The following is a 46,221-nucleotide window of genomic DNA, read 5'->3' on the forward strand; positions in this document are numbered from 1 at the left end:
CGCCTACTACGACGAACTCCGCGCCCACGAAATCGGCCACAACGCCGCCCTGCGCCAGATCGGCAACCGCCTCGTCGGCATACTCCACGGCTGCCTCAAAACCACCAGCTCCTACAACCCGACAACCGCCTGGTCACACCGCCCACAACCCACCGCAGCTTGACACCTCAGCTCCTGGGGTGTCTGACCCCTGCCTCCGAACCCCGTGCGCTCCCGCCCCCACATCGCTCCCGCCCCGACCCCGGCGCTCCGGCTCCCGCACGCTCCCGTCCCCGCAGGCCCCGGCTTCCGCAGGCTCCCGCCCCCGCAGGCGTCGATCATGAAGTTGTGGTGCCCCGTAAAGGGTGCATATCCCTGCTATTCGGCCACCACAACTCCATGATCGACCCGGCCTGGCCCTGGAGTCCCGCGATCTTGCACTTTCTGTCGCGGCCTAAGGGGCATTCCACGCGTATCGGCAACCGAAACTGCAAGATCGCGGGTGCGGGTGCGGGTGCGGGTGCGGGTGCGGGTGCTGGCGGCACGGCCCGGGGCAGCGGGGCGGGGCGTGGGCACGGGCGCGGGCGCCAGCGGGGCGGCGGGGCGGGGCGCGGCGGCACGGGGGTGGGGGCGGGAGGTGTGGGGGTGGGGTTCGGGAGTGGGGTTAGGGGAGGGTGTGGGTGACGTTTTCGCTGTTTTGGCGGTTGGTCAGGCGGGTCGGGTCCAGGTTGGCGCAGAGGACCACCGTGGCGGCCCGGGTCAGCGGCGCGAGGAGCCAGTCGACCGGGTCGGGGTAGCGGGCGGCGTCGATGAGTACGCGCGCGCCTCGCTCGATGCCCAGTTCGTCGGCGCGGGCCTCGGCTCGGGCCAGCAGGTGCGCGTCGGTGGGGCCCGGACCCGGCTGCGGGGTGAAGTGGTCGCCGTGTCCGCGTACCTCGACCACGTAGTCGGCGAAGCCGGGCGGCACCTGCCGCAGTGGGGCGGCGAGCGGGGCGAGGCCCAGGGCGTAGCGCTCGTCCGCCGACCAGGACTGCGCCTCGTCGAACCGGTCGGCGGCGGCGAAGAGGACATCCGCGGTTCCCGGCATGTCGAGGACGGTCAGCTTGGCCGACCAGCAGCCCAGCAGCACCGCAGCGGTCTGCCAGTGCGGAGGGAGCAGGACGCCGGCCGGTGTGCCCGGCGCGAGGCCGACCTCGTCGACGAGGAGATTGGCGGTCTTCGACACCCAGTTCGCCAGGGTCGCGCCGGAGAGTTCGGTGCGGTCCCCGGTGGAGTCGTCGTACCAGGTCAGTAGCGGTCGAGTCGGGTCGGTCGCGATCGCGTCGGCGAAGACCCGGGCAATGTTGTCGGCCATCGGCGCGAACGATACGCCTCCGCGACCCGTACTCGATGACGATGACAAGTCGGCGTACGGTCGGGTCGCGGTCAGCGTCCGCCCCGTACTCCGGCGTAGGCTTTACCCCCGGAGTGTTGTTCCCCACAGACCCACCTTCAAGGAGTCGCCCCGTGACCGCCGGTCGCCCGCCCCGCGTGCTCATCGACGCCACGAGTGTCCCCGCCGACCGTGGTGGTGTCGGTCGATACGTCGACGGTCTGCTCGGCGCCCTCGGCAAGGTGTGCGGGTCGGGGGTGGAGTTGGCCGTGGTGAGCCTCCGCACCGACCAGGAGCGTTACACCCGGATGCTGCCCGGCGCGGAGATCATCCCCGCTCCGGCCGCCGTGGCGCACCGCCCGGCCCGCCTCGCCTGGGAGCAGACCGGCCTGCCGCTGCTCGCCCAGCAGGTCGGCGCGCACGTGCTGCACTCGCCGTTCTACACCTGTCCGCTGCGGGCCGGGTGCCCGGTGACGGTCACCGTGCACGACGCGACGTTCTTCACTGAGCCGGAGCACTACGACAAGTCGCGCCGGACGTTCTTCCGCAGCGCCATCAAGACCTCGATGCGCCGCGCCAACCGGGTGATTGTGCCCAGCAAGGCCACCCGCGACGAGCTGATCCGGCTGCTCGACGCCGATCCGACCCGCATCGACGTGGCCTACCACGGCGTCGACCACGCCGCCTTCCACGCGCCGAGCGAGGAGGAGAAGGCCCGCGTACGTGCCCGGCTGGGGCTGGGCAACAGCAGTTACGTCGCCTTCCTCGGCGCCAAGGAGCCGCGCAAGAACGTACCCAATCTGATCCGGGGTTGGGCTCGCGCGGTGGCCGACCGGACCGACCCGCCGGCGCTGGTGATCGCCGGCGGCCAGGGGCACGACGACGACATCGACCGCGCGGTGGCCGAGGTTCCGTCGCACCTGCGCCTGCTGCGCCCCGGCTACCTGCGGTACGGCGACCTGCCCGGCTTCCTCGGCGGCGCGCTGGTCGCCGCCTACCCGTCGTACGGTGAGGGGTTCGGCCTGCCGATCCTGGAGGCGATGGCGTGCGCCGCCCCGGTGCTGACCACGCCCCGCCTGTCCCTGCCCGAGGTGGGTGGCGACGCGGTCGCGTACACCTCGGAGGACCCGGACCAGATCGCCACCGACCTGGCCGCCCTGCTCGACGACGAGCAGCGCCGGTTGTCGCTGGCGAAGGCCGGCTTCGACCGGGCCAAGGAGTTCACCTGGGAGTCCAGCGCCGAGGTGCACATCGCCGCGTGGAGTCGTGCCCGTTCCTGATCGGTGGCTATTACGGCGGTGGTAGTTTCATGCTCAGGTCGTTCAGGCATGATGTGGCGATGTTCTACGCCGTGATCCCGGCGGGTGGAAGTGGCACTCGACTGTGGCCGCTGTCCCGCGCGGACCGTCCGAAGTTTCTCCTGGCGCTGACCGGGACGTCCGATTCCCTGCTTCAGGCCACGGTCGGCCGCGTGGCGCCGCTGGCAGGCCCGGACCGTACCTACGTGGTAACTGGAGTCGCACACGCCGCGGCGGTGGCACGTCAGGTGCCGCAGCTTCCGGAGGACAACATCGTCGTGGAGCCGTCGAGGCGGGAGTCGTGCGCGGCGATCGGCCTCGCGGCGGCGATCATCGCGCGACGTGAGCCGACCGCCGTGATGGGCGCTTTCTCCGCCGACCACGTCGTCGGTGATGACGACCGTTTCGTCGAGATCCTTCGTGCGGCGATCGCGGCCGCCGAGGAAGGTCAGATGGTGGCGGTGGGGATTACCCCGACCTACCCGGAGACCGGTTACGGCTACCTTGAGGCGGGTGAGCCCGTCGGGTCGGGTCCGTCGCTGCGGGTGCTGCGTTTCAAGGAAAAACCTGAATACGACCTGGCCGTCAAGTATGTGGAGTCGGGGCGCTTCTACTGGAACGCGTCGATGTTCGTCTGGCGCGTTGACGTGTTCCTCGACGAATTGGCCCGACAGCAGCCCGCCCTGTTCGCCGGACTGACCGAGATCGCTGCCGCCTGGGACACCGACGAGCGGGCCGAGGTGCTCGACCGGGTGTGGCCCACCTTGCAGAAGATTTCAGTGGACTTCGCCGTGATGGAGGGCGCCGCTGAGAAGGGCCTTGTATCCACGGTCCCGGCCGACTTCCCGTGGAACGACGTCGGTGACTTCAACTCCTTGGGTGACGCCCTCAGCCGCACACCCGTCGACAACGTCATCATTGGGGCGGACGAGTCGGTCGAGCAGGGACGGGTGATGGCCCGCGAGACCACCGGTTCGGTATTGGTGACCCGGACGGGACGGCTGATGGTCACGCTGGGCCTGCGGGACGTGGTGGTCGTCGACACCGCCGACGCACTCTTCGTCTGTGACCGTTCGCGTGCGCAGGAGGTCAAGGAAGTGGTTGCCGAGTTGGCTCAGCAGTATTTGTAGTCAAGTGGCGTCGTGCGCGGCCCGCTGAGCCGGCGGCGGGCCGTAGCGGTCCTGGTCGGTGACCGGACGGCTGTCTTGCCATGCTCGTTCGAACGCGCTGAAGAAGAAGCTGAACCATTCGCCATCAGTGGTCCGTTCCAGCTGAACGAACGGCGTCATATCTACCGGCATCTTGTACATATGGAGGTGTGCCGCCAGGCTGCCGGAGCGCAGCGTCGGATCGATGATGACATAACTGCAGAAGATCATCTTATCGATCAGTCGGATCTGCACACGGCCGTCACCACCGGCATCGAGTGATCGGTGCAAAATGCGGTAGTTGTTCCTCAGGTGGTCGATGGCCAAGCGAAATTCGCCGTCGTCCGGGGACACCCAGTTGTCAAAGACCATGTGGTCGGCGTATCGCTGCACGCTCTCCTGGGTCGGCGCGCTGAGCATGATCCTGATCCGGACACCTCCGCGGGCTACCTCCTCCAACCGCCCCGCCATGCCGACTACGGTGTCGAGGCTCGGCCCGACAAGAATCACCTCACGGCGGGCGGCCTCCACCACGTCGGCGAGGCGAGGAACCTGATTGCGTCGGGTCATCACGACGTGGTGGTCGCCTTGGCGGGGAATTCGGCGAGACACGTCGTTGAGTTGGTTGAGGACGTTGTTGAGGATTCCGGTCCGCTCGGCCAGGTTGTCGATCGCTAACAGGCCGAGCAGAGCGAGGATGATCTCCTGTTCGGAGTAGTCCAAGCCGGCGATCTTCACCTTCGCCAGGGCCAGGATGGCAAGCAGTACGCAGAGCAGTGCGATTCCGTAGCGCCGGATCCATCCAAGCATCACGCCTCCCTTGGCGATCTGCACCGAGCCTAAGATGGAGATCGTCGGTGGGCAATCGGTCGATCACCTTCTGTCGTCGGATGGGCGAGCCAGGCCAGTGCACGGTATGCCGCCGCCACCGACGATTGCGTACGAACAGTGCCGCTAGCGAGGAGGTTGACGAGGTCGTCAAGCGCCACCTCCACGACCTCGAGACCGCCAGCCGCCTCGTGTGCGTCGAGCTGCTGTGCTCCCGCGGGGTAGGCATCCGGGGACAGCAGGCAGTACACGCGGTTGGTGTTCCTCGTAGAGTCGTCGTGGAAGCTTCCGATGCAGGTCAGCGTGGGTGCAAGCCAGCCGGTCTCCTCACGCAACTCGCGGCGCCCCGCGTCCTCCGGAGTCTCGTCATTCTTGATCATTCCCGCCGGTAGTTCGAGAGTGATCTCCCGGACGCCGTGCTTGTACTGACGAACCAGGGGCAGCCGGCCGTCCTGCAGTGCGATGACCACGGCTATGTCCGGGCGTACGCAGACGTAGTAGTCGTCCACGACCGCACCGTCTGGCAGCCGGACCTGATCACGTCGTACCTGGAACTGCGGTGTCTTCAGGGCAGTCGAGGAGGCCAGTGCCTCCCATGGTCGTGGTTTCACGTCTGTGCTCGCTCTCCGTACGCACTCCGACGTCCGAGATTCGCACTCTGTGTACCACCCAACCCTCCGACGCGAGTCTCTGGCACGCGGCGGCGGTGGATGTCAGTAGGAGCCAGGCCGATCCTCGTCCAGCGCCGCCCAGTGGCTTGCCTACGACGGCGCCGTCTCGCACCAGCGTCCATACCGGTGTCTCCTCGATCCCGGCGCGGATCACCGGATGCAACCGTCGCTGTCGGTCCAACACTGCCCCCAGCAGGGTGGCGAGACTCGAACGCTCTGGACAGGCGGTGCCGAGCAGGTCGTCGATCTGGTTTCCCAGCGCGACGAGATCGGCGAGGGCCTCGACGGTGTCGGTCTCGCCCGCGCGGTAACGGTCAACGACCAACTGCACCAGCCGGTCCGAGCCGACCCGACGGTCCGCAGGTGGCGGAACCGCCAAGAATGCGTTCCGTAGAACGCCGCCGGCGTCGCCCAGACGGCGTACATCCACGCCCTTGTCGTGAAACAAGTAGGAGGTGAGACCGCCGAAGGCGGCGGCGAACTGGTCCTGGAGGCCGCCGTGATGTCCGCACAGGCGTTCGACGGCGGCGGCCACGTGCGGCACCGACGACATGGAGATACCCATCCCGTCGTTGAGCCCGAGCAGCGCGGCGGTAGCCGCTGTCAACACGGTGCCGCACGTGCCAGTGCCGGAACCCATCGGCAGCGGAATCGTCGCCTCGAGGTGGGCCGGAATCCCCATCAGTACAAGTAGTTTGCCGAGAAGACGTTCGAGGCTGGAACGTCCGCGCGCGGCTTCGAACCGCGGCACGTCCACCACCGGGCCGCGCGGGTCAACCAATCGAATCGAATAGCCACCCTGCGACCGCGTGGCCCGTACGGTCACCCGATGATCGAGCGCGACGCTGACCATGCGCGTCGGCCGGGCCCGTAGAAAGGGTTCGCAGTCGGTAAAGCCGCCCGTCAGATCCGCGCGGAGCGGTGCCGTTGCGATGACCACAGCTCTCTCCGAGCGGGTCACGTGATGTCCAGGAGGCGGCCGATGGACATCTTGGCTGGCGCCTGAAGCGCGAAGAACTCCCCCATGACCTCGGTGAGGCCATACTCCTCGACGAGGTCCCCGGAGAAATGAGTGTCAGTCGGCCGTGCCCCGGGTCGGTTGTAGGCCCATACGTTGATCACGAAATCGTCGGCCGGCAGTGAGCGGCAGAGGTCCAGCGTGCGTAACGCCGCCTTCGCTGGGTCAGGTACGGGCCCACCCAGGAGGACGTAGACGGTCAGGTTGAGTCCCTGGTCGCGCACGCGATCGCAGGCCGTGCGAATCTGTTGGACGTGCTGGTGCTTGCCCATTACACGCAGCGCCGAGTCGTCGGCCGACTCTATCCCGATCTTCACCTCCTCGACGCCGAAGGCTGCGAGTTCGGCCAAGCGGCCCGGTGTTACCTGGTCGACGGAGAGTTCGATAGAGAAGCCGGGCCGCCTCCCGACACCGTCCAAACCCTCAGCAAGAGCGGATAGTCGGGCGCCCCGAGCCAGAAAGATCGCGTCACCGATGTCGAGCCGCGGGCGGTTGGCGCGCTGTTGGACATCGGCGGCGAATACGGCCGGAGGAACCGGTCGATAGGGCTGCGCGGCGGCATCGCAGAACGAGCAGGCGCGTACACATCCGAAAGATGTCATAGTCACGTCCCAGATCGAACCGCTGACGTCGGCCCCCAGCAGCGGCGGCGCGGGGTTCCACGGTCGTGTCTCGTGGGCGGCTAGTACGGTCGCAACCGCGCCGGCGCCGAAAACGTCATCGACCACAGCGTCGAAGGCGGCCCGTGTCTGCGGGGCTGTACCGAAGCGGCTCCCGACCCCGACGCAACGGATGCCGTGTCCCCGCAACATTTCGGCCAGCCGCGCTGCGACGAACGCGTTGCCGAGATCGACCCAGGGCGTCAGGGCATCGCCGGCGGCCAAAACCACTACGTCCGGTGCGAACCCCAGGAGGCGTTCGACGGATTCGTAGAGCAGCGGCGAGGTTCCGTCCAGCGCCGCGTGGAGCAGTGCGGATCGGGTGAAGAGATTCCGCCAGGTGCAGTGGACGGCCGCGTCCGTCCAGTCGAGATTGACGATTGCGCACGCCGCGCCTTCGTCGTCGAGTCTGCGCGCCAGGTAGGCCAGTTCCAGAGGCCCACGGTTGTTGTGCGAGCCGAAGAGGCGGAAGAACGGGGGCTGCGCGAGGACGATCCTGGTGTCGGACGACATCGCCACCTCGTAGAGGCCGGGAGTCGCCATGATGCCAGCTCAGCTACGGACCAGCAACCGAGTGTGAGAGTGATTAGAGGCGAAGCGGGCCGCGCACGAGGGCGGCGAGGGCCGGCTCGACGAGTTGTGCGGTCCCGCCGGCCAGCGGCTCGGGCAGCCGGTCGGGCGGGAACCACCCCAGCGCCTCGGACTCGTCGCTGACCTGCTCGACCGCGTCGGCCGGGGCGACCACGGCAAACCGGATGTCGTAGTGGCGCGAGCCGCCCTGACACTGCACCTCGTGCACGTCGATGTCGATCGGCACCGGGTCGATGCGCAGCCCGGCGATGCCGGATTCCTCGGTGGCCTCGCGCAGCGCGGCTCCGACAAGGGTCTGGTCGACCGGCTCGCAGTGCCCGCCGAGCTGCACCCACCGGCTGAACTTGGCGTGTAGACAGAGCAGCACCCGTGCCCCGGTCGGGTCCAGCACCAGCGCGCTCGCGGTGACGTGGCCGGGACGGTGTTGTCGGCTCATCGCGATCGGCCCGGTGGCGAGCAACGCGAGGGTGCGATCCCGTGCCTCGGCCGACGCCGAGCTGGTCGGCTGCCAAGCTTCGAGCAGCGCGACGGCGTCGGCGTGCAGTGCCGCGAACGTCGTGGGATCGATGGGGTCGACGGTGGGTCCGGTCATCGCGGTGTCGGGCATCCCGTCACTCTACGAGCGGGCGGCTCTCGGCCTGGCCGGCGACGCGTACCACGGCGGCGGGGTGACCGGACGACACCTCTGCGGAGCAAGGGCCGCAGACCCTCGTGGTGCCGCCCGATCACCGGTCCTCCCCAGTCCCGGTGCCCCGGCGTCGAACGCGTCAAGACGCGTCGGTGCCGTGCGCGGGCACTGGAAGCATGCCCAACCGTCCCCGAGGGCGTCGAGGTTTTTCAGTCCAGGCTTAAAGGTGGAGATAACTGCCGGCCAGGTAGAGTCGAAATGGCCGTCCGGCATCCCTCTGCCGGCGGCACGGGAGTGCTCCATGCTGAAGATCCACTTTTCCGGCGAGGACATCCTCCGGACCCGGGTGGCACCGGCGGCCGACCCGGTCTGGGAGCTGGTCCTCAGCCTGCACGCGTTGCAGAGCCGTAACCGCGACCCGCTGACGTCGGCCTGGCGGCACACCGTGACCCGCGGGCTACGCCGGGACATCGCCTCGGACCAGCTCCGACTGCTCTTCGCCCTGAATCCGCCGCGCGGCTACTTTCCCGACTTCCTCACCCCGTACGCCAGTGTGGAAGGTTTCGAGGCAGGCTTGGAAGCGGTTCGCAGCACGCCGATCGAGGTGCTCCAGCGGGACCTGACCCTGGTGGCCGCCGAGAACCCGCTGCCCGCCTCGGCCGCCGCGCTGGCCCGTGGCGACGTAGCGACGGTGCGGCACCTCGCGGATTCGATGGAGCAGTACCGGGCGTTGGCGATCGGCCCGTACTGGAGCCGGATCCAGGCCGCCGTCGCGGCGGACCGCAACCGCCGCGCCCGCGCCCTCCTCGACGGCGGCGTCGAGGGCCTCCTGACCAGCCTGCGCCCGACAATGCGCTGGGCGGGCGGGGTGCTCGAGGTGCGCGACTACCCGCACAGCCGCGAGTTGCACCTGGACGGGCGAGGGCTGCTGCTGGTGCCGTCGTTCTTCTGCGCACCCACACCGGTCGCCCTGCTCGACCCGGCGCTGCCGCCCGTCCTGGTCTATCCCGTGGACCGGCTGGGCGGCCTCGCCGCCGCCGACGGCGAGGCGGCGGCCGCGACCGGTGCCGGCCGGGACTCGCTGGCCGCGCTTCTCGGCCGGACCAGGGCCGCGGTGCTACAGGCCAGCGACGACGGGTGTACGACGGGCGAGATGGCCCGTCGGCTCGACATCTCCCCGGCGGCGGCGAGCCAGCACGCCACCGTCCTGCGCAACGCCGGCCTGCTCGTCAGCCACCGCGACCGCAACACCGTGCTGCACACGCTGACCCCGCTAGGCCGAGCCGTCCTAGAGGCCTAACCCCCACCCCACCCACCCCGCTCGGCCCACCGCACCGCGTTGCACCCCGCTCGACCCCGTTGATCATGAAGTTATTGCCCGAACACGCCGAGGCAGTGGGCAATAACTTCATGATCAACGCCAAAGTCGGCCGGGTGGGCCGGGCGGTCGGGTGGGCCGGTGGGCGGGGGCTACAGGGCTAGGGCGGCGCTTGCGGGGCTGCCGGCGGGTGGGGGCAGCAGCGTTGAGCCGACGCCCTCGGCCGCCAGGGCGATGCGCAGCCGATGCAGGTCAGCGCCGAAGCGGACCAGGTCCATCGGGTCGACCGGCGCCGGGGCGGTGCCGAGCACCAGCGCGGTGGCGTCGGCGGGCCAGCCGGGCACCTCGGCGACCAGGCCGGCGCGTACCTCTGCCTCGTCGACGAGCGTGAAGACCGTGCCCGGGGTGACCACCCCGGCCACCGCGTCGAGCGCCCGCCGCACCGTGGCGGGGTCGATCGGCTCGGGGCCGACGGTCTCGACGAGGGTCGCGGCGTCGGCCAGCCCGGCGGCCCGGGCCTCGGCGGTGCCCAACGAGAAGAGGTCCTGCGCGGCGTCCCGGACCAGCGCACGCGCGCCGCCGGCGTCGTCCGCGCCAGCGCCGGCGTCGTCTGCGCCGGTGGTGGTGAGGTAACCCCGCACCACGGCCACCGGGACCTGGTCACACTTACCCTTGATCAACTCGCCGGCGCCCGCCAGTTCGTCCACCACGGCCATCTGGGTGAGCTGGAGCTCGTTGCCGTACGGGTCGACCTCGCCCCGGTGGTCGCGGATGGCCGGCATGCCGGCGACCCCGAGCGCGACGTCGGTCAGACCGTTGCGCCAGGGCCGGCCCATGGTGTCGCTGACGATCACCGCGACGTCGAGGTCGTACCGTTCCCGGAGCGCGTCGCGCAGCTCCCGGGCCGACGCGTCCGGGTCCACGGGCAACAGCACCAGCCGGGTCTTGTCGACGTTCGACGCGTCGATCCCGGCGGACGCCATCACGAACCCGTGGTGGGTCTGCACGATCCGGGTCGCGCCCCGGCTGGCCACGACCCGCGCGGTCTCGCCGACCAGCACCTCCTCGCGTGCGGCGAGCCGCTCAGGCCCGTCCGCCGGGACGTCGACCAGGCGCCCCTCCGCCTTGGAGACGATCTTGCTGGTCACCACCAGCACGTCGCCGTCGCGCAGCCACGGCGCGGCGGTGGCGATCAACGCCGCCAGGTCGTCGCCCTCGGTCACGTGGCCGATGCCCAGCACCGGCAGGATCTCCAGCCTCACGTCAACTCCACCGCGGCGCGGACCATCGCCGCCGTCGCCGCCTCGTCGGTCATCCGCAGCGGCACCGCGCGGACCGTCACCTCCGGCACCAGCGTGTCGGCGTCCTCCTCGGCGACCAGCCAGCCGTCCAGCAGGCCGCCGGCCGACCGGCCACCGTACAGGCGGCCCACCCCCGCGGCGCTGCACTCGACCCCGAGCACCTCGAGACAGCGGTCGGCCATACCGCGTACCGGTGCGCCGCCGATGATCGGCGAGACCCCCACCACCGGCGCCGGGCCGTCCACCAGGGCCTCACGCATCCCGGGTACGGCGAGCACGGGCGCGACGCTCACCACCGGATTGCTCGGGGCGACCAGCACCAGGTCGGCTGCCCCGAGGGCGTCCAGCACACCCGGTGCCGGCTTCGCCGTCTCCGCGCCCACGAACACGAAACGGTGGGTCGGGATGTTCGCCCGGTACCGCACCCACCACTCCTGGAAGTGGATGGCCCGCTGGCCCTGGTCGTCCTCAGCAGCGGGCTCACTCGGGCCGCTGACGATGGCGTGGGTCTCCAGCCGGTCGTCGGTCGCCGGCAGCAGGCGTACGCCCGGTTGCCAGCGGCTCGCCAGCGCCTCGGTGACCGCGCTGAGCGGGTAACCACCGTTGAGCATGGTGCTGCGGACCAGGTGGGTGGCGATGTCCTTGTCGCCGAGGCCGAACCAGGTGGGCTCGACGCCGTACCCGGCCAGCTCCTCCTTGACCGTCCAGCTCTCACCGACCCGGCCCCAGCCCCGCTCCGGGTCGGCGCCGCCGCCGAGGGTGTACATGACGCTGTCCAGATCGGGGCAGATCTTCAACCCGTGCAGCCACAGGTCGTCGCCGACGTTGACCACGGCGGTCACCTCGGCGCCGACCTCGCGGGCGTACGCCCGGACGCCGAGCAGGAACCGGGCGCCCCCGATGCCGCCGGCCAGAACCACGATGCGCATGTCGACCATCCTCGCGTACGTGACGCCTCCGGTCCGCCGGTGCCCGGGGAGACTAGGCTCACGTGCGCCCTGTCCGTCAATGCCCCGAGGGGGAGCTCGTGACCAGCCCCGCCGAGCCCGCGTCCGCCGACGCGACGCAGGCCCGCCAGCTGACCAAGCCACTGCGCGAACTGGGTGCGCTCGCCCTGCTCGGCGCGAACGCCGTGTTCCTCTTCGTGGGGCTGCTCCGGCTGCTCATACCTGCCGACTACACCGACTTCACCGGTCGGGCGGGCAGCTCCTTCTTCTCGTTCATCGGGGTGGAGGCGGTGGTCCTGCCGTTGCTGGCCGTGCTGCTGGCGACCCACGTCACGCCGGTGCTGCCGAAGGCGAAGCGCATCACGCAGGTGGCGCTCGGCGAGTACGCGGTCAGCGCGCTGTTCGGCACGCTCACCATGCTGATCTGGACGGTCGGCCGGCTCGCCGAGGCGGAGATCCTCGACGCGCTGCTCGGCGTGCTCACCCGCTTCGCCTGGCTGGTGATCTTCGCGGTGGCCGCCTGGGTGGTGTTCACGATCTGGCGGGCGTTCTACTACGTCCCGAAGCCCAAGCCGCAGCCGGGCGTCTACGGGCAGCCGGCGCAGGGCTGGCCGCAGCAGCCCGGTGGTTGGCCGGCCCCCGGTCAGCCCGGTGGTCAGCCGCAGGCCGGTTGGCCCGCCCCCGGTCAGCCGGGCGGGTACCCGCCGGCGCAGTTCCCGGGCCAGTACGGCCAGCCGTCGCCGCCGTTCCAAACCCCGCAGTCCGCGCCACCGCACCAGCAGTCCGCGCCGCCGTTCCCGCAGTCCGCCCCGCCGTTCCCGCCGGCCAACCCGGGAGCGCAGCCCGCGCCGCCGTTCGGGCAGCCGCCGTCGGCCGACCCGACCCAGGCGATCCCGCGTCAGTCGGCCGAGCCGAGCCCGGCCGACCCGACCCAGGCGATCCAGCGCCCCGCGAACGAGGACAACGACCGCACCCAGCACATCAACCCCGAAGGCCCGCGCTGACCTGCACACCGCCAACCTCACGCCGATCTTGCACTTTCGGTTGTCGGTTCGCGTGAAATACCCCTTGTGTCACCACCGAAAATGCAAGATCGGCGAGCGGGTGCCGATCTTGCATTTTTTGTTGTGCTATGCCCCTCGTGTCGCCACCGAAACTGCAAGATCGCCGAGGGCCGGGCTGAGGGCCGCAGGCCGGGGCTGGGGGCTGGGCTGGGCTGTTGGGGCGGGGGTGGGTTGGGTGGGGGTTTGGGGCGCATAAGGTGAGCGGATGGTTGATCGCACCCAATCCGGCCCCAGCGAGGCGAGCGTGCGGCGGGCCCTGGGTCGGGCCGCTGCCGGCCGGGCGCTGGACCTTGACGAGGCGACCGCGCTGCTCGCCGCCCGTGGTGAGGCGCTGGACGAGCTGCTCCGGGTGGCTGGTCAGATCCGCGACGCCGGGCTGCGGGAGGCGGGGCGGCCGGGTGTCGTCACGTACTCGAAGAAGGTTTTCATCCCGCTGACCCGGCTCTGCCGGGACCGCTGCCACTACTGCACCTTCGCCACCGTGCCGCACCGCCTGCCGGCGCCGTTCCTGGACCGCGACGAGGTGCTGGCCATCGCCCGCGAGGGTGCCGCGCAGGGCTGCAAGGAGGCCCTGTTCACCCTCGGTGACCGGCCGGAGGAGCGGTGGCCGGCGGCCCGTTCCTGGCTGGACGAGCGCGGCTACGACTCCACCCTGGACTACCTGCGCGCCTGCGCGGTGGCCGTGCTGGAGGAGACGGGCCTGTTGCCGCACCTCAACCCGGGGGTGCTGTCCTGGTCGGAGCTGCAACGGCTCAAGCCGGTCGCGCCGAGCATGGGCATGATGTTGGAGACCACCGCCACCCGCCTGTGGTCCGAGCCGGGCGGCCCGCACTACGGCTCACCGGACAAGGAGCCGGCGGTACGGCTGCGGGTGCTCGACGACGCGGGCCGGGTCGGGGTGCCGTTCACCACGGGCATCCTCATCGGCATCGGGGAGACGCCGGCCGAGCGGGTGGACGCGCTGTTCGCGATCCGCCGCGCCCACCGGGAGTACGGCCACCTCCAGGAGGTGATCGTGCAGAACTTCCGCGCCAAGCCGGACACGGCGATGCGCGGCATGCCCGACGCGGAGCTGCACGACCTGGCCGCCACGGTGGCGGTGGCCCGGCTGCTGCTCGGCCCGAAGGCCCGCATCCAGGCGCCGCCGAACCTCATCGCCGGCGAGTACGACCTCCTGCTGCGCGCCGGCATCGACGACTGGGGTGGCGTCTCGCCGCTCACCCCGGACCACGTCAACCCGGAGCGTCCGTGGCCGCAGATCGAGGAGTTGGCCCGGCACACCGAACTGGCCGGGTTCACGCTGCGGGAGCGGTTGACGATCTACCCGGAGTACGTGCGGGCCGGCGACCCGTGGCTCGACCCGCGGGTGCTGCCGCACGTGAGCGCGCTGGCCGATCCGGAGACCGGGATGGCTGTCGAGTCGGCCCTTCCGCAGGGCCGCCCCTGGCAGGAGCCGGAGGAGGTGTTCGGCGGGCGGACCGATCTGCACGCCACCATCGACACGACCGGCCGGACCGACGACCGGCGTGGCGACTTCGACAGCGTCTACGGCGACTGGGCCGAGGTCGCCGGCAAGGTCACTCCCGAGGCGGCGGCGCGTCGGGGGGACGTACCCCCGGTGGCGGTCGGGAGCGGCGCGGACCGTGACCTGGCGGCCGGGCTGCGCCTCGCGGCCGACGACCCGGGGGCGCTGCTGGATGCCGCACACACCGACGCGGCGCTGGCGTTGTTCGCGGCGGACGGGCCGGCGCTGGACGAGCTGTGCCGGCTCGCCGACGACGTGCGCCGCGACGCGGTCGGCGACGACGTCACCTACGTGGTCAACCGCAACATCAACTTCAGCAACGTCTGCTACGTGGGCTGCCGGTTCTGCGCGTTCGCCCAGCGTGAGCGGGATGCCGACGCCTACCGGCTCTCCGTGGACCAGGTCGCGGACCGGGCCGAGCAGGCATGGGTGGCCGGTGCCAGCGAGGTGTGCCTCCAGGGCGGCATCGACCCCAAGATGCCGGTCACCGGTTACGCGGACATCGTCCGCGCGATCAAGGCCCGCGTGCCGGAGATGCACGTGCACGCGTTCTCCCCGATGGAGATCGTCACCGCCGCCGCGAAGGCCGGCGTGCCGGTCCGCGAGTGGCTGACGCAGCTCCGCGAGGCCGGGCTGGACACCATCCCGGGCACCGCCGCCGAGATCCTCGACGACGACGTGCGCTGGGTGCTGACCAAGGGCAAACTCCCGGCCGCCGCCTGGGTCGAGGTGGTCAGCACGGCCCACGAGCTGGGCATCCGGTCCAGCTCCACCATGATGTACGGCCACGTCGACCACCCTGGACAGTGGCTCGCGCACTTCCGGGTGCTGGCCGGAGTGCAGGACCGTACCGGTGGGTTCACCGAGTTCGTGGCGCTGCCGTTCGTGCACACCAACGCGCCGATCTACCTGGCCGGCATCGCCCGTCCCGGGCCGACCTGGCGGGAGAACCGGGTGGTGCACGCGATGTCCCGGCTGCTGCTGCACGGCCGGATCGACAACATCCAGTGCTCCTGGGTGAAGCTCGGCGACGAGGGCACGGTGGCGATGCTCCAGGGCGGCTGCAACGACCTGGGCGGCACGCTCATGGAGGAGACCATCTCCCGGATGGCGGGGTCCGGCAACGGTTCGGCGCGTACCGAGGAGCAGTTGCGGTCCATCGCGAAGGCGGCCGGGCGTCCGGCGCGCAAGCGGACGACCGCATACGGTCACGCTCGGCGCTGAGGTCGAACCTTTTCCCGCCGCCGGCCGTACCAAGCGGTGCCGGCGGCGGTCGCGGCGAGGGCCGCCGCCGGTGTTCCCCCAGGGGCCCGGCGACGTCGGTCGGCGGCACCGGACCCGTCACCGCCGGCGCGTGCGCGCCGCCGCCGGAAAGGTTCCCCATGACCACTGATCAGCGGAAGCGGCCCTGGCCGCGACTGACCCGCCGGCAGACGTTGACCGCCGCGGCCAGCGCCACCCTCGGCGCCGCCGCGCTCACCGTGCCGGGCCTGTCGGCCGCGCAGAACGCGCCGGGCGCGGCGGCTCGGGCCGACGAGCCGATCGTCGTGCACCTGCGCGACGCCGCGTCCGGAACGATGGACGTCTTCGTCGGTGAGTCCCGGATCGAGGTACGCGACCGCGGCCTCGCGGACCGGCTGCGCCGCGCCGCCAAGCGCTGACCAGCGCCTTCGCCCGGCGCTGACCAGCGCCTCCGTTCCGCCATCAGTCCCCGCCCAGTGAGGTTGGTCTGCCATGTCTTCCCACCGCGAGGCCCCGGAGATAGCCAAGGATCCGGTCGCCGACAGCTCCGACCTTTACGCGTTCGTCAGCCCCGACAAGCCCGACACGGTCACGCTGATCGCCAATTACGTGCCGTTGCAGCTTCCGTCCGGAGGGCCGAACTTCTTCGAGTTCGGCGACGACGTGCGCTACGAGATCCACATCGACAACGACGGTGACGGTCATCCCGACGTTACCTACCGGTTCGAGTTCACGACCGAGATCACCAACCCGAACAGCTTCCTCTACAACACCGGGCCGATCGAGTCGCTCGACAGCAAGAACTGGAACCGCCGGCAGTTCTACAGCCTGACCCGGATCACCGACGGCAAGGAGCACCGGCTCGCGCACAAGCTGCCCTGCCCGCCGTGCAACGTCGGACCGCTGTCCACGCCGAAGTACGCCGACCTCGTACGCCAGGCCACGTACACCCTGTCGACGGGGGAGCGGGTCTTCGCCGGGCAACGCGCGGACGGCTTCTTCGTCGACCTGGGAGCGATCTTCGATCTCGGTACGCTGCGGCCGTTCCAGCAGTTGCACGTGGCCGGCAAGAAGATCTTCAAGGCCGAGGGCGAGCCGGTCAACGCCACCGACCGGATGAACGTGCACAGCATCGCCGTGCAGGTGCCGCTGAAGCACGTGCGTCGCCGCGCCAACCGGTACGGTCCGGCGGACGCCGCGTCGGTGCTGGGGGTGTGGACGTCCGCGTCGCGCCGGCAGGTCCGGGTGCTCGGCGACCGGGGTGGGGCGGACACCTCCACCGGTCCGTTCACCCAGGTCTCCCGGCTGGGCAATCCGCTGTTCAACGAGGTCATCGTGCCGATGTCCAAGAAGGACCTGTGGAACTCGCTGCCGCCGTCGGAGGACAAGCGGTTCGCCCGGTTCGTCGAGCAGCCGGAGTTGGCCGCCCTGCTGCCGGCCCTCTACCCGGACGTCTTCCCCAACCTGGACAAGCTCAACAAGTCCAAGAAGGCGCGGGCCGACCTGGTGGCGATCCTGCTGACCGGCGTACCCGCTGGTCTGATCGACGGCTTCACCAACGCCACCGGCGATGTGCAGGCCGACATGCTGCGGTTGAACACGGCCATCGCGCCGAACCGGCGGCCGGACCGGTTCGGGGTGCTCGGTGGCGACCTGGCCGGCTTCCCGAACGGGCGGCGGGTCGGTGACGACGTGGTCAGCATCGCGCTGCGGGCGATCGCCGGGGTGACCGTACCGCTGGTGGACAAGACGTTCCGCCCGGACGCGGCGGCCGGCGCGGTCACCCCGGGGCTCAGCGCCGCCGACGTGACGGCGCCGTTCCTCGCGAACTTCCCCTACCTGGGTACGCCGTACGACGGGTTCAACAACCCGCCGGCGTCGTCCTGACGTCGGGCGGGGGAGTAGTGGTGCACGAACACACGTACGGTCCGTCGGAGACGGGGAGTGTCGTCCTCGACCTGGGCGGCGACACCGGCGCCCTGATCGTCTACACCGGTCGGGATCTGCACGGCCGGGAGATCGAGATCAGCCGCGGTGACGATCGGCGGGTCCACTCGGCCGTCCGGGAGCGCCGGGTCCGGGACGGTTCGTTCCACAGTGCGGTCTACCCAGATCTTCCCGCCGGGATTTATACCGTCTGGTGGGACGAAAATACGTCCGCCGGCACGGTTTCTGTCCATGGTGGAGGGATTGCCGAGTTCGCCTGGCCGAGCAGCGGTTTTGGGGGTGCCGGCTGACCTCTGCGCACCCTGTTTCCCCTCGCACCCCGTCCACGATGTGGGCGGGGAGCGAACGCTGTCCACGGCTTGACGGGCGGTCTGCGTCGCGCCGCGTTAACCTGTCCCCCACCAAGATCAGCTTTGCGGAGGAGGTGCCGGTGCTCCACGGTCGGCGGGCCGTCCGGGGGAGCGCCACGGCAGAAAAGTCGGGCAACTCGCCGGAGAGGGCGTTACTCGGCCGGGGTCTGAATCGATAGGGCAGGTTGCGAGGCTGGACGGTCCTGGTGGCCGGCCAGGGTTGTCGGGAGGGCGACTCCATTATCAAGTTTGGCTTGACGGCGCACGCATTACACGCGTGTAATTTGAATGGGGTTGTTCGCACGGAACGCAACAAAACGGGACCGGACGGACACGCACGCCTTTCGCGTGGGGGGTTGCAGCGGCGATGACGCCGGTGCGCGACAAGGAGGCATTTGATGGACGGCCAGCTTGAGGTGGCCGACCTGCTCGGAAACGCGCCGGAGTGGCAGGAGCGGGCCTTGTGCTCGCAGACCGACCCCGAGGCGTTCTTTCCCGAGAAGGGCGGCTCGACCCGCGAGGCGAAGCGAATCTGCTCGCGCTGCGAGGTCAAGACCGAATGCCTCGAATACGCTCTCGGCCACGACGAGCGGTTCGGTATCTGGGGTGGGCTCTCGGAGCGGGAACGGCGCAAGTTGAAGCGGCGCGCCGCCTGAGCGGTACGGCGTCGGGGGTGGTGCGGAGTCGAGGCGGTGGGGGCCGCCCGGCTCAGGCCAGTTCGTCGGGGTCGACCCCGAGCAGGTTCGCCACCTGCTCGATGATCACGTCATGGACGAGGTCGGCGAGATCTTCGCGGTCCATCGCCCGGAACTCCAGGGGTCGGCGGTACAGCACGATCCGGGGCGGCACCTCCTGGCGGCCGGGGCGACCCGGCAACAGCCGGGCCAGCGGCACCTCGCCGTCCTCCAGCACATCCGAGTCGTAGACGTTCAGATCCGGCGGAACGTCCTCGACCGCGAACTCGACGCCGGCCAACTCCTTGGCGAAGCGTCGCTCCAGCGTCTCGACGGTGTCCAGGACCAGGTCGTCGAAGACCTCCGCCTTGGTCCGGGCCAGCGGCACGGTCGCCGGCACCAGGCGCCCGCGCAGGCCACGCCCGTGCCGGTCGCGGTGCGCCCGCCGGCCGGGGCCGGGGCGGCGGTGTTCCGGGCTCGTCATGAGGCAAAGGGTAGCCCCCGTGCCGGGTCGGCCAGCGGCACCGCCGCCAGCGTGGCGCGGCGCGACCCGAACCGCGAATTGTGATCACCGCGACGGGCGTGTCGCAACGCGAACCGGTGCGCCGGACCCGGTAATGGAGATACCCTGCCGCACGTGAGGTCACCACGGCGCTGCTCCCGTAACGGCTGCCCCCGGCAAGCGGTCGCCACATTGACCTATGTCTACAACGAGTCCACCGCCGTGGTCGGCCCGTTGGCGGCGTTCGCCGAGCCACACACGTACGACCTGTGTGAGCAGCACGCCCGCAGCCTCACCGCGCCGCGCGGCTGGGACGTGGTCCGGCACGAGGGTGAGTTCGAGCCGCTCCCGCCCACCACGGACGACCTGGTCGCGCTGGCCGAGGCGGTCCGCGAGGCGGCCCGCCCGGCGCCCCGCCCCCCGGAGCCCGACCAGCCCCGCCCGGAAAACCCCCACCAGACCGGCCGCCGAGGCCACCTCCGGGTAATCCCCCCCAACCACTGACCCGCAGCGGTCACTGGCCCAGGAGGCGGGCCAGGGTTTTGGCGCTTCGGGAGGGGCGGCCGGTTCGGGTTTCCTTGGCGTCGGCGCTGGTCATGACGCGCAGGGCCGCGTTCATCGCCAGCCAGCGCAGTGGTTCCGGCTCCCACCTTGGGGAGCGGTGGCCTACCCAGGGCAGGCTGGTCAGCTCGGTGCGCTCGCCGCGGATCAGGTCGGCCAGGGTCCGACCGGCCAGGTTGCTGGCACCCACCCCGTCCCCGACGTAGCCCCCCGCCCAGGCCAGCCCGTTGGCCCGGTCGAACCCGACCGAGGCGGCCCAGTCCCGGGCCACCCCGAGCGGTCCACCCCAGGTGTACGCCACCGGGACGTCCGGCCCGAGCACCGGGAACAGCTCGCCCAGGGTCCGCCGCAGCGCCGCGAAGACCCGCGGCTCCCGGTCCTGGCCGGGAGAGATCCGGGACCCGAAATGGTACGGAGCACCGCGCCCGCCGAAGGCCAACCGTCCGTCGGCGGTCCGCTGGCCGTAGATGATCACGTGCCGGTGGTCGGAGAACGTCTCCCGCTCCGTCAGGCCGATTCGTTCCCAGGCACGCTCCGGCAGCGGCTCGGTGGCCACCATCAGCGAGTACACCGGTGCCACCGCGCGACGCAGGCCAGGCAGCGTGGGCGTGTACCCCTCGGTGGCCCGCACCACCACCGACGCCCGCACGCTTCCCGCGTCGGTCACCGCCGCGCCGGACCGGATCGCGGTCACCGTGGTCCGCTCGTGGACCCTCACCCCGAGGCGTTCCACCGCCCGCGCGAGACCGCGCACCAGCTTCGCCGGGTGCACGGTCGCGCAGTGCGGGGTGTACGTCCCACCGCGTACCCCCTCGGCGCCGCACCTGGCGGCGGCCTCGCCGGCGTCGAGGAGCGCCAGGCGCTCGTCACCGAAGCCGAACGCGCGGGCCTCGTCCACGGCGGCGCGGGCCCGGACGAGCTGCGGTCCGGTCCGGGCGAGCGTGACAGTGCCGCCGTCCGCCCAGTCGCAGTCGATGCCCTCGGCCGCGACCACCCGGCCCACCGCAGGGACGGTGTCGCGCATCGCCCGCTGCATGGCGACCGCCGCGTCGCGGCCGTGCCGGCGGGCCAACCCGGTCAGCGACGTGGGAAGGAGCGCGGAGCACCAGCCGCCGTTGCGCCCCGACGCCCCGTACCCCGCGATCTCCTTCTCCAGGACGACGACCCGCAGCCTCGGGTCGGCCCGAGCCAGGTGGTACGCCGTCCACAGCCCGGTGTAGCCGCCGCCCACGATCACCACGTCGGCGTCCGTGTCGCCGGGCAACGGGGGCCGAGGTGTCAGCGGCTCGTCCAGGCTGGACAGCCAGTACGACAGCTCCTGGTAGCGCACGGTCAGAGCCGTGTCCACGCCTCGGTCAGCACTGTGCGGAGGATCTGCTCGATCTCGTCGAAGTGTCGCTGCTCGGCGATCAGCGGCGGGGCGAGCTGGATGACCGGGTCACCCCGGTCGTCGGCCCGGCAGTAGAGGCCTGCCTGGAACAGCGCGGTGGACAGGAAGCCGCGCAGCAGCCGCTCCGACTCGGCCTCGTCGAAGGTCTCCCGGGTGGTCTTGTCCTTGACCAGCTCGATGCCGTAGAAGTAGCCGTCGCCCCGGACGTCGCCGACGATCGGCAGGTCGTGCAGCTTCTCCAGGGTGGCGCGGAACGCGTCCTCATTGGCGCGTACGTGCCCGACGAGGTCCTCGCGGGCGAACACCTCGAGGTTGGCGAGGGCGACCGCACAGGACACCGGGTGCCCGCCGAAGGTCACCCCGTGGGCGAACATGCCGGTCTCGGTCAGGAACGGCTCCATGAGCCGGTCGCTGGCGATCATCGCGCCGAGCGGGGCGTACCCGGAGGTGATGCCCTTGGCGGTGGTGATGATGTCCGGCTGGTAGCCGTAGCGGACCGCCCCGAAGTACTCGCCGAGCCGACCCCACGAGCAGATCACCTCGTCGGAGACGAGCAGCACGTCGTACGCGTCGCAGATCTCCCGCACCCGCTCGAAGTAGCCGGGAGGGGGCGGGAAGCAGCCGCCGGAGTTCTGTACCGGCTCCAGGAAGACGGCGGCGACGGTGTCCGGCCCTTCGCGCTCGATGGCCCGGCCGATCTCGTCGGCGGCCCAGCGGCCGAACGCCTCGGGGTCGTCGCCGTGCTCCGGCGCCCGGTAGAAGTTGGTGTTCGGCACCTTGATCCCGCCCGGCACCAGCGGCTCGAAGTCGCTCTTGATGCCGGGCAGGCCGGTGATCGACAGCGCGCCCATCGAGGTGCCGTGGTAGGCGATGTAGCGGCTGACAACCTTGTACTTGTTGGGCTGGCCGGTGCGCTTGAAGTACGCCCGGGCCAGCTTCCACGCCGCCTCGACGGCTTCGGAGCCGCCGGTGGTGAAGAAGACCCGGTTCAGGTCGCCCGGCGTGAGCGAGGCGATCTTCTCGGCCAGCTCGACGGCCGTCGGGTGGGCGTACGACCAGAGCGGGAAGTAGGCCAGCTCACCGGCCTGCTTGGCGGCGGCCTCGGCCAGCTCGGTGCGGCCGTGGCCGGCGTTGACGACGAACAGCCCGGCGAGCCCGTCGAGGTACCGGCGGCCCTGCGCATCCCAGATGTACGCGCCCTCGCCGCGCACGATGGTCGGCACCTCGCCGGCGGAGTAGCTCGCCATCCGGGTGAAGTGCATCCAGAGGTGGTCGGTGGCGTCGGCCATGTCAGCCCCATCGATCGTCGGGCCGGTCAAGGGGTGAAGCCGGCCGCTCTGCCCACGGTTATCGCACAGTTCGGTGCCCTTCGGCAAGTGGTATCAGTGGCGTGACAGGCTGACTGCGACGGAATCAGCGAGTTGTTACGGCTGCGGCAACGGATTCCGCATCACCGGGCGGGGTCCGCCGGTAAGGGCTGCGACGCTGTCGAGCTGCCCCAGATATGGGGCACTCGCCTGCCTGCCCCCGCGCCTGCCTGCCCCCGCGCCGGCGTTTGTCCGCGCGGCATGGGTTGATCCACACCAGTTCGCCGATGTCGCGGTATTGGCACCTGCCTGATACCGCGACATCGGCGAAGTCGAGTGGATCAACCCGCAGGGCGGGCGCGGTGCGGGGTCGCGAGGCTGGTGGGGACACTTTGGGGGCGGTCATGGGGCGTCCTGGATCCGTGCCAACACGTCTCACCGCAACACGCCGGTAGGCCGGAGACATCGACACCCAGCGTCGCTAACGTGCGGCGCAGCGTGCACCGAGCGAACCTGCGGCTCTCTGCACCGAGCCGGGCGACAGAAGCGCTGCGGCGGGCAGGCCGGCCAGCGCTGCTCGAGCCGAACTGTGCGGTGTGCCCGGCGGGCGGGAGGATCGAGATGGCGAACGAGGCGTTGCGGGTGGCGGTGGCCGAGGCGGGGGAGACGGTCGAGTCGCTGGCCGAGAAGGTCCACGTCGATCCCAAGACGGCGGGCCGGTGGCTCGCCTCTGGGCGCATTCCGCATCCACGTACCCGGATCGCGGTCGCCGAGGTCCTGCGGCGCGACGCGGCCGATCTCTGGCCGGAGCCGTTCCGTCGCCGGGACCTGCCGTGGTTCCGGCCGTGGGCCGACCTCGAACAGGACGCCATCTCGCTGCGGTCATATGAGCCGCTGCTCGTGCCGGGCCTGCTCCAGACCGAGGGGTATGCCCGGGCGATCCTGAACACCGGCGGCCTGGTCCCACCATCCGAAGTGGACCAGATCGTAGCGAGTCGTATCGACCGGCAGGCGGTCCTACGGCGCGACGCTCCACCCCAGCTCATCGCGGTGCTCGACGAGGTGGTGCTCCGCCGGCCGGTCGGCGACGGCTCGGTGATGGCCGGTCAACTGCGGCACCTGGCCTCAGCGGCGGAGTGGGAGCACGTGCAGGTCCGAATCATCCCCGCCGAGAGCCCGTGGCACACCGGCTTGGCCGGGCCCTTCGTGCTGGGCCGCCTGCCCGACGGGACGGAATTGGCATATCTCGACAACCAGCTCCGCGGTCAGATCGTGACCGATCCTCTCGACGTCGCTAACCTGGGACGCAGGTGGGAGAGCGTCACAGGTGAGGCGCTGCCCCGACGCCAGTCGATCGAGCTGATCAGGGAAGTGGCCACGACATGGACATGACCGACGCGCGCTGGCGCACGGCGACCCGCAGCAGCAACAACGGTGGAAACTGCGTCGAGGTGGCGGACAACCTGCCCGGCCGGGTGCTGGTGCGCGACAGCAAGGACCGCGACGGCGGCACGTTGGCTTTCGCGCCGACCAGTTGGCGTTCCTTCGTCGAGCAGTTGCGGCAGGCGTGACGTGACCGACGCGCGCTGGCGCACGGCGACCCGCAGCAGCAACAACGGCGGCGACTGCGTCGAGGTGGCCGACAACCTGCCCAGTCGGGTGCTGGTCCGGGACAGCAAGGACCGTGACGGCGGCACCCTTACCTTCGCGCCGACCGCCTGGACGGCATTCGTCGACGCGGTCCGGTCAACGGCCGGCTGATCCACTCGGGTTCCCGGAAACCGGGCCATCAGAGCGGCACCAACACCCCGACTTCCTGCAACCCGAGTCGATCAAGCGCCGACCCCCGTCGATCAAGCCCCGAGTCGACCAAGGGGGAGCCGTCAGGCCGTACCCCAGGTGTAGGTCTGTTTGCGGAGCTTGAGGTAGACGAACGCCTCGGTCGAGAGCACCCCGGGCACCGCGCGTAGCCGTTGCAGGATCTCCAGCAGGTGGTCGTCGTTGCGGCAGACCACCTCGGTGAGCAGGTCAAACGATCCGGCGGTGATGACGACGTAGTCGACCTCGTCCAACTCGGCGAGCCGGTCGGCGACGGCCTCCAGGTCGCCGTCGGTACGCAGCCCGATCATCGCCTGGCGGGGGAAGCCGAGCTGGAGGGGATCGGTCACGGCGACGATCTGCATGACGCCGGAGTCGAGCAGTCGCTGTACCCGCTGGCGGACCGCCGCCTCGGACAGGCCGACCGCTTTGCCGATGGTGGCGTACGGCCGGCGGCCGTCCTCCTGAAGCTGCTCGATGATCTGCTTGGCCACGTCGTCCAGCAGAGCGTGGTTGGCACCTTCACGCACAGTGACGCGGCGACCGCCGCCACCGCTCTCGTGCTGCCGGTTCGTCATCGTGCGCTCCCCATGTCCGAATCCTGATGTCGCGCGTGTATCCCCGCGCAGTCTGGCGTATTTCGTCGTCAACTGCTAATCCCGCAACGGAATCCCTTGTAAGGGAGGTTTCCTCATGTCAGGATCAGTGCTCCCTGGCACTTGACCCTCCCGACATTCCCGCCGGCGCGCCTCCCCCGTCCCGCCGCCGACGATGACCCCCCTAGGAGTCGTCATGCGTACTCCCCTCCGGCCCCTCTCCCGGCGTGGACTGCTCACCGGCACCCTCGGCTCGGCCGCCCTTCTCGCCGCGGGCGGCAGCCTCGCCGGCTGTGGCACCAAGGGCGCCCAACAGACCGAGGCCGGCTGCGTCAGCGAGGACCTGTCCGCTACGGAGAAGAAGCTCGCCTTCTCCAACTGGCCGCAGTACATGGACGTCGACGAGAAGGACGAGTCCAAGCGGCCGAGCCTGGACGAGTTCATCACGAAGACCGGCATCCAGGTGACCTACACCGAGGACATCAACGACAACAACGAGTTCTTCGGCAAGGTGCAGAACCAGCTTGCCGCCTGCCAGAGCACCGACCGGGACATCATCGTGCTGACCGACTGGATGGCGGCGCGGATGATCCGGCTCGGCTGGATCCAGAAGCTCGACCCGGCGAAGATCCCGAACGTGCAGGCGAACCTGCTGCCGTCGCTGCTCAAGCGTCCCTTCGACACTGAGAACCGGATCTCGATCCCGTGGCAGTCCGGCCTGGCCGGGTTGGCGTACAACGGCAGCGTCACCAAGGAGCTGCGGACCGTCGACGAGTTGCTGACCCGCCCCGACCTCAAGGGCAAGGTGACGGCGCTGAGCGAGATGCGCGACACCATGGGTCTGCTGCTCGGCTCCAACGGGCACGACCCGTCGAACTTCACCGCCGCCCAGTTCGACGACGCGCTCAACAAGCTCAAGAAGGCCGTCGACTCCGGGCAGATCCGCAAGTTCACCGGCAACGACTACGCACCCGACCTGGCCAAGGGTGACATCGCCGCCTGCATCGGGTGGTCCGGGGACGTCATCCAGCTCTCCAGCGAGAACGAGAAGGTGCAGTTCGTCGCGCCCGACTCCGGAGTGATGCTCTACAGCGACAACATGTTGGTCCCCAACAAGGCCGCTCACAAGGGCAACGCCGAGGCGCTGATCAACTACTACTACGAGCCGGCCGTCGCCGCGAAGCTCGCCGCGTACGTCAACTACATCTGTCCCGTGAAGGGCGCCCAGGCCGAGATGGAGAAGATCGACCCGGATCTGGCCGCCAACCCGCTGATCTTCCCGGACGACGCGCTGCTGGCGAAGTCCAAGGTCTTCATGGCCCTGGACGAGAAGCAGGAGAAGGAGTACGAGGGCAAGTTCCAGCAGGTCATCGGGGCGTGACGAGGATGACGCGCGAGACACCCGCCGGCGATCTGCGCCTGGCCGACCTCACCAAGCGGTTCGGCATCTTCACCGCCGTCGACGACCTCAGCCTGACGATCCCGCAGGGCTCGTTCTTCGCGCTGCTCGGCGCGTCCGGCTGCGGCAAGACCACCACCCTGCGGATGATCGCCGGGCTGGAGGAGCCCACCAGCGGTCAGGTGCTGCTCGGCGACACCGACATCGCCCGGCTGCGCCCGTACAAGCGGCCGGTGAACACGGTCTTCCAGAGCTACGCGCTCTTTCCGCACCTCACCATCTTCGAGAACGTGGCCTTCGGGCTGCGCCGACGCGGTATCCGCTCGGTCGACGACGAGGTCCGGCGGATGCTGTCGCTGGTGCAGCTCGACGGCTTCGGCCCGCGCCGTCCGGCGCAACTCTCCGGCGGCCAGCAGCAGCGCGTCGCACTGGCCCGCGCGCTGATCAACAAGCCGCAGGTGCTGCTGCTCGACGAGCCGCTGGGCGCGCTCGACCTCAAGCTGCGCCGGCAGATGCAGATCGAGCTGAAGCGCATCCAGACCGAGGTCGGCATCACCTTCGTGCACGTCACCCACGACCAGGAGGAGGCCATGACCATGGCCGACACCGTCGCGGTGATGAACGCCGGCCGCATCGAGCAGCAGGGCGCTGCGGTCGACATCTACGAGTTCCCGGCCACCGCGTTCGTGGCGAACTTCCTCGGCCAGTCCAACCTCCTCGCCGGCGAGGCCGCCGGCACGAGCGGCGGCGAGGTCGCGGTGACGGCGCACGGTTCGCGCTTCTCGGTGCCCGCCGGCCGCTCGCGCGCCGACCGGGGTCCGGTCCACCTGGGGGTACGCCCGGAGAAGCTGCAACTGGTCGGCTCCGCCGACCAGGTCCCCCACGGACACCAACACGTCACCGGTGTCGTCACCGACGCCTCCTACGTGGGCGTCAGCACGCAGTACCTGCTGCGCACCGGCTGGGGCACCGAACTGTCGGTCTTTGCCGCCAACAGCGGCGCGGCAACGCGGGTCCCGGTCGGCGGTGAGGCCGTGGCGTACTGGGATCCACGGCACGCGTTCCTGCTGCCCCGTGACGCCGCCGACGCCGACCGGACCTCTCCGGTGCTCGACGAGCCGGTGGGTGCGTCGTCGTGACCCTCCTGGCGCCCACCAAAGCGGGCCAACCGCCGCCCGCGGCGCCGGCGACCCGGTCCGGGCGGTACCGCCTCCTGCCGTACCTGCTGCTGTTGCCCGGCGCGGCCTGGCTGCTCGTCTTCTTCGGTGTGCCGCTGGTGCAGCTCGCCGCCGCGAGCCTGTACGACCCCGGCGGCTCGCTCTCCACCGGGTACGCGATGACCTGGGCGTTCGGCAACTACCCGGACGTGGTGCAGGCGTACTGGCCGCAGCTCCTGCGCTCGTTCGGCTACGCCGGGCTGGCCCTGGTGGTGGCGCTGCTGCTGGGCTACCCGTTGGCGTACGCAATCGCGCAGAAGGCCGGCCGGTGGAAGAACCTGCTGCTGGTGTGCGTGGTCGCGCCGATGTTCACCAGCTTCCTGGTGCGTACGCTGGCCTGGAAGACGATCCTGTCCGACAACGGCGCGCTCGTCGGGCTGCTGCGTGACGTGCACCTGCTCGCCCCCGACGGTCGGCTGTTGGCCACGCCGTTCGCGGTGGTGCTCGGCCTCACGTACAACTTTCTGCCGTTCCTCGTGCTGCCGCTGTACGCGAGCCTGGAGCGGCTCGACGGGCGGCTGCTGGAGGCGGCCGCCGACCTGTACGCGAGCCCGGTGCAGGCGTTCCGCCGGGTGACCCTGCCGCTGTCGATGCCCGGCCTGGTCGCCGGCACGCTGCTGTTCTTCATCCCGGCCAGCGGCGACTACATCAACGCCGAACTGCTCGGCACCCCCAACGAGTACATGGTCGGCAACGTCATCGACTCGGCGTTCCTGGTCCGGCTGGACTACCCGCAGGGCGCCGCGCTGTCGTTCCTGCTGATGGCGGCGATCCTCGCGGTGGTCTTCGGCTACCTGCGTCGGGCAGGCACGGAGGAGGTGCTGTGAGGATTTCGCGCTGGCTGGCTGATCGCTGGGTGATGATCGTGGCGTTGCTGGTGCTCGGCTACCTGTCGCTGCCGATCCTGGTGGTGGCGGGGCTGTCGTTCAACCGCCCGTCGAGCCGACTGTCGTACGACTTCAACGAGTTCACCCTCGACAACTGGCGGCAGCCCTGCGCCACCTCGGACATGTGCGACGCGGTAGTCCGCAGCGTGCAGATCGGCTTTCTCGCCACGGTGGTCGCCACCGTTCTCGGGACGCTGATGGCGTTCGCGCTGGTCCGGCACCGCTTCCGGGGTCGGGCCGGCGTCAACGTGCTGATCTTCCTGCCGATGGCCACCCCGGAGCTGGTGATGGGCACGTCGCTGCTGGCCCTGTTCGTCTCGGCCGGGGTGCCGCAGGGCTTCTGGACCATCGTCATCGCACACGTCATGTTCTGCGTGTCGTTCGTGGTGGTCACCGTGAAGGCACGGCTCGCCGGGATGGACCGGCGGCTGGAGGAGGCCGCCATGGACCTCTACGCCAGCGAGTGGCAGACCTTCCGGCGGATCACCCTGCCGCTGGTGCTGCCCGGCATCGTGGCCGCCGCCCTGCTGGCCTTCTCGTTGAGCTTCGACGACTTCATCATCACCAACTTCAACGCCGGCACGACAGTGACGTTCCCCATGTACGTCTGGGGTGCCGCCCAGCGGGGCATCCCGCCGCAGGTCAACGTCATCGGCACCGCGATGTTCGCGATCGCGCTGCTGCTGGTGGGGCTCAGCTCGCTGCGCGGGCGGCGGGAACGCCGTGCCAACCTGCTGGCCGTTCCGACACCGCAGGCGCGGCGGCCGTCATGACCACGGCCCGGCGCGCTGATCGGAATGGCCGTCCTGCGGCGAGCCGGCGCGCTGATCGGGATGGCTGTCCTGCCCGGGGCCGCTCGACCTGCGCACCGGGTCGGCCGTCGTGACGCCCGCGCACGTCGGCCGGGCGCTGGCCGACGCGTCGCCCGTGCCGTACTGGCTCGACCGCAAGGAGCGCCCCGACCCGCTGCCGCCGCTCACCGGCGCGCAGACCGCCGACCTGCTCGTCATCGGCGGCGGGTACGGCGGGCTCTGGGCCGCCCTGGAGGCCAAGCGCGCCGACCTGGAGCGGGACGTGCTGCTCGTCGACGCGGGCACCTGCGGGTGGGCCGCCTCCGGACGCAACGGCGGGTTCTGCGCCGCCTCGCTCACCCACGGTCTCGCCAACGGCGTCGACCGGTTCCCCGACGAGATCGGCGAGCTGGAACGCCTGGGCCGGGAGAACCTCGACGCCATCGCCGCCACCGTCGCCGAGTTCGACATCGACTGCGACTTCGAGCGCACCGGCGAACTGGCCGTCGCCGTCGAGCCGTACCAGCTTGACGGGCTGGTCGCCGACGCGGAACGGGCCCGCCGGTACGGCCACCAGGTGCGGCTGCTCGACGCCGACGAGGTACGCGCCGAGGTCAACTCGCCGACCTACCTGGGCGGGATGGTCGACGCCGACCGGGTCGCCATGGTGGACCCGGCGAAACTGGCCTGGGGACTGCGCCGCGCCTGCCTCGCCCTGGGCGTACGCGTGCACGAGCACACCCGGGTCACCGGGCTGCGCGCCGACGGCGTCGCGCTCCGGGCGGACACCCTCGGCACGGATCCGGTCGACGCGCGCGGTCCGGCCGCACCCGTGTCGGGTCGCCCCGGCGTCGTCCGCGCCCGCCGGATCGTGCTGGCCACCAACGCGTTCCCGCCGCTGCTGCGCCGGCTGCGCGCGTACGTGGTGCCCGTCTACGACCACGTGCTGATGACCGAACCGCTCATCCCGGCCCAGCGCGACGCGATCGGCTGGCGCAACCGGCAGGGGCTCGCCGACACCGGCAACCAGTTCCACTACTACCGGATCACCCGCGACGGGCGGATCCTCTTCGGCGGCTACGACGCCGTCTACCACTACGGCAACCGGGTCGCCCCGAAGCTGGAACAGCGCCCAGCCACCTTCACCGCCCTCGCGCAGCACTTCTTCACCACGTTCCCGCAGCTCGCGGACGTGCGCTTCAGCCACCGCTGGGGCGGTGTCATCGACACCTGCACCCGGTTCTGCCCGTTCTACGGCACCGCCTTCGGCGGTCGACTGGCGTACGCGGCCGGGTACACCGGCCTCGGCGTCGGCGCGACCCGATTCTCCGCCCGTGTCCTGCTCGACCTGCTGGCCGGCGAGGACACCCCGCTGACCCGGCTCGACCTCGTACGCCGCAAGCCCCTGCCGTTCCCGCCGGAACCCGTCCGCGCGGTCGGCATCAATCTCACCCGCCGGTCGATGGCCCGTGCCGATGCGCGTGGGGGCCGGCGTGACCTGTGGCTCCGTACTCTCGATCGTCTTGGTTTGGGGTTTGATTCCTGATGCGTGTCCTGCTCGTCGGCGCCGGTGGCGTCGGCTCCGCCGCCGTAGCCATCGCCGCCCGACGGACCTTCTTCGAGACGATGGTCGTGGCCGACCACGACCCGCAGCGCGCGGCCCGCGCGGTGGCCGCGCACGGCGGCCGTTTCGTCGCCGCCCAGGTCGACGCCTCCTCGGCCGACGCGATCACCGCGCTGTGTCGGGATCACCGGATCACCCACGTGCTCAACGCCGTCGACCCGCGCTTCGTCATGCCCATCTTCGACGGCGCGTTCGCGGCTGGCGCGGACTACCTGGACATGGCGATGTCGCTGTCCCGCCCGCACCCGTCGCAGCCGCACGTCGAGACCGGCGTGAAGCTCGGCGACGAGCAGTTCGCGGCGGCCGACGCCTGGTCCGCGGCCGGGCGGCTGGCGCTCGGCGGCATCGGCGTGGAACCGGGACTGTCCGATGTGTTCGCCCGGTACGCCGCCGAGGAGCTGTTCAGCGAGATCGACGAGATCGGGGTCCGGGACGGCGCGAACCTCACCGTCGACGGCTACGACTTCGCTCCCACGTTCTCCATCTGGACCACGATTGAGGAATGCCTCAACCCGCCCGTGATCTGGGAGGCCGACCGCGGCTGGTACACCACCGAGCCGTTCAGCGAGCCGGAGGTCTTCGACTTCCCGGAGGGGATCGGGCCGGTCGAGTGCGTCAACGTGGAGCACGAGGAGGTGCTGCTCATCCCGCGCTGGGTGAAGGCCCGGCGGGTCACCTTCAAGTACGGGCTGGGCGAGGAGTTCATCGACGTCCTCAAGACGCTGCACAAACTCGGTCTGGACGGCGTCTCCCCGGTGCGGATACGCGGGGTCGACGTGTCCCCGCGCGACGTGGTAGCGGCCTGCCTGCCCGACCCGGCCACCCTCGGCGCGCGGATGCGCGGCAAGACCTGCGCCGGCACCTGGGTACGCGGGTTGGGCCCGGACGGGCGGCCCCGGGAGGTCTACCTCTACCACGTGGTCGACAACGAGTGGTCGATGAGCGAGTACGGCCACCAGGCGGTCGTCTGGCAGACCGCCGTCAACCCGGTGGTGGCGCTCGAACTGCTCGCCACCGGCGCGTGGAGCGGCACTGGGGTGCTAGGCCCAGAAGCCCTACCCCCAAAACCCTTCCTGGACCTGCTGACGAACTACGGCTCCCCCTGGGCCCTACGCGAAACCCCCACCCGCTGACCCTCTGACCCCCGTCGATCTTGCACTTCCTGCGGCGGCATTGCTTGCCTATCGGGCATATCTTCGACAGAAAGTGCAAGATCGACGAGGTGGGGACGGGGTCCGGTCGGCTTGCTGACAGGGCTTGGGGTGGGCTCTGGGTCGTGGGGTTGGGCGGTCTGGGGGTTGTGGGAATTGGGTTGTTGGCGGGGATTTTGCGGCGGGGCGGTCGCACTATTGGCCACGGCCTGACGGGCCCAACGGTTGTGTCGACGTGTCGACTCGTCGCCCACCTGACACGGTCGGAGATGCAGGTCGCGCCCACCGATTGATCGACTCCCAGGCGAACGGCGCGGGCAATCGACGCGACGGTGGATATTGCGGACAGTGATTGCGGCGACACTTCTCCGCGTGACGATGCAACCACCACCCGGGCCGGGGTATCCGCCGCCGTACGGCCCCGGATCTCAGCCATCCGCCGCCCCGAACTGGTTCCGCCGTGCCAGCCAAGGCGAGCGCACTGCGGTAATCGTCGGTGCGGTGCTGCTCTCCGTCCTGCTGCTCTGCTGTACCGGCGCGGCCATCTTCGGCGTGGTGGCCGGCGAGCCGGAGCCGAAGAGCACAGGCACCGCCGCCGACGAGCCGCAACGACCCGTCGCCGCGGCGCCCGCCGAGCCGACACCTGACGCGCTCGCCGAAGCCCAGTCTCCGCAGGACGCGCCCTCCAGCGCCACACCTTCCAGTGCGGCGCCCTCCAGTGCGGCGCCCTCCAGTGTCGCGCCCTCCCCGGTCGTGCGGGTGACGACCGTGACCGAGCGGGCCACGATCAGGCACAGTGAGCGCACCGTCAAGGACGCGTCGCTGGCCGAGGGCAAGCGGGTGGTCCGCACGAAGGGCGTGGACGGCGTACGGACGCTGACCTACCAGGTGACCACCACCGACGGGGTGCAGACCGGCAAGAAGCTGGTCAAGTCCACCGTGACGAAGCAACCCGTCACCGAGGTCGTCGCCGTCGGCACGAAGAAGAAGTCCAACTGCGACCCGAACTACAGCCCCTGCGTCCCGATCGCCAGCGACGTCGACTGCCTTCCTGGCTCCGGAAACGGCCCCGCCTACGTCCGTGGAACGGTGAAGGTGATCGGCGAAGACATCTACGACCTGGACCGCGACAACGACGGCTACGGCTGCGACTAACCCTCCTGGCCCCCTGCCCCGCCTCGCCCGCCCGCGTCGATCATGGAGTTGTGGTGGGCGGAAGACACCAATTCGAGGTTTTCCGGAGGCACCACAACTCCATGATCGACCCCGCTGACGCGTCGGGGCATAGCACGTGGGGCGTTTTTTGGGGGTTTGGCACAGGGCTGGACTTTGTCCACAGGAGGCTGGGGTGGGGTGGAGGGCGGGGGGCTCGGTGACGCAGATTCCGCGGTATGGCAGAGCGTCTGTATCGATACTCGGAGCTACTCAGTGCCGGCCTCAGTCGCGAGCAGGTGCGCAGGACCGATGGGCAATCCCAGCTGCACCGGCTGTCGCGGAGTATCTACGCGCCACCGGCCGACCGGAGTGGGCACCTGCCGGCGATCTTCCGGCGTCTGCCGGACGCTGCGGTGGTCGGTTACCACACCGGTGCACAACTGCACGGCTTCGGCGACATCCGCAGCCCCGACGTGCACATCATCGTTCCAGCTGGGGAGCGCGTGCCACACATTCAGGGAGTCGTGGCCCACGAGTCGGTGCTGCCCGTGGGTGATCCGGTGCTTCTGGGTGGTGTGCCCTGTGCACCCGCTGCCCGGTGTGCGGTGGATCTGGCGCGGTCCGTGCGTCGAATGGACGCGAGGCCACTGCTGGACCTGTGTCTTCGGGTCGCCGCCTGCCAACCCGAGGAACTCCTGGTCGAGGTCGCTCGGCACGAGCGCCTGCGTGGGATCTGTCAGGCGCGCGAACTGGTCAGCCTCGCCGATCCCCGGACGGAGTGTCGACAGGAAAGTCAGCTTCGCCCTGTGCTGATCGACGGCGGCCTGCCACCCCCAGAGCCTCAGCTGTGGGTCTCGGACAACAACGGGATACCCCTCTACCGCCTGGACCTTGGCTACCGGCAACACCGAGTCGGTGTTGAGTACGACGGCATGTCCCATCTGGACCGCGCCCGCCTCCAGGTCGATCGCTCTCGAATGAACTGGCTCGCCGCCAATGGCTGGCAAATGTGCTATTTCACCGATCTCGACCTCTACCGTCGCCCCGCCCACATCATCCAAACCCTGGCCCCCCTTCTCCGCCCGGGGCCCCGTCGATCATGAAGTTGCGGTGCTCCTGAAGAGGTGCGAATCAGCGCGTAACGCCCACCACAACTCCATGATCGACGGGGCCTGGGGTGGGGCGGGGCCCGGGAGGGGGTGGGGTGGGGGGAGAGGGGGTGAACGGTTGGGGGGTGGTTTCCGTATCAGGCGGTGAAGGACATCGGCTAGGGCGGGAGTTTCGGCGATGAGGGTGCAGCGAAAGCACGTGCTGGCGGCGACCGTGGCGGTGGTCGCCGCGGCGGGCGTGGCGGTGGGGACCGGATTCGGGTTCGCCGACACCGCTCCGGCACGGTCGTCCGTCTGCTCCGGCTCGGTGACGTTCTCGGCGGAGGCCGGTGCGCCGGCGGCGACCAGCGATCGGTTCCCGGTGGGTACGCGGCTGCGGGTGACCAACCTGGACAACAACCGCGCGGCCACGGTGACGGTGACCGGCCCGTCGGGGAGCTGTGTGCTGCTCAATGCCACCGCGATGGAGCTGGTGCGGGAGCCGGGCAAGAACGTGATCCGCCGCAACGTGGTGGAGAGGCTGGACGGCGTGGCCGCGCAGCCCGCCCCCGGTGGCGTACGCCCCGGTGCCGCCTCGCCCGCTGCCCCGCGCCCGGTGCCCGGCTCGGCCTGCTCGGGTGCGATCAGCTTCTTCGCTGAGAACGCTGCCCCGGCGGCGACCAGCGGGCAGTTCCCGATCGGTACGCGGCTGCGGGTGACGAACCTGGACAACAAGCGGGCGACCACGGTGACGGTGACCGGCCCGTCGGGTAGTTGTGTGCTGCTGAACACCGCCGCGATGGACCAGATCCGCGAGCCGGGCAAGAACCTCGTGCGCAACAACACGGTCGAGGTGCTGCGCTGACGGCGGTGCAGGGGCCCGACGCGGGCCCCTGCACCCACGTCAACCGAACGCCGCGTCGAGGATGTCGGCGCCCCGGGTGAGCTGCGCGTCGGGGATGGCCAGCGGCGGTAGGAAGCGCAGCACGTTGCCGTACGTGCCGCAGGTCAGGGTGAGCAGGCCGGCGGCATGGCAGGCCGCCGAGATGGCCGACGTGGCGCTCGGGTCGGGGACGAGCGTCCCGGGCTGAACGAGTTCGACGGCGAGCATCGCGCCCCGGCCGCGTACCTCGGCGATCCGGGGATCCCGCTCGGCGATGGCCCGGAGGCGGGGTGCCAGCACGGATTCGATCCGGCGGGCCGCACCGGCCAGGTCCAGTTCGTGCATGGTCTCGATGGTGGCCAGCGCGGCGGCGCAGGCGATCGGGTTGCCGCCGTACGTGCCGCCGAGCCCGCCGACGTGCACCGCGTCCATCAGGTCCGCCCGACCGGTGACCGCCGCGAGGGGCAGCCCACCGGCGATGCCCTTGGCGAGGGTGACCAGGTCGGGTTCGACGCCCTCGTGCTGGCAGGCGAACCAGTCGCCGGTACGGCAGAAGCCGGTCTGGATCTCGTCGGCGACGAAGACCACCCCGGCCGCCGTCGCCCACGCGCGCAGCGCCGGCAGGAAACCCGCAGCGGGTACGACGAACCCGCCCTCACCCTGGATCGGCTCGATGAGCAGCGCGGCGACGTTCTCCGCGCCGACCTGCTTCTCGACCATCTCGAGGGCCCGTGCGGCCGCCTCGGCGCCGGATAGCCCGCCGTCGCGCAGCGGGTACGACATCGGCACCCGGTAGATCTCCCCGGCGAACGGCCCGAACCGGTGCTTGTACGGCATGTTCTTCGCGGTGAACGCCATGGTCAGGTTGGTCCGCCCGTGGTACGCGTGGTCGAACACCACCACCGCCGGTCGTCCGGTGGCATGCCGGGCGATCTTGACGGCGTTCTCCACCGCCTCGGCGCCGGAGTTGAACAGCGCGGACCGCTTCTCGAATCCGCCCGGCGTCAACGCGTTGAGCTGTTCGCACACCGCCACGTACGACTCGTACGGTGCGACCATGAAACAGGTGTGGGTGAACCGTTCGACCTGGGCGCGGACGGCCTCGACCACCCTCGGCGCGGAGTTGCCGACGCTGGTCACCGCGATGCCGGCGGCGAAGTCGATCCACTCCCGTCCGTCGACGTCGGTGAGCGTGCCGCCCGCCGCGGAGTCCACATAGGATGAAATGACGCTGCCGACACCACGGGCGACGGCCGTGCCCCGCCGCTTGTGCAGTTCGTCAGAGGTGGCCATGGGTCAGCCCTCGATGTTGTGCATGACGTGCTTGATCCGGGTGTAGTCCTCCAGGCTGTAGACCGACAGGTCCTTGCCGTGCCCGGAGTGCTTGAAGCCGCCGTGCGGCATCTCGGAGACGAACGGGATGTGCGTGTTGACCCAGACGCAGCCGAAGTCGAGCCGTCGCGTCATCCGCATCGCCCGGCCGTGGTCGCGGGTCCAGACCGACGCCGACAGGCCGTAGTCGACGCCGTTGGCCCAGCGCACCGCCTCGTCCTCGTCGGAGAAGCGCTGCACGGTGATGACCGGACCGAACACCTCGTCCTGGATGATCTCGTCGGCCTGCCGCAGCCCGGACACGATGGTGGGCGTGTAGAAGTAGCCGCGCTCGCCCTGCCGGGAGCCGCCGGTCTGGATCGCCGCGTGGTCGGGCAACCGGTCGACGAAGCCGCTGACCCGGGCGAGCTGGTTGGCGTTGTTCAGCGGGCCGTAGAGCACGTCGGCGTCGTCCGGCGCGCCGGTCTTCGTGGCGCGGGCCTGCTCGGTGAGCGCCGCCACGAAGTCGTCATGGACGCCGGGACCGGCCAGCACCCGGGTGGCGGCCGTGCAGTCCTGCCCGGCGTTGAAGTAGCCGCCGACCGCGATGGCCTCGGCCGCCGCCGCCACGTCCGCGTCGTCGAAGAGCACCACCGGGGCCTTGCCGCCCAGCTCCAGGTGGGTGCGCTTCAGGTCCGGGGCCGCCGCGGCGGCCACCTCCATGCCCGCGCGGGTCGAGCCGGTGATCGACACGAGCTGTGGGGTCGGATGCGACACGAGGGTACGACCGGTGTCGCGGTCGCCGCAGACCACGTTGAACACCCCCGACGGGAAGAACTCGGCGGCGATCTCGGCGAGCAGCAGCGTCGACACCGGAGTGGTGTCCGACGGCTTCAGGACGACCGTGTTGCCGGCGGCGAGCGCCGGGGCGATCTTCCAGATGGCCATCATCAGCGGGTAGTTCCACGGGGTCACCTGGGCGCAGACCCCGATCGGCTCGCGCCGCACGTACGAGGTGTGCCCGGCCAGGTACTCCCCGGCCGAGCGCCCCTCCAGCAGCCGGGCGGCCCCGGCGAAGAACCGGAACTCGTCCACCGCCGGGGGAAGCTCCTCCTCGGTGGTGAGTTGGCGGGGCTTGCCGGTGTTGCGTACCTCGGCGTCGACCAGCTCGGCGGCCCGTGCCTCCACGGCGTCGGCGAGCTTGAGCAGTGCCCTCTGCCGCTCGGCGGGGGTGACCTCCCGCCAGCTCTCGAAGGCGGTGGCGGCGGCGTTCATCGCCGCGTCGACGTCGGCGGGGCCGGAGACCGGCGCCTGCGCGAACACCTCCCCGGTGCAGGGGTCGACCAGATCCGCGTAGCCGCCGTCGGCCGGGTCGACGTAGGAGCCGTTGACGAAGTTGCGCAGCTGCTGCTGGTCACTCATGACGGGATCACTCCGAGGGGGGCCGGGGGTGAGGTCTGCGGCGGTTATCGCAATCTGCCTGCCATCTTCGCTACTGAATCCGCAGCAGACAAGGGCTACGGCGACTGTTTCCGTCGACTGCTGTCTCGTCTACGCTGCACGGCGTGGAGCCCGCACCCTTCTTCGTCGCCTCCCGTCCCGCCTCCGGCACGGGCGAGTTGACCGTCCACCACCCGTACGACGGTCGCGCGGTGGGGCGTACCACCTTTGCCACCAGCGACCAGGTCGAGGCCGCTGTCGCGGCAGCGGCCGGGGTGGCCGCGCACGCCGCGGCCCTGCCCGCGCACGCCCGCGCGGCGGCCCTGGACCACGTGTCCCGGCGGCTCGCCGAGCGTGCCGACGAGGCCGCGGCGCTGATCACCGCCGAGAACGGCAAGCCCGTGAAGTGGGCGCGCGCCGAGGTCGGACGGGCGGTCTCCACCTTCCGGTGGGCGGCCGAGGAGGCCCGACGCTTCTCCGGTGAGCTGCAACGGCTCGACACCGATCCAACCGCCACCGGCCGGATCGCCCTGGTCCGACGGGTGCCCCGGGGGCCGGTGCTCGGCATCGCGCCGTTCAACTTCCCGCTCAACCTGGTCGCGCACAAGGTCGCCCCGGCCATCGCGGTCGGTGCGCCGATCATCGTCAAGCCGGCCCCGGCGACGCCGCTGTCCGCGCTGCTGCTCGGCGAACTGCTGGCCGAGACGGACCTCCCGGCCGGCATGTTCTCGGTGCTGCCGCTGCCCAACGACCGCGCCGCCGAGCTGGTCGCCGACCCGCGGCTGCCGGTCGTGTCCTTCACCGGGTCCGGGCCCGTCGGGGCGGCGATCCGGCGGCAGGTACCGGAGAAGCACGTGACGCTGGAACTGGGCGGCAACGCGGCGGCGGTGCTCTGCGCGGACTGGACGTCCCCCGACGACCTGGACTTCGCGGCACAGCGCATCGCCACCTTCGCCAACTACCAGGCCGGCCAGTCCTGCATCGCCGTGCAGCGGGTGTACGTGCACCACGCGCGGTACGCCGACTTCCTGCCCCGGCTGGTGGCGGCGGTACGCGCGCTGCACACCGGGGACCCCGCCTCGGAGCTGACCGACGTCGGCCCGCTGGTGTCCGAGGACGCGGCCCGCCGGGTCGAGGCATGGGTGTCCGAGGCGGTCGTGGCCGGCGCGACGGTCGAGGTGGGCGGCGTACGCAACGGCGCGACGTACCCCCCGACCGTCCTCACCGGCGTGCCGGCGGGCGCCAAGGTCGTCGCCGAGGAGGTGTTCGGGCCGGTGCTGGTGGTCACCCCGGTCGCCGACGACCAGGCCGCGTTCGCCGCGGTCAACGATTCGGCGTACGGGTTGCAGGCGGGCGTGTTCACCCGGCGACTGGACGTGGCCTTCGCCGCCGCGCGAGTCCTCGAGGTGGGCGGCGTGATCGTCGGCGACGTGCCGTCGTACCGGGCGGACCAGATGCCGTACGGCGGGGTGAAGGGCAGCGGAGTCGGCCGGGAAGGGCTGCGCAGCGCGATGGACGACTACACCGAACCGCGGGTGATGGTGCTGACCGGGCTCGACCTCTAGGCCCAGGTGCCGTCGTCGCGCACCCGGGAGGGGGCGCGGCCGAGCAGCAACGTGGTGAGCGCAGCGTCGACGTTCTCGCCGAGGAACCAGTCGCCGGCCTGGTCGAGGGCGAAGACCCGGCCCCGCTCGTCGACGGCGAGGATGCTGTCCTGCTGCTCGGTGCCGATCGGAAAGAGCCGCACGCCGAGCACCGCGCCGAAGTCGGCGAGCGTGTCGGCGGTGTGCGCGATCATGTGCGGACGGATGTCGAAGCGGGAGATCCACACCTGCTGGCCCGGGCCGCGCCGGGCGCCCACCAGGCTCGGGAACGCCGTCAACGCCTCCACGGCGGCCGGGAAGGCCTCGTGTCGGTGTGTCCTCCCGGGCACGGCGGTGACGTCCCGTACGCCGGCCGCCGCCATGATCTGATCGCCGATGTGCGGACGCCATCCCGCCGCCACCAGCGCGTTCGTCACCTCGGGCGGAAAGCGCCCCGGGTCGGGGTCGGGCGCGGCCGGAGCCCGCCACGTCTCGGTGTAGGCCCGCGCCGCCTCCGGCAGGACGTTGGCGCGTACCAGGAACGTGGTGCACGAGTCGCACGGCAGTTCGGCGACGCCGCCGGCCGGATCACCCGGCTCACGGATCCGGAAGATCTCGAAGCGGGCGGCGTCCAGCAGGGCCGCCGCCTCGGCCCGACCCATCGGCTCGATGCCCTCGGCGGCCCGTCGGTGGTCGTACTCGTGCAGCACGTCGGAGACCACGATCAGCTCGGCGTGACAGTCGACGCCGCGTACCAACTCGCCCGGCGGCCTCTCGTCCAGGTAGGCGCGCACGAGCGGATGGTGGTTCAGGGTCGCGGGGCCTCTCGTGCCCTGGGCCGTCCAGATGCGACCGTCGAGAGTCAGGTGCGCCACCGTGTTCGGCGTCGGACCCCGGTGGATCTCCCGGATCAGCAGGCTCGACGCGTCGATCGTGCGCGGCGCGGTCGGCCCGCTGGGCTGACTGCGCCGGTACAGGTCCGCCACCACCGTGGCCGGCACCCGGGGCCAGGTGGTGACCTTTCCGGTGCGCTTGTCGATGACGGTGGTCGGCAGATCGCCGGGGATCGCCCGCGCTGCACCCGAGACGATCGAGGTGATGACGAAGCCCAGGTCGAACTCGTCGACCAGCGGGGTGCGCTCGTGGCCGAGGCGCTGTGAATCGCGCCGAGCCCAGGCGGACGCGAGCTGCTCAGCCTGCTGACGGTCGATCACACACCGAAACTACCGGACTACGCGGATCGATGGCGGCCGGTATGGTCTTGGATACCGACGGTGACGGGAGGAGTGGCGGTGAGCGAACGCGTGGACCGGGACGCCAATCGCGAGCTACGAGCCCGATTCGACGACGTGTACGGCCAGTACCAGCAGCTCAGATCTGGTTTGGACACTCTTGCGGCACGGCTCGCCGAGCTACGGGTGACCCGCCGCTCATCCGATGGACACGTCACGGCGACGGTCGACGCGCAGGGCCAGGTCATCGAGGTCGTCCTGGCACCGGCCGCCTACCGGGCCCGGGACGCCGAGGCGCTGGGCCGGAAGATCACCGAGACGATCCGGGCCGCCGTGGCCGCCGCCACCCAGGCAACCCAGGCCCTGGTCGCCGAAACCATGCCGGCCGGCTCCGGCTCGGCGGATTTCCTGCGTACCGGCGACTTCGGTGCGTTGCTCGGCCGCGCCGACGCCGTGCTCGGCCGCCGTGCGGGGTCGGCATGACCGACGGGCAGCTCTGGCTGGACGCGTCCCGTGCCCGGCGTGGCGGCGCCGACCTGGCCCTGTCCGGCGAGGCGGTGACGGCCCGTCGCGCGGCGGAGGGCGGCGAGATCGAGGCCGCCAGCGGCGCCCGCCCGTGGGGGCGCGACGACATCGGCGCGGCGTTCGAGCGGAGCTACCGCGGCATCGAGCAGACCGTGCTGCGCGCCTGGGCGGGCGTCGGTCAGCGAATCACCGAGCTGGGCGTCGACGTGGTCAGCGCGGTCGACGCCAGCGTGCAGACCGACCAGAGCAGCGCCGCCCGGCTCGACCACGCCGCCGACCAGCGCTGACGGCGGGGCGATCCGGATGAGCGTGCTGCCCAGCCCGATCCCGCACCCACTCGACTACGCGCCCTGGGACGTACCGGGCTGGATCTACGAGGCCCTCGACTGGGCCGTCGGTGTGCAGTGGCCGGAGGGCAACGAACGGGCCGTCTGGGACGTCGCGGATCAGTGGTACGCGGTCGCCTCCGTTCTCGCCGGCCCGCACGCCGACGCCGCGGCGGCCGCCACCGAGGTACGCAGCGGGTACGGCGGCGTGGGAGCTGTCGACGCCGCGTTCGAGGCGGCCTGGCGAGCCATCGCCGAGGGCGACGACGCACCCCTGCCGGTGCTGCTCGCGGTCACCGCCGATCTGGGCCGCCTGGTCGAGGAGTGCGGCTGCGACATCGAGGGTGCCAAGATCGAAGTCTGGATCGAGCTGGGGATCCTGGTCATCGAACTGATCTCGGTGGCGGTGGCGGCGCTGCTCACCGCCGGGGCGGCGTCTCCGGCGGCCGGCGCGGCCGTCACCGCGACCCGGCTGCTCATCCAGCAGATCTTCAAACGCCTCATGGGGCAACTGGCCAGCAAGGCTCTGCGGCGCGGGCTCAAGGAGGCCGGCGAGCGCGCGGCCAAGGAGGTCGCCAAGGGCGGCGTACGTGGGCTCGCCAAGCGCGCCACCCGGGAAGGGCTGGAGGAGGCGGCCGAGGAGTCCGGGATCAGCCTCGCCACGCAGGCGTACCAGAACTCGACGGGCCGGGCACACGGCGTTGACCTGACCGACCTGGGCGCTTCGGCGGTCGGCGGGCTCGCCGGCGGTGCGGTCGCGCCGCTGGCCGGCCTGGGCCGCCACGCGACCGGCCGCGCGGCGCGAATCGGCGAGCACCTGGGTCGGGAGATGACCGGCGAGATGCTTGCCGAGAGCGCCGCCAGCGTCGCCACCGGACAGGGCATGGCCTCGGTCGACGACGTGGTACGCGCCGCCGCGTCCGGCGTCACCGGCTCGACGACCGCGCAGACCGACCACGCTCTGCAGGCACGGCTCCGCGCACAGGCCGACGCTCTGGCCGGAGCGTCCCTCGCCGGCCCGTCGCTTTCGATCCCGCCCCCACCACCGGAATTCGCGACGTCCGGGCCGGCGACGTCTGCGCCGGTGTCCTCAGGGGCGGTGTCTGGTGGGCCGGTGTCCTCCGGGGCGGTGTCTTCTTCGTCGGTTCTGGCGGGGGACGGCGCCGGAGCGGTGGGCGCGGACGTCGCCGGTTCGTCGGTCTCGACAGCAGCCGGCACTCCCGGGCTGCCAGCCGACGGGCACGGGGCGAGTGCAGCACGACCGGCGGTCGGGGGTGATGTCGGGCTCGCGGCTGTTGCGGAGCCGGGACGTGACGCGGCTGCGCCCACACTCTCGGGGGTCACCACGCCCGTCGCCGGTGTCGTAGACCCGGCCGGCGGGTCAAGTGTCGGCGTCGCTCCGGCGGTCACCCCGGCGGCGATCGACCCGGCCGGCGTCGTCCCAGGCGCCGGCGGCACCGTACCCTCGTCGTCCGGTCTGCCCGGGACCGCCGCGGCCGTGTCGTCGACGGTCCCGACAGCCTCACCGCCCACAGTGGTCGGACCGTCGTCGGGCCCTCCGCCTCCGTCGGTCGCGGCCTCGTCGACTTCCGTGACCTCGACGACCGGGCCGGTGCCGGCCGTGGGGGCGGTGCCGACGGTCGGCCCGGCGGCGGCGAGCACTGCCGGGCTCTCGACGCCGCTCGCGTCCGTCGGCCCTGCCCCGGCCATCGCGCCACCGCCAGCGTCCCCGTTCACGCCCACCGGGCCGACGGTCGGCGCGTCACCCGACGGCGTCGGCAGGTACGGCGCAGCCATGACCCCGGTGGACGGCAGCGCGGTGGCCGCGCCGGCTGGCCGCCACTCCGCACCCGAGCGGACCTCGACGCGGGAGTCGATCGCGCCAGCTCGCGTACCCCGGCAGAGGACGGGCGGTCGCGCGTCGGCGTCCGTCGACGTGGTCGCGTTCGGCGACCCGGTGGAGTCCGCGACCGACGTCGACGACTGGTACGCGGCCCAGTGGCTCGCCGAGGCGGAGGCCGCCGAGCGACGGCGCTACCAGGGCCACTTCGAGGCACAGCGGATCGGCTTCGAGAACAACCGCCGGCAGGCAGAGGCCGCCCGCCTGCGGGCGCGGGCGGCGGAGCACGACCGCAGGGCTGTCGAGTACGCCAACTACGCCCGACAGTTGCACCAGACCGGCCACCGGCAGTGGGCCGACGGCTGGCAGCGGGCGGCGAACGACGAGACACGCGCGTACGCCCACTGGCGTGACCTCGCCAACGACGTACTGGCGGGCATCACGGCGCCGCCGGTCGTCGACCTGGCCGACGGGGCCTTCGCGCATGCCAACAGCGACGTGGGCGCACTCGCGCTCGGCGCGGTGGAGACCGGCGGCCCGTCCCGGCTCACCGGCGACGACGTCCCCCCGCCGATCGACGACTCCCGCCCGTACGGGCAGCCGGGCGGGCTTCGGCCACCACTGGCGCTGCACCAGGTCGACGTCGAACGGCAGATGCCGCGCGAACGCGACGGCACCGTCCGACGTACCGCCGATCCGCGCCAGGGCGGCTGGTTCCGCCTCCTGAACGACGGCGGTCCCCAGGCCGACGCCACCCGTGGCATCAACTGCCTGGACTGCACCCTGTCGCTGTTCGAGACCTGGGTGCACGGGCGACCGCGGGTGTCCGCGCCGCGCACCTTCGACGGCTACCTCGACGGCGACATCCGACGCCCGATCCGTGGTGAGGCGGGTGGCCCCGGCCGGGTGGAGGACGTCACCGGCGGACGCTTCCAACGCGTCCTCACTCCCGGTCAGCCGTCAGACCCGGCGCAGGCCCGGCAGGGGTACGCCAATCTGCACGACCAACTGCTGCTGGGCGGCCACGGCAGCTACGCGTTCCTGATCACCGAGTGGGCCGGTGGCGGCTCGCACGCCTGGGCGGCACTCAACCAGAACGGCACGATCCTCTACGTCGACCCGCAGACCGGCCTCGTCCGCGATCATCCGCTCTATCCCGACGTGGTCGGCATCGACGCGCTCGTACTGGGCGGAGACGGCCGGGCGATGCCGCTGGGAGGACTGCCCCGGGGCCGGTTCAGTGAACGCCCCGACCTGCCGACCCACCCACCCGGGTACGACGACGGCGGCCACGGCGACCCGTACATCAACCGCATGTACCTGTTGCTGGACGGCCCCGGCTCGGTGCCGGACGGCCCGCCGTCTGATGCTCGCGTGACGCAGCCTCCGACCCGGTTGCCCGCGCAGGCCGGCAGTCTGGATGAGGTCTTCTCGGCCGGGATGAGTCCCGCCGACTTCGCGAGGGCGGTGGATCCGCCGACCCTCCGGCGGCTGGTGCCCAGCCTCGACGACGCGGCCGCGCGGGACGTGTCGCGGCTGTTCGCCGACACCCGAGTCCGCGACATGCTGGACACCGCCCTGCGAGAGCCGCCCCCGAACGAGCCGCAGCTGGCCGAGAAGTTGGCCCGGCAACTGGCGCAGGCGCCGGATCTGGCACGAATCATCCTCGCCACACCCGAACTGGCGAACTCACTGACGGCGCGGCCGTTGACGCTGCACCACCTGGCGAGCCACCAGCAGGCCATCGACGCCCTCGCCGACGTACTCGACGACATCAACGCGCGGGAAGCCGCAGGAGTGGGCGCGGAGCCGGGTTCGGCATTGCCTCAACCGGAACCCACACCTCTCACCGCCGATCAGTTGCGGATCAGCGCCAGCTTGCAGACGCGGCGGGGGCCTGTTGCCCAACCGGGCTTCGACAGGCGTCGGATCGGCGATCCCAGCTACCGAAGTAGCTATCTCAACGCTCTGTACGCGGCGGCAGTCGATGCCCAGGCTGACCTGAATCAGCTCGCGACGGCGCTGTCTGCTGTCGACGGTCGTGCTGTGGGTAACCCAGGTTGGCGTTCCCAACCCAAGGATCGAGGGCGAGCCGAGGACAAGGTGGACGGGCGGCAGGGCGACGCGTCGACGCTGCTGGATCTAGCGGCGGCGAAGGTTGAGTTCAGCTCTCTCGACGACCTTTATGCTGCGCTTGCTCGGATCAAGGAGAGCCCGGGCGTCGTGATTGTCCGGTGCGAAGATCGTTTCATCACACCAACGAGTAGTGGCTACCGTGACGTGCAGCTTGTCCTGCGGACACGGAATGGGCACCTGGCGGAGTTCCGTCTGCACCTGGCAGCGCTTGATGCGGTAGCGATCTGGGAACATGCGCTGTATGAGGTACGCCGCGACATCGACGCCCTGGCCCGCCTCAAGGGTCGAGATTTGACAGGGCGCGAAGCGGCGATCGCAGATGGGATTCTCCGACGCGAGCAGCAGTTGTTCTGGGAAGCCCTCCAGTCGACCCGTAAAGGTAAGTTCTAGTGGTGCAAATGCCCGGTCTGGTGCTCCCGTCCTACTACCTCTACCACCAGTCCCCCGTCAAGATCGTGAAGACACCCGACGGTGGTGCCCGGGTGTGGCGAGTTGCAATCGACACGGGAGGCTGGCAGGCGAAGAACGACATCTTCTCGGAGATTGTTTTCGACGTCGGGGGAGACATCTTTCGCCGTTCCGAGGCGGACTTCGTTCAGGAGGTAGAGGCGTTCCGGGCCTACTACCTGGAGGGCGAGGGACCGATCTTCGCGCTGTACGAGACGGTGCGATCGATTGAGGATCTGGCAGCCGCTGAGGGGCGGCACCTGACGCCGCGTGAGCAGGCTCTCATCCGGGGGATTCGGCAGCGAACCTTCGTGATGTTCGAGGAGCAACTGCGTGCGGCCGGCGATCCGGGTGCCGATCCCGATTTGGCTGCCCGCTAGATGATCGATTCCAAGGGATGTGGGACCGCAAGTAGACGCGAGGGCGTCCATGATCGGCGTTGTCTAGGCAAC

General features: G+C 70.7%; 42 protein-coding genes and 1 pseudogene. 28 read left to right on the forward strand and 15 right to left on the reverse strand.

From position 1 onward, the window contains the following. Positions 1-163 (forward strand): annotated as a pseudogene (locus ACLQ25_RS25905) (IS110 family transposase); the annotation flags it as partial. A 480-nt stretch (positions 164-643) separates the two neighbouring features. Here ACLQ25_RS25905 and ACLQ25_RS25910 read toward each other — a convergent pair. Further along, positions 644-1,333 (reverse strand): TIGR03089 family protein, encoded by a 690-nt coding sequence (locus ACLQ25_RS25910; protein WP_425733401.1) that lies wholly within the window; start codon positions 1,331-1,333, stop codon positions 644-646. Between the two features lie 152 nt (positions 1,334-1,485). Between ACLQ25_RS25910 and ACLQ25_RS25915 the strand changes: the two genes are divergently transcribed. Together ACLQ25_RS25915 and ACLQ25_RS25920 are read left to right on the forward strand one after the other, a co-directional pair. Further along, positions 1,486-2,631 carry a glycosyltransferase family 4 protein gene (locus ACLQ25_RS25915; protein ID WP_425733402.1) on the forward strand — a complete coding sequence of 382 codons (1,146 nt, stop codon included), beginning with the start codon at positions 1,486-1,488 and terminating at the stop codon, positions 2,629-2,631. 59 nt (positions 2,632-2,690) lie between these two features. Further along, a complete protein-coding gene (locus tag ACLQ25_RS25920; RefSeq protein ID WP_425733403.1) occupies positions 2,691-3,779 on the forward strand; it encodes a mannose-1-phosphate guanylyltransferase in 1,089 nt (362 codons plus the stop codon). Here the strand turns inward: ACLQ25_RS25920 and ACLQ25_RS25925 are convergent, their stop codons facing one another. From ACLQ25_RS25925 to ACLQ25_RS25945, 5 genes are read right to left on the reverse strand one after another with little or no spacing between them, the layout of a single operon-like run. Beyond that, a complete protein-coding gene (locus ACLQ25_RS25925; RefSeq protein WP_425733404.1) occupies positions 3,780-4,631 on the reverse strand; it encodes a hypothetical protein in 852 nt (283 codons plus the stop codon). Positions 4,632-4,636: 5 nt separating this feature from the next. Next, positions 4,637-5,134, reverse strand: coding sequence for an NUDIX hydrolase (locus ACLQ25_RS25930; protein WP_425733405.1), 498 nt, complete (start codon positions 5,132-5,134; stop codon positions 4,637-4,639). Positions 5,135-5,162: 28 nt separating this feature from the next. Beyond that, positions 5,163-6,236 (reverse strand): hypothetical protein, encoded by a 1,074-nt coding sequence (locus tag ACLQ25_RS25935; protein ID WP_425733406.1) that lies wholly within the window; start codon positions 6,234-6,236, stop codon positions 5,163-5,165. 17 nt (positions 6,237-6,253) lie between these two features. Beyond that, positions 6,254-7,516, reverse strand: a complete 1,263-nt coding sequence (locus ACLQ25_RS25940; protein WP_425733407.1) for a B12-binding domain-containing radical SAM protein — start codon at positions 7,514-7,516, stop codon at positions 6,254-6,256. A gap of 43 nt (positions 7,517-7,559) precedes the next feature. Next, positions 7,560-8,156 (reverse strand): NUDIX hydrolase, encoded by a 597-nt coding sequence (locus ACLQ25_RS25945; RefSeq protein ID WP_425733438.1) that lies wholly within the window; start codon positions 8,154-8,156, stop codon positions 7,560-7,562. Between the two features lie 337 nt (positions 8,157-8,493). On the opposite strand from ACLQ25_RS25945, the gene ACLQ25_RS25950 reads away from it, so the two are divergent. Next, complete coding sequence (locus tag ACLQ25_RS25950) at positions 8,494-9,492, forward strand: ArsR/SmtB family transcription factor (protein WP_425733408.1); 999 nt, start codon at positions 8,494-8,496, stop codon at positions 9,490-9,492. A 170-nt stretch (positions 9,493-9,662) separates the two neighbouring features. Here ACLQ25_RS25950 and ACLQ25_RS25955 read toward each other — a convergent pair whose 3' ends face one another. Beyond that, positions 9,663-10,772, reverse strand: a complete 1,110-nt coding sequence (locus ACLQ25_RS25955) for a coenzyme F420-0:L-glutamate ligase (RefSeq protein WP_425733409.1) — start codon at positions 10,770-10,772, stop codon at positions 9,663-9,665. After that, positions 10,769-11,740: a 2-phospho-L-lactate transferase gene (gene cofD / locus ACLQ25_RS25960; protein ID WP_425733410.1), complete on the reverse strand. Its 972-nt coding sequence runs from the start codon at positions 11,738-11,740 to the stop codon at positions 10,769-10,771. The genes ACLQ25_RS25955 and cofD overlap by 4 nt, the downstream gene beginning before the upstream one ends. Before the next feature lie 98 nt (positions 11,741-11,838). Between cofD and ACLQ25_RS25965 the strand changes: the two genes are divergently transcribed. The 6 genes from ACLQ25_RS25965 to ACLQ25_RS25990 all read left to right on the forward strand — a co-directional run bounded on the left by ACLQ25_RS25965 (position 11,839) and on the right by ACLQ25_RS25990 (position 18,542). Further along, entirely contained in the window at positions 11,839-12,762 is a 924-nt protein-coding gene (locus ACLQ25_RS25965; RefSeq protein ID WP_425733411.1) for a hypothetical protein, read from the forward strand. A 265-nt stretch (positions 12,763-13,027) separates the two neighbouring features. After that, on the forward strand, positions 13,028-15,571 hold the full coding sequence (locus tag ACLQ25_RS25970; protein WP_425733412.1) for a bifunctional FO biosynthesis protein CofGH: 2,544 nt from the start codon (positions 13,028-13,030) through the stop codon (positions 15,569-15,571). Positions 15,572-15,729: 158 nt separating this feature from the next. Then, positions 15,730-16,008 (forward strand): hypothetical protein, encoded by a 279-nt coding sequence (locus ACLQ25_RS25975; RefSeq protein WP_425733413.1) that lies wholly within the window; start codon positions 15,730-15,732, stop codon positions 16,006-16,008. Between the two features lie 73 nt (positions 16,009-16,081). Beyond that, positions 16,082-17,476 carry a DUF4331 domain-containing protein gene (locus ACLQ25_RS25980; RefSeq protein ID WP_425733414.1) on the forward strand — a complete coding sequence of 465 codons (1,395 nt, stop codon included), beginning with the start codon at positions 16,082-16,084 and terminating at the stop codon, positions 17,474-17,476. Between the two features lie 20 nt (positions 17,477-17,496). After that, positions 17,497-17,826 carry a phospholipase gene (locus tag ACLQ25_RS25985; protein WP_425733415.1) on the forward strand — a complete coding sequence of 110 codons (330 nt, stop codon included), beginning with the start codon at positions 17,497-17,499 and terminating at the stop codon, positions 17,824-17,826. 458 nt (positions 17,827-18,284) lie between these two features. Beyond that, complete coding sequence (locus ACLQ25_RS25990) at positions 18,285-18,542, forward strand: WhiB family transcriptional regulator (protein WP_007455784.1); 258 nt, start codon at positions 18,285-18,287, stop codon at positions 18,540-18,542. Positions 18,543-18,594: 52 nt separating this feature from the next. On the opposite strand, the gene ACLQ25_RS25995 is transcribed toward ACLQ25_RS25990, so the two are convergent. Next, the gene (locus ACLQ25_RS25995) at positions 18,595-19,044 is read right to left on the reverse strand and encodes a metallopeptidase family protein (RefSeq protein ID WP_007455785.1); all 450 of its coding nucleotides are present in this window, start codon (positions 19,042-19,044) and stop codon (positions 18,595-18,597) included. 153 nt (positions 19,045-19,197) lie between these two features. Here ACLQ25_RS25995 and ACLQ25_RS26000 point away from each other — a divergent pair, with 153 nt between their 5' ends. Continuing rightward, positions 19,198-19,566 carry a DUF3499 domain-containing protein gene (locus ACLQ25_RS26000; protein ID WP_425733416.1) on the forward strand — a complete coding sequence of 123 codons (369 nt, stop codon included), beginning with the start codon at positions 19,198-19,200 and terminating at the stop codon, positions 19,564-19,566. 10 nt (positions 19,567-19,576) lie between these two features. Here ACLQ25_RS26000 and ACLQ25_RS26005 read toward each other — a convergent pair whose 3' ends face one another. Together ACLQ25_RS26005 and ACLQ25_RS26010 are read right to left on the reverse strand one after the other, a co-directional pair. Next, on the reverse strand, positions 19,577-20,971 hold the full coding sequence (locus ACLQ25_RS26005) for an NAD(P)/FAD-dependent oxidoreductase (protein ID WP_425733417.1): 1,395 nt from the start codon (positions 20,969-20,971) through the stop codon (positions 19,577-19,579). Next, positions 20,956-22,302, reverse strand: coding sequence for an aspartate aminotransferase family protein (locus ACLQ25_RS26010; protein ID WP_357129950.1), 1,347 nt, complete (start codon positions 22,300-22,302; stop codon positions 20,956-20,958). Before ACLQ25_RS26010 ends, ACLQ25_RS26005 begins: the two co-directional genes overlap by 16 nt. A gap of 639 nt (positions 22,303-22,941) precedes the next feature. Between ACLQ25_RS26010 and ACLQ25_RS26015 the strand changes: the two genes are divergently transcribed. Genes ACLQ25_RS26015 through ACLQ25_RS26025 form a run of 3 tightly spaced genes read left to right on the forward strand, consistent with a single transcriptional unit; the run spans position 22,942 to position 24,081 of the window. Next, complete coding sequence (locus tag ACLQ25_RS26015; RefSeq protein ID WP_425733418.1) at positions 22,942-23,712, forward strand: DUF5753 domain-containing protein; 771 nt, start codon at positions 22,942-22,944, stop codon at positions 23,710-23,712. Further along, a complete protein-coding gene (locus tag ACLQ25_RS26020) occupies positions 23,703-23,891 on the forward strand; it encodes a DUF397 domain-containing protein (protein ID WP_425733419.1) in 189 nt (62 codons plus the stop codon). Before ACLQ25_RS26015 ends, ACLQ25_RS26020 begins: the two co-directional genes overlap by 10 nt. Before the next feature lies 1 nt (position 23,892). Further along, complete coding sequence (locus tag ACLQ25_RS26025) at positions 23,893-24,081, forward strand: DUF397 domain-containing protein (protein WP_425733420.1); 189 nt, start codon at positions 23,893-23,895, stop codon at positions 24,079-24,081. 122 nt (positions 24,082-24,203) lie between these two features. Here ACLQ25_RS26025 and ACLQ25_RS26030 read toward each other — a convergent pair whose 3' ends face one another. Then, positions 24,204-24,716, reverse strand: a complete 513-nt coding sequence (locus ACLQ25_RS26030) for an Lrp/AsnC family transcriptional regulator (RefSeq protein WP_425733421.1) — start codon at positions 24,714-24,716, stop codon at positions 24,204-24,206. 214 nt (positions 24,717-24,930) lie between these two features. Here ACLQ25_RS26030 and ACLQ25_RS26035 point away from each other — a divergent pair, with 214 nt between their 5' ends. The 9 genes from ACLQ25_RS26035 to ACLQ25_RS26075 all read left to right on the forward strand — a co-directional run bounded on the left by ACLQ25_RS26035 (position 24,931) and on the right by ACLQ25_RS26075 (position 34,911). Further along, on the forward strand, positions 24,931-26,115 hold the full coding sequence (locus ACLQ25_RS26035) for an extracellular solute-binding protein (RefSeq protein WP_425733422.1): 1,185 nt from the start codon (positions 24,931-24,933) through the stop codon (positions 26,113-26,115). A 5-nt stretch (positions 26,116-26,120) separates the two neighbouring features. Then, positions 26,121-27,272, forward strand: coding sequence for an ABC transporter ATP-binding protein (locus ACLQ25_RS26040; RefSeq protein WP_425733423.1), 1,152 nt, complete (start codon positions 26,121-26,123; stop codon positions 27,270-27,272). After that, positions 27,269-28,177, forward strand: coding sequence for an ABC transporter permease (locus ACLQ25_RS26045; protein ID WP_425733424.1), 909 nt, complete (start codon positions 27,269-27,271; stop codon positions 28,175-28,177). The genes ACLQ25_RS26040 and ACLQ25_RS26045 overlap by 4 nt, the downstream gene beginning before the upstream one ends. Then, positions 28,174-29,010 (forward strand): ABC transporter permease, encoded by an 837-nt coding sequence (locus ACLQ25_RS26050; protein ID WP_355053570.1) that lies wholly within the window; start codon positions 28,174-28,176, stop codon positions 29,008-29,010. The genes ACLQ25_RS26045 and ACLQ25_RS26050 overlap by 4 nt, the downstream gene beginning before the upstream one ends. A gap of 109 nt (positions 29,011-29,119) precedes the next feature. Then, positions 29,120-30,574, forward strand: a complete 1,455-nt coding sequence (locus ACLQ25_RS26055) for an NAD(P)/FAD-dependent oxidoreductase (RefSeq protein ID WP_425733425.1) — start codon at positions 29,120-29,122, stop codon at positions 30,572-30,574. Next, positions 30,574-31,785 (forward strand): saccharopine dehydrogenase family protein, encoded by a 1,212-nt coding sequence (locus ACLQ25_RS26060; RefSeq protein ID WP_425733426.1) that lies wholly within the window; start codon positions 30,574-30,576, stop codon positions 31,783-31,785. Before ACLQ25_RS26055 ends, ACLQ25_RS26060 begins: the two co-directional genes overlap by 1 nt. 519 nt (positions 31,786-32,304) lie before the next feature. Then, entirely contained in the window at positions 32,305-32,958 is a 654-nt protein-coding gene (locus ACLQ25_RS26065; RefSeq protein ID WP_425733427.1) for a G5 domain-containing protein, read from the forward strand. 236 nt (positions 32,959-33,194) lie between these two features. Further along, positions 33,195-34,061 (forward strand): DUF559 domain-containing protein, encoded by an 867-nt coding sequence (locus ACLQ25_RS26070; protein ID WP_425733428.1) that lies wholly within the window; start codon positions 33,195-33,197, stop codon positions 34,059-34,061. Positions 34,062-34,245: 184 nt separating this feature from the next. Continuing rightward, entirely contained in the window at positions 34,246-34,911 is a 666-nt protein-coding gene (locus tag ACLQ25_RS26075) for a hypothetical protein (RefSeq protein WP_425733429.1), read from the forward strand. 39 nt (positions 34,912-34,950) lie between these two features. Here ACLQ25_RS26075 and gabT read toward each other — a convergent pair whose 3' ends face one another. Together gabT and ACLQ25_RS26085 are read right to left on the reverse strand one after the other, a co-directional pair. Continuing rightward, a complete protein-coding gene (gene gabT / locus ACLQ25_RS26080; protein WP_425733430.1) occupies positions 34,951-36,222 on the reverse strand; it encodes a 4-aminobutyrate--2-oxoglutarate transaminase in 1,272 nt (423 codons plus the stop codon). 3 nt (positions 36,223-36,225) lie between these two features. Then, entirely contained in the window at positions 36,226-37,662 is a 1,437-nt protein-coding gene (locus ACLQ25_RS26085) for a gamma-aminobutyraldehyde dehydrogenase (protein ID WP_425733431.1), read from the reverse strand. A 143-nt stretch (positions 37,663-37,805) separates the two neighbouring features. On the opposite strand from ACLQ25_RS26085, the gene ACLQ25_RS26090 reads away from it, so the two are divergent. Then, the gene (locus tag ACLQ25_RS26090; RefSeq protein WP_425733432.1) at positions 37,806-39,245 is read left to right on the forward strand and encodes an aldehyde dehydrogenase family protein; all 1,440 of its coding nucleotides are present in this window, start codon (positions 37,806-37,808) and stop codon (positions 39,243-39,245) included. On the opposite strand, the gene ACLQ25_RS26095 is transcribed toward ACLQ25_RS26090, so the two are convergent. Then, on the reverse strand, positions 39,242-40,477 hold the full coding sequence (locus tag ACLQ25_RS26095) for an SUKH-3 domain-containing protein (RefSeq protein WP_425733433.1): 1,236 nt from the start codon (positions 40,475-40,477) through the stop codon (positions 39,242-39,244). The two genes, ACLQ25_RS26090 and ACLQ25_RS26095, sit on opposite strands and share 4 nt — an antisense overlap. Before the next feature lie 78 nt (positions 40,478-40,555). Here ACLQ25_RS26095 and ACLQ25_RS26100 point away from each other — a divergent pair, with 78 nt between their 5' ends. The 4 genes from ACLQ25_RS26100 to ACLQ25_RS26115 are packed head-to-tail and all read left to right on the forward strand — an operon-like array spanning position 40,556 to position 46,149. After that, positions 40,556-40,978 (forward strand): YbaB/EbfC family nucleoid-associated protein, encoded by a 423-nt coding sequence (locus ACLQ25_RS26100; RefSeq protein WP_425733434.1) that lies wholly within the window; start codon positions 40,556-40,558, stop codon positions 40,976-40,978. Continuing rightward, entirely contained in the window at positions 40,975-41,307 is a 333-nt protein-coding gene (locus ACLQ25_RS26105) for a hypothetical protein (RefSeq protein WP_425733435.1), read from the forward strand. The genes ACLQ25_RS26100 and ACLQ25_RS26105 overlap by 4 nt, the downstream gene beginning before the upstream one ends. A gap of 16 nt (positions 41,308-41,323) precedes the next feature. Next, a complete protein-coding gene (locus ACLQ25_RS26110) occupies positions 41,324-45,712 on the forward strand; it encodes a toxin glutamine deamidase domain-containing protein (RefSeq protein ID WP_425733436.1) in 4,389 nt (1,462 codons plus the stop codon). Positions 45,713-45,720: 8 nt separating this feature from the next. Further along, positions 45,721-46,149, forward strand: coding sequence for a hypothetical protein (locus ACLQ25_RS26115; protein ID WP_425733437.1), 429 nt, complete (start codon positions 45,721-45,723; stop codon positions 46,147-46,149). Positions 46,150-46,221: the final 72 nt, after the last annotated feature.

The sequence above is a fragment of the Micromonospora sp. DT44 genome (assembly GCF_049841635.1).
In the GTDB taxonomy this organism is placed as follows: Bacteria; Actinomycetota; Actinomycetes; order Mycobacteriales; family Micromonosporaceae; genus Micromonospora.

What these genes read in the sequence shown, in the direction of transcription:
- ACLQ25_RS25910 (WP_425733401.1), bottom strand. Translation starts at nt 1,333, where the DNA reads ATGGCCGACAACATTGCCCGGGTCTTCGCCGACGCGATCGCGACCGAC.
- ACLQ25_RS25920 (WP_425733403.1), top strand. Translation starts at nt 2,691, where the DNA reads ATGTTCTACGCCGTGATCCCGGCGGGTGGAAGTGGCACTCGACTGTGG.
- ACLQ25_RS25940 (WP_425733407.1), bottom strand. Translation starts at nt 7,516, where the DNA reads ATGGCGACTCCCGGCCTCTACGAGGTGGCGATGTCGTCCGACACCAGG.
- ACLQ25_RS25945 (WP_425733438.1), bottom strand. Translation starts at nt 8,156, where the DNA reads ATGACCGGACCCACCGTCGACCCCATCGATCCCACGACGTTCGCGGCA.
- ACLQ25_RS25950 (WP_425733408.1), top strand. Translation starts at nt 8,494, where the DNA reads ATGCTGAAGATCCACTTTTCCGGCGAGGACATCCTCCGGACCCGGGTG.
- cofD (WP_425733410.1), bottom strand. Translation starts at nt 11,740, where the DNA reads ATGCGCATCGTGGTTCTGGCCGGCGGCATCGGGGGCGCCCGGTTCCTG.
- ACLQ25_RS25970 (WP_425733412.1), top strand. Translation starts at nt 13,028, where the DNA reads ATGGTTGATCGCACCCAATCCGGCCCCAGCGAGGCGAGCGTGCGGCGG.
- ACLQ25_RS25975 (WP_425733413.1), top strand. Translation starts at nt 15,730, where the DNA reads ATGACCACTGATCAGCGGAAGCGGCCCTGGCCGCGACTGACCCGCCGG.
- ACLQ25_RS25980 (WP_425733414.1), top strand. Translation starts at nt 16,082, where the DNA reads ATGTCTTCCCACCGCGAGGCCCCGGAGATAGCCAAGGATCCGGTCGCC.
- ACLQ25_RS25990 (WP_007455784.1), top strand. Translation starts at nt 18,285, where the DNA reads ATGGACGGCCAGCTTGAGGTGGCCGACCTGCTCGGAAACGCGCCGGAG.
- ACLQ25_RS25995 (WP_007455785.1), bottom strand. Translation starts at nt 19,044, where the DNA reads ATGACGAGCCCGGAACACCGCCGCCCCGGCCCCGGCCGGCGGGCGCAC.
- ACLQ25_RS26010 (WP_357129950.1), bottom strand. Translation starts at nt 22,302, where the DNA reads ATGGCCGACGCCACCGACCACCTCTGGATGCACTTCACCCGGATGGCG.
- ACLQ25_RS26015 (WP_425733418.1), top strand. Translation starts at nt 22,942, where the DNA reads ATGGCGAACGAGGCGTTGCGGGTGGCGGTGGCCGAGGCGGGGGAGACG.
- ACLQ25_RS26020 (WP_425733419.1), top strand. Translation starts at nt 23,703, where the DNA reads ATGGACATGACCGACGCGCGCTGGCGCACGGCGACCCGCAGCAGCAAC.
- ACLQ25_RS26030 (WP_425733421.1), bottom strand. Translation starts at nt 24,716, where the DNA reads ATGACGAACCGGCAGCACGAGAGCGGTGGCGGCGGTCGCCGCGTCACT.
- ACLQ25_RS26035 (WP_425733422.1), top strand. Translation starts at nt 24,931, where the DNA reads ATGCGTACTCCCCTCCGGCCCCTCTCCCGGCGTGGACTGCTCACCGGC.
- ACLQ25_RS26040 (WP_425733423.1), top strand. Translation starts at nt 26,121, where the DNA reads ATGACGCGCGAGACACCCGCCGGCGATCTGCGCCTGGCCGACCTCACC.
- ACLQ25_RS26060 (WP_425733426.1), top strand. Translation starts at nt 30,574, where the DNA reads ATGCGTGTCCTGCTCGTCGGCGCCGGTGGCGTCGGCTCCGCCGCCGTA.
- ACLQ25_RS26070 (WP_425733428.1), top strand. Translation starts at nt 33,195, where the DNA reads ATGGCAGAGCGTCTGTATCGATACTCGGAGCTACTCAGTGCCGGCCTC.
- ACLQ25_RS26075 (WP_425733429.1), top strand. Translation starts at nt 34,246, where the DNA reads ATGAGGGTGCAGCGAAAGCACGTGCTGGCGGCGACCGTGGCGGTGGTC.
- gabT (WP_425733430.1), bottom strand. Translation starts at nt 36,222, where the DNA reads ATGGCCACCTCTGACGAACTGCACAAGCGGCGGGGCACGGCCGTCGCC.
- ACLQ25_RS26085 (WP_425733431.1), bottom strand. Translation starts at nt 37,662, where the DNA reads ATGAGTGACCAGCAGCAGCTGCGCAACTTCGTCAACGGCTCCTACGTC.
- ACLQ25_RS26105 (WP_425733435.1), top strand. Translation starts at nt 40,975, where the DNA reads ATGACCGACGGGCAGCTCTGGCTGGACGCGTCCCGTGCCCGGCGTGGC.
- ACLQ25_RS26110 (WP_425733436.1), top strand. Translation starts at nt 41,324, where the DNA reads ATGAGCGTGCTGCCCAGCCCGATCCCGCACCCACTCGACTACGCGCCC.
- ACLQ25_RS26115 (WP_425733437.1), top strand. Translation starts at nt 45,721, where the DNA reads ATGCCCGGTCTGGTGCTCCCGTCCTACTACCTCTACCACCAGTCCCCC.